General features: G+C 43.3%; 56 protein-coding genes and 2 tRNA genes (2 of these 58 only partly in view). 16 read left to right on the forward strand and 42 right to left on the reverse strand.

Annotated features, from left to right (window positions below; genetic code table 11):
- The 4 genes from rpoH to PGW99_RS06955 all read left to right on the forward strand — a co-directional run.
- Positions 1-263 carry the final stretch of an RNA polymerase sigma factor RpoH gene (gene rpoH / locus PGW99_RS06940; protein WP_273776849.1) on the forward strand. It extends 610 nt beyond the left edge of the window, so 263 of the gene's 873 nt are visible here — the last part of the coding sequence; the start codon falls outside the window, past its left edge; its stop codon occupies positions 261-263.
- 135 nt (positions 264-398) lie between these two features.
- Positions 399-764 (forward strand): DUF423 domain-containing protein, encoded by a 366-nt coding sequence (locus tag PGW99_RS06945; RefSeq protein WP_273776850.1) that lies wholly within the window; start codon positions 399-401, stop codon positions 762-764.
- A gap of 17 nt (positions 765-781) precedes the next feature.
- Entirely contained in the window at positions 782-979 is a 198-nt protein-coding gene (gene thiS, locus PGW99_RS06950) for a sulfur carrier protein ThiS (protein ID WP_273776851.1), read from the forward strand.
- 14 nt (positions 980-993) lie between these two features.
- Positions 994-1779: a thiazole synthase gene (locus PGW99_RS06955; RefSeq protein ID WP_273776852.1), complete on the forward strand. Its 786-nt coding sequence runs from the start codon at positions 994-996 to the stop codon at positions 1777-1779.
- A 54-nt stretch (positions 1780-1833) separates the two neighbouring features.
- Here the strand turns inward: PGW99_RS06955 and PGW99_RS06960 are convergent, their stop codons facing one another.
- Positions 1834-2445, reverse strand: coding sequence for a glutathione binding-like protein (locus PGW99_RS06960; protein WP_273776853.1), 612 nt, complete (start codon positions 2443-2445; stop codon positions 1834-1836).
- Positions 2446-2901: 456 nt separating this feature from the next.
- Between PGW99_RS06960 and trmB the strand changes: the two genes are divergently transcribed.
- The gene (gene trmB, locus PGW99_RS06965; RefSeq protein WP_273776854.1) at positions 2902-3618 is read left to right on the forward strand and encodes a tRNA (guanosine(46)-N7)-methyltransferase TrmB; all 717 of its coding nucleotides are present in this window, start codon (positions 2902-2904) and stop codon (positions 3616-3618) included.
- Here the strand turns inward: trmB and PGW99_RS06970 are convergent.
- The 6 genes from PGW99_RS06970 to PGW99_RS06995 form a co-directional block, all read right to left on the reverse strand.
- Positions 3602-4393, reverse strand: a complete 792-nt coding sequence (locus PGW99_RS06970; RefSeq protein ID WP_273776855.1) for a Rossmann-like and DUF2520 domain-containing protein — start codon at positions 4391-4393, stop codon at positions 3602-3604. The genes trmB and PGW99_RS06970 overlap by 17 nt on opposite strands.
- Before the next feature lie 74 nt (positions 4394-4467).
- Positions 4468-5973, reverse strand: coding sequence for an OmpA family protein (locus PGW99_RS06975; protein WP_273776856.1), 1506 nt, complete (start codon positions 5971-5973; stop codon positions 4468-4470).
- Between the two features lie 184 nt (positions 5974-6157).
- A complete protein-coding gene (locus PGW99_RS06980) occupies positions 6158-7396 on the reverse strand; it encodes a dihydroorotase (RefSeq protein WP_273776857.1) in 1239 nt (412 codons plus the stop codon).
- Positions 7397-7407: 11 nt separating this feature from the next.
- The gene (locus PGW99_RS06985) at positions 7408-8424 is read right to left on the reverse strand and encodes an aspartate carbamoyltransferase catalytic subunit (protein WP_273776858.1); all 1017 of its coding nucleotides are present in this window, start codon (positions 8422-8424) and stop codon (positions 7408-7410) included.
- A gap of 222 nt (positions 8425-8646) precedes the next feature.
- Entirely contained in the window at positions 8647-8994 is a 348-nt protein-coding gene (locus PGW99_RS06990; RefSeq protein WP_273776859.1) for a hypothetical protein, read from the reverse strand.
- Between the two features lie 183 nt (positions 8995-9177).
- The gene (locus PGW99_RS06995) at positions 9178-9471 is read right to left on the reverse strand and encodes a hypothetical protein (RefSeq protein ID WP_273776860.1); all 294 of its coding nucleotides are present in this window, start codon (positions 9469-9471) and stop codon (positions 9178-9180) included.
- Positions 9472-9723: 252 nt separating this feature from the next.
- On the opposite strand from PGW99_RS06995, the gene rlmKL reads away from it, so the two are divergent.
- Complete coding sequence (rlmKL, locus tag PGW99_RS07000) at positions 9724-11928, forward strand: bifunctional 23S rRNA (guanine(2069)-N(7))-methyltransferase RlmK/23S rRNA (guanine(2445)-N(2))-methyltransferase RlmL (RefSeq protein WP_273776861.1); 2205 nt, start codon at positions 9724-9726, stop codon at positions 11926-11928.
- 53 nt (positions 11929-11981) lie between these two features.
- Here rlmKL and PGW99_RS07005 read toward each other — a convergent pair whose 3' ends face one another.
- From PGW99_RS07005 to PGW99_RS07015, 3 genes are all read right to left on the reverse strand, one after another.
- Positions 11982-13268 carry a DUF945 family protein gene (locus tag PGW99_RS07005; protein ID WP_273776862.1) on the reverse strand — a complete coding sequence of 429 codons (1287 nt, stop codon included), beginning with the start codon at positions 13266-13268 and terminating at the stop codon, positions 11982-11984.
- A gap of 182 nt (positions 13269-13450) precedes the next feature.
- Complete coding sequence (gene clpB, locus PGW99_RS07010; protein WP_273776863.1) at positions 13451-16030, reverse strand: ATP-dependent chaperone ClpB; 2580 nt, start codon at positions 16028-16030, stop codon at positions 13451-13453.
- 241 nt (positions 16031-16271) lie between these two features.
- Positions 16272-16694: an OsmC family protein gene (locus tag PGW99_RS07015; protein ID WP_273776864.1), complete on the reverse strand. Its 423-nt coding sequence runs from the start codon at positions 16692-16694 to the stop codon at positions 16272-16274.
- Between the two features lie 151 nt (positions 16695-16845).
- On the opposite strand from PGW99_RS07015, the gene crp reads away from it, so the two are divergent.
- On the forward strand, positions 16846-17556 hold the full coding sequence (crp, locus tag PGW99_RS07020; RefSeq protein ID WP_273776865.1) for a cAMP-activated global transcriptional regulator CRP: 711 nt from the start codon (positions 16846-16848) through the stop codon (positions 17554-17556).
- 189 nt (positions 17557-17745) lie between these two features.
- Entirely contained in the window at positions 17746-18795 is a 1050-nt protein-coding gene (locus PGW99_RS07025; protein ID WP_273776866.1) for an NADP(H)-dependent aldo-keto reductase, read from the forward strand.
- Positions 18796-18845: 50 nt separating this feature from the next.
- Here PGW99_RS07025 and PGW99_RS07030 read toward each other — a convergent pair whose 3' ends face one another.
- The 6 genes from PGW99_RS07030 to PGW99_RS07055 all read right to left on the reverse strand — a co-directional run bounded on the left by PGW99_RS07030 (position 18846) and on the right by PGW99_RS07055 (position 24606).
- On the reverse strand, positions 18846-19625 hold the full coding sequence (locus PGW99_RS07030; RefSeq protein ID WP_273779460.1) for a M48 family metallopeptidase: 780 nt from the start codon (positions 19623-19625) through the stop codon (positions 18846-18848).
- Between the two features lie 252 nt (positions 19626-19877).
- Positions 19878-20183, reverse strand: a complete 306-nt coding sequence (locus PGW99_RS07035) for a hypothetical protein (RefSeq protein ID WP_273776867.1) — start codon at positions 20181-20183, stop codon at positions 19878-19880.
- Positions 20184-20341: 158 nt separating this feature from the next.
- Positions 20342-21661: an adenylosuccinate synthase gene (locus tag PGW99_RS07040; protein ID WP_273776868.1), complete on the reverse strand. Its 1320-nt coding sequence runs from the start codon at positions 21659-21661 to the stop codon at positions 20342-20344.
- 69 nt (positions 21662-21730) lie between these two features.
- On the reverse strand, positions 21731-22897 hold the full coding sequence (locus PGW99_RS07045) for an ATP phosphoribosyltransferase regulatory subunit (RefSeq protein ID WP_273776870.1): 1167 nt from the start codon (positions 22895-22897) through the stop codon (positions 21731-21733).
- 267 nt (positions 22898-23164) lie between these two features.
- A complete protein-coding gene (locus tag PGW99_RS07050; RefSeq protein ID WP_273776872.1) occupies positions 23165-23527 on the reverse strand; it encodes a hypothetical protein in 363 nt (120 codons plus the stop codon).
- Between the two features lie 56 nt (positions 23528-23583).
- A complete protein-coding gene (locus PGW99_RS07055; protein ID WP_273776873.1) occupies positions 23584-24606 on the reverse strand; it encodes a type I glyceraldehyde-3-phosphate dehydrogenase in 1023 nt (340 codons plus the stop codon).
- Positions 24607-24860: 254 nt separating this feature from the next.
- On the opposite strand from PGW99_RS07055, the gene alaS reads away from it, so the two are divergent.
- The 3 genes from alaS to csrA all read left to right on the forward strand — a co-directional run bounded on the left by alaS (position 24861) and on the right by csrA (position 29352).
- Positions 24861-27512 (forward strand): alanine--tRNA ligase, encoded by a 2652-nt coding sequence (gene alaS, locus PGW99_RS07060; protein WP_273776874.1) that lies wholly within the window; start codon positions 24861-24863, stop codon positions 27510-27512.
- A gap of 66 nt (positions 27513-27578) precedes the next feature.
- The gene (locus PGW99_RS07065) at positions 27579-28859 is read left to right on the forward strand and encodes an aspartate kinase (RefSeq protein WP_273776875.1); all 1281 of its coding nucleotides are present in this window, start codon (positions 27579-27581) and stop codon (positions 28857-28859) included.
- 235 nt (positions 28860-29094) lie between these two features.
- On the forward strand, positions 29095-29352 hold the full coding sequence (gene csrA / locus PGW99_RS07070) for a carbon storage regulator CsrA (protein ID WP_273776877.1): 258 nt from the start codon (positions 29095-29097) through the stop codon (positions 29350-29352).
- Positions 29353-29415: 63 nt separating this feature from the next.
- Here csrA and rnhB read toward each other — a convergent pair whose 3' ends face one another.
- Positions 29416-29982, reverse strand: a complete 567-nt coding sequence (rnhB, locus tag PGW99_RS07075) for a ribonuclease HII (protein WP_273776879.1) — start codon at positions 29980-29982, stop codon at positions 29416-29418.
- Between the two features lie 67 nt (positions 29983-30049).
- Positions 30050-30442, reverse strand: a complete 393-nt coding sequence (locus tag PGW99_RS07080; RefSeq protein ID WP_273776881.1) for a hypothetical protein — start codon at positions 30440-30442, stop codon at positions 30050-30052.
- 231 nt (positions 30443-30673) lie between these two features.
- Here PGW99_RS07080 and PGW99_RS07085 point away from each other — a divergent pair, with 231 nt between their 5' ends.
- The gene (locus tag PGW99_RS07085) at positions 30674-31231 is read left to right on the forward strand and encodes a cytochrome b (RefSeq protein ID WP_273776883.1); all 558 of its coding nucleotides are present in this window, start codon (positions 30674-30676) and stop codon (positions 31229-31231) included.
- A 38-nt stretch (positions 31232-31269) separates the two neighbouring features.
- Here PGW99_RS07085 and PGW99_RS07090 read toward each other — a convergent pair whose 3' ends face one another.
- From PGW99_RS07090 to PGW99_RS07130, 9 genes are all read right to left on the reverse strand, one after another.
- On the reverse strand, positions 31270-32268 hold the full coding sequence (locus tag PGW99_RS07090; protein WP_273776884.1) for an adenosine deaminase: 999 nt from the start codon (positions 32266-32268) through the stop codon (positions 31270-31272).
- A 58-nt stretch (positions 32269-32326) separates the two neighbouring features.
- A complete protein-coding gene (locus tag PGW99_RS07095; RefSeq protein WP_273776885.1) occupies positions 32327-33646 on the reverse strand; it encodes an NCS2 family permease in 1320 nt (439 codons plus the stop codon).
- 388 nt (positions 33647-34034) lie between these two features.
- The gene (locus PGW99_RS07100) at positions 34035-34271 is read right to left on the reverse strand and encodes a hypothetical protein (protein WP_273776887.1); all 237 of its coding nucleotides are present in this window, start codon (positions 34269-34271) and stop codon (positions 34035-34037) included.
- A gap of 145 nt (positions 34272-34416) precedes the next feature.
- Positions 34417-34677 carry a hypothetical protein gene (locus tag PGW99_RS07105; RefSeq protein ID WP_273776889.1) on the reverse strand — a complete coding sequence of 87 codons (261 nt, stop codon included), beginning with the start codon at positions 34675-34677 and terminating at the stop codon, positions 34417-34419.
- 220 nt (positions 34678-34897) lie between these two features.
- Positions 34898-35746, reverse strand: a complete 849-nt coding sequence (locus PGW99_RS07110; RefSeq protein WP_273776890.1) for a hypothetical protein — start codon at positions 35744-35746, stop codon at positions 34898-34900.
- A 271-nt stretch (positions 35747-36017) separates the two neighbouring features.
- Entirely contained in the window at positions 36018-36227 is a 210-nt protein-coding gene (locus tag PGW99_RS07115) for a cold-shock protein (protein WP_273776892.1), read from the reverse strand.
- A gap of 202 nt (positions 36228-36429) precedes the next feature.
- Positions 36430-36648 carry a transposase gene (locus PGW99_RS07120; RefSeq protein ID WP_442784372.1) on the reverse strand — a complete coding sequence of 73 codons (219 nt, stop codon included), beginning with the start codon at positions 36646-36648 and terminating at the stop codon, positions 36430-36432.
- Positions 36649-36810: 162 nt separating this feature from the next.
- A tRNA-Met gene (locus tag PGW99_RS07125) sits at positions 36811-36887 on the reverse strand.
- A 439-nt stretch (positions 36888-37326) separates the two neighbouring features.
- Positions 37327-38109, reverse strand: coding sequence for a M48 family metallopeptidase (locus PGW99_RS07130; RefSeq protein WP_273776894.1), 783 nt, complete (start codon positions 38107-38109; stop codon positions 37327-37329).
- 610 nt (positions 38110-38719) lie between these two features.
- Between PGW99_RS07130 and PGW99_RS07135 the strand changes: the two genes are divergently transcribed.
- Positions 38720-41302: a bifunctional diguanylate cyclase/phosphodiesterase gene (locus PGW99_RS07135; protein WP_273776896.1), complete on the forward strand. Its 2583-nt coding sequence runs from the start codon at positions 38720-38722 to the stop codon at positions 41300-41302.
- Between the two features lie 447 nt (positions 41303-41749).
- Positions 41750-42625, forward strand: a complete 876-nt coding sequence (tehB, locus tag PGW99_RS07140; RefSeq protein WP_273776898.1) for an SAM-dependent methyltransferase TehB — start codon at positions 41750-41752, stop codon at positions 42623-42625.
- Positions 42626-42980: 355 nt separating this feature from the next.
- Here the strand turns inward: tehB and arsH are convergent, their stop codons facing one another.
- Genes arsH through PGW99_RS07160 form a run of 4 tightly spaced genes read right to left on the reverse strand, consistent with a single transcriptional unit; the run spans position 42981 to position 45549 of the window.
- Positions 42981-43685: an arsenical resistance protein ArsH gene (arsH, locus tag PGW99_RS07145; protein WP_273776899.1), complete on the reverse strand. Its 705-nt coding sequence runs from the start codon at positions 43683-43685 to the stop codon at positions 42981-42983.
- A gap of 20 nt (positions 43686-43705) precedes the next feature.
- Positions 43706-44740: an ACR3 family arsenite efflux transporter gene (arsB, locus tag PGW99_RS07150; RefSeq protein WP_273776901.1), complete on the reverse strand. Its 1035-nt coding sequence runs from the start codon at positions 44738-44740 to the stop codon at positions 43706-43708.
- Positions 44741-44751: 11 nt separating this feature from the next.
- Positions 44752-45222, reverse strand: a complete 471-nt coding sequence (locus PGW99_RS07155; RefSeq protein WP_273776903.1) for an arsenate reductase ArsC — start codon at positions 45220-45222, stop codon at positions 44752-44754.
- Positions 45223-45228: 6 nt separating this feature from the next.
- Positions 45229-45549, reverse strand: a complete 321-nt coding sequence (locus PGW99_RS07160) for a metalloregulator ArsR/SmtB family transcription factor (protein ID WP_273779463.1) — start codon at positions 45547-45549, stop codon at positions 45229-45231.
- A 182-nt stretch (positions 45550-45731) separates the two neighbouring features.
- Here PGW99_RS07160 and PGW99_RS07165 point away from each other — a divergent pair, with 182 nt between their 5' ends.
- Positions 45732-46187 (forward strand): universal stress protein, encoded by a 456-nt coding sequence (locus tag PGW99_RS07165; protein ID WP_273776905.1) that lies wholly within the window; start codon positions 45732-45734, stop codon positions 46185-46187.
- A 75-nt stretch (positions 46188-46262) separates the two neighbouring features.
- On the opposite strand, the gene PGW99_RS07170 is transcribed toward PGW99_RS07165, so the two are convergent.
- The 4 genes from PGW99_RS07170 to PGW99_RS07185 all read right to left on the reverse strand — a co-directional run bounded on the left by PGW99_RS07170 (position 46263) and on the right by PGW99_RS07185 (position 48990).
- Positions 46263-46502, reverse strand: a complete 240-nt coding sequence (locus PGW99_RS07170; RefSeq protein WP_273776906.1) for a thioredoxin family protein — start codon at positions 46500-46502, stop codon at positions 46263-46265.
- Positions 46503-46519: 17 nt separating this feature from the next.
- Positions 46520-47539, reverse strand: a complete 1020-nt coding sequence (locus PGW99_RS07175) for a permease (RefSeq protein WP_273776908.1) — start codon at positions 47537-47539, stop codon at positions 46520-46522.
- Positions 47540-47836: 297 nt separating this feature from the next.
- Entirely contained in the window at positions 47837-48271 is a 435-nt protein-coding gene (gene arsC, locus PGW99_RS07180; protein WP_273776910.1) for an arsenate reductase (glutaredoxin), read from the reverse strand.
- Between the two features lie 536 nt (positions 48272-48807).
- Complete coding sequence (locus PGW99_RS07185) at positions 48808-48990, reverse strand: SUMF1/EgtB/PvdO family nonheme iron enzyme (RefSeq protein ID WP_326518824.1); 183 nt, start codon at positions 48988-48990, stop codon at positions 48808-48810.
- A 268-nt stretch (positions 48991-49258) separates the two neighbouring features.
- On the opposite strand from PGW99_RS07185, the gene PGW99_RS07190 reads away from it, so the two are divergent.
- Positions 49259-50218 carry a lysophospholipid acyltransferase family protein gene (locus PGW99_RS07190; protein WP_273776914.1) on the forward strand — a complete coding sequence of 320 codons (960 nt, stop codon included), beginning with the start codon at positions 49259-49261 and terminating at the stop codon, positions 50216-50218.
- 199 nt (positions 50219-50417) lie between these two features.
- Here the strand turns inward: PGW99_RS07190 and PGW99_RS07195 are convergent.
- From PGW99_RS07195 to efp, 7 genes are all read right to left on the reverse strand, one after another.
- Positions 50418-50494, reverse strand: a tRNA-Val gene (locus PGW99_RS07195).
- Between the two features lie 25 nt (positions 50495-50519).
- Positions 50520-52544, reverse strand: coding sequence for a transglutaminase family protein (locus tag PGW99_RS07200; protein WP_273776916.1), 2025 nt, complete (start codon positions 52542-52544; stop codon positions 50520-50522).
- A 2-nt stretch (positions 52545-52546) separates the two neighbouring features.
- Positions 52547-53467, reverse strand: a complete 921-nt coding sequence (locus PGW99_RS07205; protein WP_273776917.1) for a DUF58 domain-containing protein — start codon at positions 53465-53467, stop codon at positions 52547-52549.
- On the reverse strand, positions 53468-54427 hold the full coding sequence (locus tag PGW99_RS07210) for an AAA family ATPase (RefSeq protein WP_273776918.1): 960 nt from the start codon (positions 54425-54427) through the stop codon (positions 53468-53470).
- An 80-nt stretch (positions 54428-54507) separates the two neighbouring features.
- Positions 54508-54810 (reverse strand): YbdD/YjiX family protein, encoded by a 303-nt coding sequence (locus PGW99_RS07215; protein ID WP_273776919.1) that lies wholly within the window; start codon positions 54808-54810, stop codon positions 54508-54510.
- Positions 54811-54823: 13 nt separating this feature from the next.
- Positions 54824-56923: a carbon starvation CstA family protein gene (locus tag PGW99_RS07220; protein ID WP_273776921.1), complete on the reverse strand. Its 2100-nt coding sequence runs from the start codon at positions 56921-56923 to the stop codon at positions 54824-54826.
- A gap of 193 nt (positions 56924-57116) precedes the next feature.
- On the reverse strand, positions 57117-57671 hold the 3' portion of the coding sequence (gene efp / locus PGW99_RS07225; protein WP_273776923.1) for an elongation factor P. 15 nt of this gene lie beyond the right edge of the window; 555 of the gene's 570 nt are visible here — the last part of the coding sequence; its start codon lies beyond the right edge, outside the window; the stop codon is at positions 57117-57119.

Consider the following 57671-nt stretch of genomic DNA (forward strand, 5'->3'; position numbering starts at 1 on the left):
TCTTGTATTTAGAAGACAACCGCTATGACCCTGCACGTCTGGTAGAAAATGAAGATTGGGAAGAACAAAGCACCTCTGCCCTCCATGAAGCCATGGATCAGCTGGATGACCGTTCACGCAATATTCTGCAACGCCGTTGGCTTGATGATGATAAGTCCACACTGCATGAACTGGCAGCTGAATATAACGTGTCTGCGGAACGTATCCGTCAGCTTGAAAAAAATGCGATGGAAAAAATCAAAATTGCCATGTCCTCCAACTAATCAGATCATGATGAAAAAGGCCGAGTCATCTCGGCTTTTTTTATGGGGCTGAACAACACAACCCGCTTTAACTCTTATCCTGCTCTTGCTTTTATGCTAAGGTAAGCCTCAAATTTTCTTGATCAAATTTGGCTTATGTGGATTGTCATTGCAGCCTTAAATCTGGCTTGCGCAGTCATGTTAGGCGCCTTTGGGGCACACGGCCTAAAAGCACGGGCAGATGAAGTGCAACTGGCGTGGTGGCAAACAGCAACAGATTATTTTTTCTACCATGCATTGGGATTACTCGCGCTTGGCATCTTGGTCAAAGTGATCCCTCAACTGCCCATTAAAGCAAGTTTCTGGTTGATCCAATTCGGTATCCTGTTGTTCTGTGGTTCCTTATACATCATGGCCTTGGGCTTACCACGCGGACTGGGAATGATCACCCCGCTTGGTGGTCTTCTCATGATTCTAGGCTGGCTGACTCTCGCCTGGAATGCTTATAAATACGCAAAATAAAGATGGAATCTTGAATCATGCACATTTATCTTAATGGCGAATTGACTGAAACTCAGTGTCAAAACCTGTTACAGCTGGTGCAGCAACTGGCACTTGAAGGCAAACGCTTTGCTGTAGAAAAAAATGAAATGATCATTTCTAAAAGCAAACTGGAACAAACGCCGATTTGTGATCAGGATCGTATAGAAGTTATTCACGCTGTCGGTGGCGGTTAATTCGGAGTTCTCCCATGCAAGACACCCCTCTTATTATCGGTTCACGTACCTTTCAATCACGTCTGCTGGTAGGTACAGGTAAATATAAAGATCTCACTGAAACCGATTTAGCCATTCAGGCCAGTGGTGCAGAAATTGTAACGGTTGCAATTCGCCGGGTAAACATTGGGCAGCACCCTGATCAGCCGAACTTGCTTTCAGTTATTCCTCCTGAGAAATATACCATCCTGCCAAACACTGCGGGCTGTTTTGATGCCAACAGTGCCATACGTACCTGTATGCTCGCGCGTGAATTATTAGATGGTCACAATCTGGTTAAGCTCGAAGTCTTGGGCGATGAAAAAACGCTTTATCCCAATATTACTGAAACCCTTAAAGCAGCACGCACCCTGATTGATGATGGCTTTGAGATTATGGTCTACACTTCAGATGACCCGATTGTTGCGCAAGAACTCGAAAGCATGGGTTGTGTAGCGATTATGCCACTAGGTAGCCTGATTGGTTCTGGTTTAGGAATTCTGAATCCACATACTATTTCGATCATTAAAGAAAATGCCAAAGTGCCCGTGCTCGTTGATGCTGGTGTAGGTACAGCCAGTGATGCTGCCATTGCCATGGAACTAGGCTGTGACGGCGTATTAATGAATACTGCGATTGCAGCAGCACAAAATCCAATTTTGATGGCTTCAGCGATGAAAAAAGCCGTAGAAGCTGGCCGTGAAGCTTTCTTGGCAGGTCGCATGCCGCGTAAACGTATGGCAAATGCCTCATCACCTGAAACAGGTTATTTCTTTAAATAAAAATTGTTTCCATAAAAAAAGAGCCATATTTCGGCTCTTTTTTATTGCCCACACCTAAGCAATCAGACCTTCATCGCGCATCGCGATCTGCACGGATTGACGCGCAGCCACTTTGTCACGCAGAGCATTAATATGGCTATACGGTGTTAAATCATGCTTGATATAGTGTGACCAGTTAGTAATCACAAATAAATACGCATCTGCCGGGCCAAAGTTATCATCCACTAGATAATCCGTGTCTGACTCACCAATGGTTTTATCGATATAGCTCAGCAGGCGGTCGATTTCTTTATAGGCTTTTTCTTTTTCTGGTTCAGTCAGTGGACCAGTGAAAAATACGGCATAGGCATCATGCAATTCCGAGTTCAAATAACCCAACCATTCCAATACCTTGGCACGTCCCAAACCTGATGGTGGGATCAGATCCTGCTTTGGATCATGCTGTGCCAGGAACGGTAAAATTGCCACTGCTTCTGTCAAAATCAAGCCCGGATTAATTTCCAATGCAGGTACATACCCTTTTGGGTTAATCTCGTAATAATTGGTGCCTTTTTCAGTGGTATGTGTTTTGAGATCTACACGCTCTAAGTCAAAATCAACATTAATTTCATTTAAAATAATATGGGCAGCCAATGAGCTTGCACCCGGCGAATAATAAAGTTTCATAAATGTTCCTTGTTATTACACTCTTCATGTTTTAAAACGCTTTTTTATGATTTACAAGCTAAGAACTTCATTCAATTACAAAAAACGTAAATGATAAAAATCTTTTATTTAAGCAATATCTAGTAAGCCAAGTATTTTTTCAAGTTAAGTTTTACTGTTTTGCTCAACAAATCGTTCATTGTGGCCATTTTAATACAGACTCTCAGATAACTAAGCACTAACCCACCACTATACAAGTCGGCGATTGCTGTGTTGTTGAAACCATGTTTTATTGTCGCAACCGAATACGACTATTTTATGAACATTATTTTCAGACCAAGAACCCAAAAATCTATTACTCCGTTTTTGGCTATCCAAAGCCGCTCATTTTTCGGAGCATCTGATTGCTTGAAAAGGTTTGACTTGCCCTGCCTAAGACTTAAAATACCGCTTTTCATTTTTTGAATTTCCAAGATTATGTCGACCGATCAATTAGACCCGCAAATTGTTGAGCTAGACAATTTGCATGAGCACCGTGAAATTGTGACTTTTATGCGTCGTTCATCGCCGCTAAATACCTCACAACGGACTGCGCTTGAACAGTATCGTGAACTGATTTTGGAATACCCTGTAGGTGACCTGCGCCAGCATTTTAAACATCCGGAGCGTCCTTTAACCGTGGAAATTGGTTTTGGAATGGGGCGTTCCCTAGTTTTGATGGCAAAAGCGAATCCTGAACGCAATTTTGTCGGTATTGAAGTGCATGTACCTGGTATTGCGCAATGTGTGTACGAAGCGGGAATGGCTGGTTTGAAAAACTTGCGTCTACTGGATGCAGATGCCATCCAAGTCTTACGTGAAATGCCGGATAACAGCATCAACTGCGTGCAGCTGTATTTCCCCGATCCTTGGCAGAAAAAACGTCATTTCAAACGTCGCTTTGTGGCCCATGAACGTATGGCGTTAGTCGAACAAAAACTAGAGCTTGGTGGTACTTTCCACGCTGCAACCGACTGGGAACCGTATGCAGAATGGATGCTCGATGTGTTAGACAACCGCCCGAATCTGGAAAACCTTGCAGGCAAAGGCAATAGCCACCCTCGCCCAGATTGGCGTCCTCAAACCAAGTTTGAACGTCGCGGGATTGAAGCAGGCCATAAGATTAATGACTTTATCTTCAAAAAGCTTCACTAGACTGCTCCGAGTGGTGGCGTTGCATGATGCCATCACTCATCAATCGATAAATACGTTGTAACTCGGGCTGCTGACTTAGCATCGCCTGATGCAAGTTCAGGATTTTTTTATCGCCCCGCATCGCCGGCCCTGTCTGCATATGTTGCGGTTCGTGCTGCGTGGCTTTATATGCAGTTTCCAGCATCAATGGATATAACAAGCTAAAATCCACCTGTTGCTGATCTATAATCTGCTTGGCTAGATCATAACAATAATTACTAAAATTGCAGGCAAACACAGCTGCCAGATGCAAGCTTAAGCGTTGTTGCGAACTATAGATATAAACGCGATCACTCAGTTGCTGAGCCAAATCATTTAAGGCCTGCTGATCCGCTTCAACAACAGCCTCCACAAAAATTGGCGTATTTAACCAATCAATTTCCCGCTGCAAACTAAATGTCTGCAAGGGATAAAATACACCTGAGCGCTGATGTTTCTGGCTTAACACCTGAAGCTCGGTACTTCCTGACGTATGCACAATCAAACTGTCTGGTATATAGCGATGCACCTTATCGATCACATCCGCAATCGCTGAATCACTCACGGCAATAACTACCAAATCCACAGACTGTAAAGACGCATAGTCCGTGATCCCTTGCGCAGCAACTCTATCGGCTAGGGCCTGTGCTTTAACCAGATCACGGCCATAAATTTGAACGATCGTCTGTCCCACAAGGTTTAATTTTTGCGCCAAATGATGTGCAACCCGACCTGTTCCAATAATGGAAATTTTCATGGTTATTCTCCAGTTTCGAATAACTTAGCAGGTCTGGCTCAAAAAAAAAGCCCCGTACCAACAGGGCGTTCATTTTATGATACTTTGATGGGTTTCACCGCGGCCTCTGTTACTTCACTGACCTTGCCGGTTTCGGTATTCTCGACCTTGAATTCAATACGACGATTTTTAAATCGTCCCTCATCCGTTGCATTGTCGGCCACAGGTTGTTCTTCACCATAACCCAGCACACTGATTTTATTAACCTCTACACCCTGATGGACAAAATATTCCGCTACGGCACGTGCACGTTGCTGAGAGAGTACTTTATTCTGTTGGGCATCACCTTCAGCATCAGTATGCCCCATAATCGTGACATGAACATTCGGTACACGCTGGATCAGCACCGCGGCTTGGGTTAATACAGATTTATTCAGTTCAGGAATCTTGGCCGACCCACTATCGAAATTGATAATCTGCATATTCAGCGCAGTGGCAATATCCAAGGGTCTGAGCTGATTGACATCAAGCTGAGCCAACGCCTGTTCTGCTCGCTCCACACTACTATAAATTGCAGCATTTTGTTGCTGGTCCTGTTTCATTGTTTCCGCAGCATCGAGTTGGGGTGGAACTACACGTACCTGCATATTTGGGGTCAGTTGCTGAATTTCACGGGCAATCGCCTGCGCGCGGGCATTGTTTGAAGATTGAATCAGAATCTCTGTTCCTTGCCACGTCAGCATAATATTGGGCACATCTTTCAATAATTTCAATACGCTCGGCAAGGCATCCTGATTGATAAAGGTTTGATGGTATTTACTTTGATGATCTGCACCACACCCATTGGCATGATTAAAAATCTGTTTTACCTGCCCCTGTAAAATTTCGATATAGTTTAAGTCACCCGAGTAAATTCGGCAGGTGACCAATTCTCCCTGATGCCCCATAGAAATCTGGAACATCGCAGGCTGCGTACCCACCACCGAGGTTGCTGTGGTGGATTCAACTTCCCGCCGTTGGTCACATGCACGCAACAAAAATGCCAGAAGAAATGCAAAAATCAGTAATCCCAGCACGGCAAACAGCCATCCAGAACGTGCCTTTTCCTGCTGGATTTCAGTAACAATAGCTTGGCTAGGCAATACATCAACAGTTTCAATGGTTTCGGTCTGTGCTCCAAGCACACTGAGCAGTATAGTCGCCCACTCCGGTAAAGCTTGCTGAATCTCTGCAGCATGCTGCTGGAGTAAATGTTCAATCGCGATTGCATCACGATTACCCGCTTGCTCAGCCAAAAGCGTAAGCGTGGGCGCGATAGACTGATTTAATACGGCTGCAATTTCTGCTTGAGGTACTGTAGCACTCACCTGTTGTAAAAACTGTTGCTGAATGACGGGATGTCCCTGAAACACGTCGGAAAGTGTCGGTTTTAAATGGTTCTGTAAAGTTTCAATCCTCTCAGGATAAGCATGTAGAATACTCAAAAAAACGGGATAAAATGCAGATAAGGCCTGACTCTTGACGAGTAAATTCTGACTGTCACCTTCCAACACCATGGCAGACACGTGTTGTTTTAAAAAATCAATAAGGTTCAAACTCATGCGTATCTCCTCGCACTGGTCTATTTTTATTATGCTGAATTTGATTGTTTTTTATTCTATTTGACAAAATGCAACGAATACCAATAAAAGTGTTCAGTAGTAACAAAACTTCGCTAAGACCCCAACAAAACTACTGCACATAAAAAAAGCCAGCCGAAGCTGACTTTTCAAGCAAAATATCAGATTATGCTGGAATAAAAGTCTGTAACACTTTACCTGTCAAGGTATGCTGCAACAGCGGTGTATTTTTACCTTGTGACAAGATATTCTCTTTATTCACCACCCAGTTCAGTTCTGGATCGACCAGCACCCAACCTGCTTGCTGCTGCCAACGCTCAAACATATTGGCTACTTTTGCTGGTGCCAGAGTCACTTTTTCCACCCATTCCAATGGCGTGAACAAGCCTTCACGCACCAGTTGCACACCTAATGCTACATAGGTATCAAAAGCACTGATGCCTGGTTGAGTCTCGGCAAAAGGTGCCATTTTTGCTGAACTCGACAATGGCTCATGATGCGTACAGATCGCATCGATCACACCATCTTTAAGCGCTTGACGCAACAGATTTTTGTCCTGTTCTGAGCGTAAAGGTGGACGCACATGCGCCAGCGCATTAAAACCATCAATTAATTGTTCAGTTAAATGCAGTTGATGCATCGCAACATCCGCTGTCACGAGTAAGCCTTTTGCTTTGGCAGCCTTAATCAGTTCAACCGATGCACCGCAAGACAGCAAACCAAAGTGAGCACGGACACCTGTCGCTTCAATCATCAACAAATATTTCGCAATCGCGATGGTTTCCGCTATCGCTGGAATCATCGGTAAGCCCTGACGTGAAGCGATAAAGCCCTCGTGTACACAGCCATCTTTGGCAATTTGAGGCTCTTCTGCGTAAAACACAACCGTCAAGCCCAAACCTGCTGCGTATTCGAGGGTACGGATCACCACATCATCATCCGCAAATGCCGCATTGGCATTGGAAACTGCACTACAGCCTCCTTTTTTCAATCCTGCCATATTGGCTGGTTGTTTACCATTCAGGCCCTGAGTTTGCGCACCAATAATGTCCAGATAAATACCACCATCGAGCATGGCTTTTTCCTGCAAGCCATGAATCAGTGCGCCATTGTCCTGCACAATTGGCTTAGAATCAGGTGGTGCAATCACATGCAGAATGCCATTCTCACGTGCAGCACGACCTTCAGATTTCAGCGTACCATGCTGCTGTTGACCTGGCTCACGCAAACGGGCACACAAATCCACCATGGTCGGCATCAACCATTTGCCCTGACCATCAATCGTTTCATCAACCTGTGCAGTAGCGGCAACCTGTTGACCATTTTGCAAATAAACGGTTTGTACTGTGTCGGTGTTCTGGATCGGATCTAACACACGGACATTTTCAATTTTTACAATACTCATGTGAACCATCCTCAAACCGCAATTGCTTCAATTAAACCTTGTGCCTGTAATTGGCCCTGCATCGACAAAGCCAACACTGCCATACGCACCGCAATACCATTGGTCACCTGTTTTAGAATCACCGACTGTGGTCCATCTGCGATGCTTGAATCGATTTCAACACCACGATTCATCGGTCCCGGATGCATTACGATACAGTCAGGTTTCGCCAAGGCAAGACGCTCTTTATTGAGTCCATACATTTTGTAGAATTCAGATTGAGACGCAAGTGCGGGTGAGTCGATACGCTCATTCTGGATGCGTAAAGCAATAATCACATCACAATCACGCACACCTTCATCCATGTTGTTGAATAAACGAACATGTTCACCATATTCATCAAAGCCAACAGGCAACAAGGTATTTGGCGCAATCACTCGAATATCTTTACACCCTAGAGTCTGTAAAGCGGCCACATCCGAACGCGCCACACGTGAGTGTTTAATATCGCCAATAATGGCCACACTCAAGGCTTCAAAGGGCTTTTTCGTTTCACGGCGAATGGTCAACATATCCAACATGGCTTGGGTTGGGTGTGCATGGCGGCCATCACCCGCGTTAATGATCGCGACATTTGGACAAACCGTGTTGGCAATAAAATGTGCAGCGCCAGAAGAAGAATGGCGCACCACAAATATATCAGCCGCCATCGCTTCAAGATTCCATAGCGTATCGCGCAGTGTTTCCCCTTTTGAGGTACTTGAACGTGCAATATCAATATTCAATACATTGGCTGACAGGCGTTTGGCCGCAGCTTCAAAAGTCGTACGGGTACGAGTTGAGTTTTCAAAAAACAGGTTCATGACTGTCCGGCCTTCAAGCAGCGGACGGTTGATCAGATTATTATTATCATCAAGAAAACTTTGAGCCGTATCTAGAATTTTTGTGAGATTCTCTTTAGACAAGCCCTCAATCGTCAAGAAATGCTTGAGATTGCCATGCTGGTTGAGCTGAATCTGGCTAGGTTGATGCAAGGCCGCAATATGCATAATGGATTCCTATAGGTCGAATCGCGAAAACGTGCATAGTGTAGCCCAAATCTATCTTTTTCGCAGAAGAACTTTGCGTGCTTTGACAGCAAACGATAAGACAATCGTTGAATAGACCCGATAGGATTTATAGTTGATATTCATCAGGAAAAGTAGCAACTGAGCAATACAAAAGAATTTGATTAGGCCTTAAACCACCTAGATTATTTAAGGCCTTGGGTGCTAGCGCAATGCACCAATATAGTGATGCGATACCTGTGCCTGATAGATTTCTTCTGGACTAGGCTCAGTATCATATGCAGCGCTTGGTGCTGCAGCTGTTTGCTCAGCAAATGGATGATCCGATGATAATTGCATCACCGCCGTTAAACGCTCGACATAACGTGCCAGCTCTTCATCTTGTGTGGCAAGTGCCAGTTGTATCACATGGCGGGCGTAGCTTGGATTTTCAGCCAGATAGATGGCATCCACCACACGACCTGTGACACGTCTGAGCCGAACATAAATCTGTGTAGCAATTGAAAAAGATTCGCTGTTTGCCACAAATCCATGACTGATTGCTTGTTTCATTCGACCGTTCCCCATGAAATAAAAAATAATCAAAATGGTTAAAAACAATGGTCATCATTGGGGGCTTGAATCCCCTTAGATGTCAGTTTTTATTTAGCAAAATACATACCAATTTAATATTTTTTGATCAGAATCACGATCTGGATGTCCTGTCAGCAGATTATCCTGTCCGATAAACAGTTTTTAAAACATACTAAAACTTTTCACTACTTCTGCTTCAGTCAATTGAGAGTTTTTCACTTCAGTTTTAGCAGTAGGTTGTGAGTTTAAACCCATCACCACACCTAGTCGCGTCACTTGTTGTGCGAGTTCAGGATCACCCGTAGCCAAGGCTAAATCCGTCACATAACGTGCATATTCCGTATTTTCAGCCAGGTACATAGCATCAATCACACGCCCACTGACACGACGTAATCGCACATAAATCTGTGTGGCAATTGAAAAAGATTCCGTATGTGCCAACATTCCATTGCTCATGCTAGATTCCATGATTTTTTCGTTCCTCTACAATTAAAATTATTAAAAAGTCGTTCAACTGTGCCAGTTTATGCAACATTCCCCACTGGCGAAATCAATTATATTCAGATTAATAGCAAATTCCACTGTAATTTCATTCATTTAGATGAGTGACAAAACAAACATGCAGCTCAATAATTTCCAAAGCTTTACACAGCGAAATACGTTAAACTTTGCCAAGTTAATAGTTATAAGCTTTGGTTTACCTCATTTATGAATACGTCTTCACGTTTAAACACCTATTGGGTTACTTGTGCCGATGGTCTGGAACAACTGCTCGAGGAAGAAATCGAACAACTCGGGAGCAAAGTGACCGAACGTAAAGCCGGACGTTTAATCATTGAAGGAACCCTAGAAACAGCTTATCGCATTTGTATGTGGTCACGTCTGGCATCGCGTGTGCTGTTACCTATCCATACCTATGAGTTGGAACGTACCCACGATGCCCGTGATGTCGCAGAAGAACTCTACGAAGGTGCAATCAGTTTTGACTGGTCACTGATTTTTGCACCACAAAGTACCTTTGCCATCCGTTTGCATGTTGAGCGCGAAATCAAAGTTAATTCCCAATTTGCGACTTTACGGGTCAAAGATGGTGTTGTTGATGCCTTTATGGAAGCGGTTGGCCGTCGTCCGAGCATTGATACCAAACAACCTGAAATTACGCTGTATGTCCTTGCAGGTAAAACTGAACATACCTACTGTCTGGATCTTTCGGGTGATTCGTTGCACAAACGTGGCTATCGCCGTTATATGACCGATGCGCCGATCAAAGAAAACCTGGCTGCAGCCATTTTGCAAAAGGCCAAGTTAAAAGAACTCAACCCTGACATCATTCTGGATCCAATGTGTGGTTCAGGTACTTTCATTATCGAAGCCTTACTGATTCTGACCGACCGCGCACCGGGTCTGGTTCGCCGCTTTGGTTTTAATGGCTGGCATGGACATGACCGTGAATTGTGGTTAAAACTCAAATCTGAGGCTGCTGAACGTCATGAACAAGCATTGGCTCAGCCTTTACCTCAATTTTATGCCTTTGATGCAGATTGGGAAGCGATTAAAGCCACTCGCCAAAATATCATGGCTGCAGGTTTTGAAAAGCTGCTCGATCGTATTCAGATTGAAGAACGTACGCTGGCAGACTGGCCGGATTTCAACGCTGAAGGTAAAAAAGCGCTGATTGTGACTAACCCGCCTTATGGCGAACGTCTCGGTGACAAAGCTTCTAACCGCGCCTTATATCTGGGCTTATCTGCGTTGTTACAACAACATTTCCCGAACCAGCATGCCGCGATTATTGCTGCCCAGATTGAACAGGCCGATGTGCTGGCTTTTTATGAGCCTCAAACCTTACGTTTGATGAACGGGAAACTTCCGATCTACATCCGTTTTGGCACCATCAAGCCTGCAACAGTCACTCAACCCTTCTTGGCCAACTGGCAACCTCAGCAGTTTGAACCGATTGAAGGGGCTGAAGATTTCAGTAACCGTTTGCAAAAGAACATGCAAACCCTGAAAAAATGGGCAGTCAAAGAAAATATTTACTGCTTACGTCTCTATGATGCGGATTTGCCAGACTTTAACTTGGCGGTCGACTTGTATGGTGATCGCCTGCATGTGCAAGAATATGCACCACCCAAAAAGATCGACCCAGAGAAAGCTAAAAAACGCTTTAATCTGGCTTTGGCTGCCATTCGCGCAGTGACCGGTTTGCCACGTGATGCAGTATTTATTAAAACCCGTGCACGTCAGGAAGGTAAAAGTCAGTACACAAAACAAAGTACCGCTTCTAAACGTTTTATTGTGCAGGAAGGTAAAGCCAAGATTCTAGTGAACTTAACCGATTATTTGGATACCGGTTTGTTCTTGGATCACCGTCAGATCCGTTTGCGTATTGCAAATGAAGCTCGTGGCAAACACTTCCTCAACTTGTACAGTTACACCTCAACCGCGAGCTTACATGCGGCTTTGGGTGGTGCTGCGAGTACGACGAGTGTCGATTTGTCTAACACCTATTTAAATTGGTCAAAAGAGAACTTCGTTCTCAATGGTTTAACTGTCGATCATGCCGATCAACAGCATCAATTCTTCGCAAGTGATTGTTTTGAATGGCTCAAAGAAGGCCATGAGCAATATGACCTGATCTTTATTGATCCGCCGACCTTTTCCAACTCGAAAAAGTTCTATGGAACGTTTGATGTACAACGCGATCATGTTTCATTACTTAAGCGCGCCATGAACCGTTTAACCAGTGACGGTACCCTGTACTTCTCTAACAACTACCGTGGTTTTGAGATGGATGAGGAAATTCCAGCCTTGTTTGATGTGGAAGAAATCACGCAAGACACCATTGGACCTGATTTTAAACGGAACCAAAAAATTCACCGTGCCTGGAGAATTCGTCATTACCAAGTGTAATGCATCGTTTAGAAATGCTTGTAAAAAGGCCGCTGATGCGGCCTTTTTCTTTATTATTCAGTTAAAAATTTCTTCTCGCCATACTTGTATTCAACTGCCATTTTCATGACATCACCTTCACGTTTGAGCTGGCCAGACTCCTGCATTTTTGTCAGCATATTTTCAATTTCCTGATCCGAACTCCCCCTGCCTTGGCCGAGTACGCCTTTCATCAATGCCGCAACCAGATTTTTATCAAATTGTAGTTCCGCGTTATACTCCAGCAAACGCGGCATCATCTTCCAAAGGCTCTCAAAATTCGCCTGATGACCAGGCATGACACGTCCATTGATCGTTGCTTTCGCAAAGCCTTGTTCAACTTTCATCTGGTTGTCTTTCGAGGCAAAAGCAAAGCCTTCATTCATCATTCCGACCAGAGCAGGTTCAAGTCGTTTTAGTAATGCATTCGCAGGCACACAGTTTTGTTCTGCATTTTTCAGCACTTGCAGAACCTCAAGCAACTTTCCTTGATGCACCTCATTCAGATCAAAATTAAATTTAACCTCACGTATACCCGATGTGCCTGGGAAACTCATTTCTTGTAAGCCGAAAGCCATCTGTGTATTAACGACCCGTTCAGTCAGCTCAGTTTGTGTTTCAAAATGCAGATTGCGCAATTCAGCCTGCCTAGATTTCTGTAGTCCTGTGCCTATGACTTTCATGCGTTCCAGACGCATCTCCGTCTTACCAGCCTCTAAAAGCTGCTGATTTAAACCTTGATCGGTTGCAAACTTAAGTCCAGACAATTGCAAATAAGACGTCTGGTCAGTTACAGTCAAATTTGGCATTTCCAGTTGCAGTTTAAGCAATTTAAACTCTTGCTCTTTTGGCTTACCTTGTATCGTTAACCGCACCGGATCCAAAATGACTTGGAGATTATTGAGTTTCTGACTGATAGCCGGTGTGGTGAGCGTAGTCTGGGTCTGGCCGGTCCAAGTGATACGTGTATCTGCCTGTAGGGGTACTTCAAATAATTTTTGTACCGATGGCTCTGCCTGAATCAGCTTAATCTGAGAGTGAATGCGATAACCATCCCAGCTCCGGTGAATCTGATCCTGCCCTTGAAAGCGGATGACCTCATTCGGCTTACAGGGATCGAGACGTAATTGTGCATGCCAATCTGCTTGCCCGCGTAAAAGCCCCATTTCAAAATTCTGATACTGTACTGAAAATTTTTCCGATTGAGGAATGACATCCTGCTGATAAAAGGATTTCAAACTTTGGGCGGTATATAAATGTCCACCCACCGCTGTTGCACTTAGTGCAATGATTACCCCCACACCCCATTTTAATTTAGACATATTGAACTCTGATTGTTTATTTATTGTTCATACCAAGTATAAATTAAAAAGCACAAATCACAATTGTTTTATAAATAAACAACTTATCTGGGCTTTTAAAGAGACTTTCCTGACTGAATGATCGATTTTTAAAAGCAGCAATAAAAAACCTGGCCGTAGCCAGGTTTCTTTATTGCTGTAGTTTAGTGCACTTTCAATTTATCAAAGACCAAGCCATGCGCATCGGATTTCACCACGATGGTATCTCCAGCCACAAACTCTCCAGCCAGAATTTTTTGCGCTAGCGTGTTTTCAAGCTGTTGCTGGATGGCACGTTTCAACGGACGTGCACCATAAACGGGATCGAAACCTGCATCAATCAACAGATCAAATGCACTATCATCCACTTCAAGTTTCAGATCACGCTCGCTGAGACGTGCACGCAAACGCCCCAACTGAATATCGGCAATACCACGAATTTGCACTTTTTTCAGTGAATGGAAGATCACTAACTCATCGATACGGTTGATAAATTCCGGACGGAAATGCTGGCTCACAGCACTCATCACCACGGTACGTACTTCATCTTCAGTTGCACCATCACCGAGTTCACGTACATCATGCGAACCTAGATTCGAGGTCATGACAATCACCGTGTTTTTAAAGTCAACAACACGACCTTGCGAATCAGTAAGTCGGCCATCATCCAGCACTTGAAGCAAGATATTGAACACATCAGGATGAGCTTTCTCAACTTCATCGAATAACACGACACTGTAAGGTTTGCGGCGGACGGCTTCGGTCAAGACACCACCTTCTTCATAACCCACATAACCTGGAGGAGCACCGACTAAACGGCTGACACTATGTTTCTCCATGAATTCACTCATGTCGATGCGGATCATGGCATCATCACTGTCAAACAGGAAGTTCGCCAAAGCTTTGGTCAACTCGGTTTTACCCACACCTGTCGGGCCGAGGAACAGGAATGAGCCGCTCGGACGGTTTGGATCCGACAAGCCAGCACGTGAACGGCGTACCGCATTCGAGACTGCTACTACAGCTTCATCCTGGCCAACCACACGGTTGTGCAAGAACTCTTCCATATGCAAGAGCTTTTCGCGTTCACCTTGCAGCATTTTTGCCACAGGAATACCGGTTGCGGCACTCACAACTTCAGCAATTTCATTGTCTGTCACTTTGTGGCGCAACAGCTTGAACTCTTCCACTTCTTCAGCGTTTTCATCCAGCTCAAGCTGCTTTTCCAGCTCAGGAATCACGCCATATTGCAATCGTGCCATTTCCGCCAGATCATTCTCACGCTGGGCTTTTTGCAAAGCCACGCGAGCCTGATCCAACTGAGCCTGAATCTGCTTATCACCTTCTACCAGCATTTTTTCAGCTTTCCACACCTCTTCCAAGTCATTGTATTCTTTCTGAACTTCAACGATCTGTTTCTCGAGATGAGCAACTTCTGCCTTGCTGCCGACATCTTCATCTTTTTGAACTGCTGCAAGCTGCATCTTGAGCTGGATCAATCGACGATCAAGCTTATCCAAAGCTTCAGGCTTGGAATCTAACTCCATCTTGATCCGAGAAGCGGCTTCATCAATCAGGTCAATCGCCTTGTCAGGTAACTGACGGTCTGTGATATAACGGTGTGACATTTTGGCTGCAGCAATGATAGCTGAATCCAAAATTTTTACCCCGTGATGCACCTCATAGCGCTCTTTCAAACCACGCAAAATGGCAATGGTGTCTTCAACACTTGGTTCATCCACCAGTACTTTCTGGAAACGTCGCTCAAGCGCAGCATCTTTTTCAATATACTGACGATATTCATCGAGTGTGGTTGCACCGACACAACGCAACTCACCACGTGCCAGAGCCGGTTTCAGCATGTTGCCAGCATCCATCGCACCATCGGCTTTACCCGCACCCACCAGTGTATGCAGCTCATCGATAAACAGGATGATTTCGCCTTCATGCTTGGCTAGATCTTTCAATACCGCTTTGAGGCGTTCTTCAAATTCACCACGATATTTGGCACCTGCAAGCAAAGAACCTAAATCCAGCGACAAGACACGTTTATTCTTAAGGCTCTCTGGCACTTCGCCATTGACGATGCGCTGTGCTAGACCTTCCACAATCGCGGTTTTACCCACGCCCGGTTCACCAATCAGCACCGGGTTGTTTTTGGTACGGCGTGAAAGCACCTGAATGGTACGGCGAATTTCATCATCACGGCCAATCACCGGATCAAGCTTGCCTGATAAGGCACGTTCAGTCAGATCAATGGTGTACTTGTTCAATGAGTCGCGTTGTTCTTCGTGCGTATTGCTCATGACTTTTTCATCACCTCGAATTTTTTCAATCACTTGGCGCAAAGCATTTGCTGTCACGCCAGCACTGTTTAAAATACTTTGCGTCTTGCCGGTTTCTGCCAGAGCAAGTATGACCCAATCAGTAGATAAAAACTCATCTCCAGCTTTTTGGGCATAACGGTCCGCCAAATTCAACACCTTGACTGCTTCAGGATTAAGATTGACATCCCCCGTTGGACTGGACAAGGTTGCAGCATCGTTTAAAGCCTGTTCAAGTTTCTGCTGTAGTTCACGCAAGTTGGCACCCGCCTGCTGCAATAAACTCACGTTTGAAGGCTCTTCAAGAAGCGTGCTGAGTATGTGAATTCCTTCAATCGCAGTGTGATCTTTCCCTACAGCGAGTGACTGAGCATCCGATAAAGCTTGTTGCAAGCGGTTTGTGAACTTTTCAAATCGCATTGTTATTATTCCTCATAAGAGATTCTGTACTTGTGTAATACATGGGAATGTATTGTTATTTTTCAAATAAATTTTTAAATATTTTTCAAAATCTTAGAATAAAAATTCAGGTATTCTTTAGTTATAATATGTAGGTTATCTTTAAAATTTTCAAGCCCAGCAAGCGCGATTAATTAAGATTTTCACGCCATAAAAAAGCCAATCCTCAAGATCAGCTTTTTTTTACAAGCACAGCGCTGATTTATTCAGCTTCGATAATTTCGAAATCATGGGTAATTTCAACACCGCCATCAGAAAGCATTTTACTCGCTGAACAGTATTTCTCAGCAGAGAGCTCAACAGCTTTCGCTACCTGTTTCTCTTTGACACCTTTACCCGTCACGACAAAGTGCAAATGAATTTTAGTGAATACCGCCGGAATGCTATCCGCGCGTTCTGCTTTTAGCTGACACACAACATCCGTCACATCTTGGCGAGATTTCTTTAAAATGGTCACAATATCAAACGAAGCACACCCACCAAGTCCCATTAAGATCAGCTCCATAGGACGTGGACCACGGTTTTCACCACCATACTCTGGAGAGCCATCCATGATTACACTATGACCACTTTCTGATTTTGCTTCAAAAGCAACATTCTCTAGCCAATGAACACTTGTTTGCATTGCAACTACCTAAAAAAAGCTATAAATTTACGGGCGTACCTGTACACTAACATAAAATGAGTTGATAAGGAATTTCACCTCTTCTTCGGTGTGTCAAGTTCACTTTAGGTCTTGTGCGATCTAACTTTTATCCAACTCGGAATTTTTAAGCATGACTGCAAACTTTTCACAACTTAGTACCGATGCTTTGTCTCCCGGCCAATTACCAGAATCAGTCAAGGCATTATTAAAACGCGCGTATATTAACCGCTATCCAAAACGTACCACTATTGTTGATGCAGGAACAGAGTCAAAATCTTTATATCTAATTTTAAAAGGTTCTGTTTCCATCATTTTGCGGGAAGATGATGACCGCGAAATCGTAGTGGCATATTTGAATCCTGGGGATTTTTTTGGGGAAATGGGATTATTTGAGGCCAATCCACAACGTACTGCTGAAGTGCGTACACGTGATGTGTGTGAGATTGCCGAAGTCAGCTATGACAACTTCCATGAGCTCAGCAAACAATACCCGGATTTGAGCTATGCGGTGTTTGCACAGCTGGTGCGTCGTTTAAAAAATACGACACGTAAAGTCACTGACTTAGCCTTTATCGATGTTTCTGGACGTATCGCACGCTGCCTGATTGAGCTATCCTCACAACCAGAAGCGATGATTTTGCCAAATGGCCGCCAGATTCGCATTACCCGTCAAGAAATTGGCCGTATTGTTGGCTGTTCACGTGAAATGGTTGGCCGCGTTCTGAAGACCCTCGAAGAGCAGGGTATGATTCAGACAGATGGTAAAGCCATCTTGATCTTCGATAGTTCGCTTGAAGAAAATGAAGCCGTGGCGGAAGAAGAATATGAGTTTGAAGAATAAGATTTTCAAATCTCAAAAAAAAAAGCAAATCTCCGGATTTGCTTTTTTTTATGGCTAAACCCAACTCAAGCACGATGAACCAAAACACATCGTAACTTTGACAATTTTGTACAAGCTTTGCGATATTGATGATTTATCAATACGCCGTGAATACTTTATCTTAGAGCAACAACAAAATAAGGGATCAGAATGAAATATAATCCACTTGCCCATACCGGCATCCAGCTGCCTGAAATCTGTTTAGGTACCATGACTTTTGGTGAGCAAAACACGCAAGCAGAAGCCTTTGCACAGCTTCGTTATGCGCTCGATCAGGGGCTGTATTTCTGGGACACGGCAGAAATGTATCCAGTTCCACCAAAACCGGAAACACAAGGCCGTACTGAAGAAATTTTAGGTCACTGGATCCAACAGAATGGTGGACGCGAGCAGCTATTTATTGCCTCCAAAATTGCAGGGCCTCAGCAAGGCGGCAGCCACATCCGTGATGGACATACCCGCTTTACTGCAACAGAAATTGAAAGCGCGATTACCGGCTCACTGCAACGTTTGCGCACGGATTATATTGATCTCTATCAGTTGCATTGGCCGCAACGTCCAACCAACTTCTTTGGTCAACTGGGTTATACGAACCAACACGCCGCGAGCGACCTAGAGATTACCCCTTTAGAGGAAACGCTTACCGCCTTACATCAGGAAATTAAAAAAGGCCGTATACGCTACATTGGCCTGTCTAATGAAACACCGTGGGGAACACTGAAATTTTTACAACTGGCCGAAAAACTCGGTTTAAGCAAATTTGTCAGTGTACAAAATCCTTATAACCTGCTGAACCGCACTTATGAAATCGGAATGTCAGAGATTGCCCATTATGAAGGGGTCGGTTTACTCGCTTATTCTCCGCTCGCTTTTGGTTATTTAACCGGTAAATTCCGTCATGGTGCACGACCGGCCAATGCACGGGTAACATTATTTTCACGCTTCAGCCGTTACAACAACCCACAAAGTGAATGGGCCACTGAACAATATGCACAGTTAGCAGAAAAGCATGGCTTAACTTTAACCCAACTGGCATTAGCCTTTATTAAGCAACAGTTCTTCGTGACGTCGACTATCATTGGTGCAACCAGTTTAGATCAGTTAAAAGAAAACATCGCAGCATTTGAAATCGAATTGAATCCAGAAGTCTTACAGGGGATTGAGGCTATTCACATACAACAGCCCAATCCGGCTCCCTAAGAATAAAAAAGGATGCTCAAAGGCATCCTTTTTTATTCTTAGGGCTATGCTTAGCGACGATTGTTATAAATTGCTTGTGCTGCCGGCAAATTCTGACGCATTAATTCTATGCGTTGTACGTTTGATGGGTGTGTCGACAAGAATGAGGCACCGCCTGCTCCTTCCAGTTTATTCATCTTTTCCCAGAGCGTGATCGCAGCTTGCGGATTATAGCCCGCACGCGCCATGAGCATCAAACCGCCCTGATCGGCACGTGTTTCCAAACTACGCGAATAGGGTAAGCCTACGCCTACCTGTGCCCCTAGATCAATCGCTGCTGAACCCAATTGACCAATACTGTTCCCTGCATAGCTTTTGCCAATTCCAATCGCAAGATTGGTCAATGCCTGTGCACCAATTTTGCTTTTCGCATGTTCTTCCAAGGCATGCACCATTTCATGCCCCATGACAGCTGCAATCTCAGCATCTGTCAGGTTTAGTTTTTCTACAATACCGGTATAGAACACCACTTTACCACCCGGTGCGACATAAGCATTCACATCACTCGACTTCAACACAGCTAGTTGCCATGCAAACGCTGTACCGGTTTGATTTTGTTGATCTGCATACGGTCTTAAACGATTAAAGACTGAATAAACACGACGGTAAGTTGCAGAACTGGTATCCAATTGGTTCTTGCTCTGTGCTTCTTGAACCATCTTATTATAGCTTTGCGTCGATGTCGCATTGAGCGTAGCACTATCTGCACCTGCCAGATCGGCCATGGTGGTACAGCCTGACAAGGTGATGACACCTGCTGCACATAGACTAAGAAGCAATTTTTTTTGCATTTGCATAGGCTTCGACTCTACTGTATTTGCTAAAAGCAGTATATTTATTGAAAAGTGGACTTTAGTGCATTATAGACAAAGCACAAAAGCGTTTTAAGTGCTTGAACTCGCCATAATCTTTGGATTTGTGTAATCACTTATCCATAAAATATTCACAATATCAATGCACTGTACTGAATAAACTCTTAGTACTTTAAAGGTTCATTTTATAATTATGAAATCTATCACTTTTACTTAAAATATTAGACTGATTTACGAAAAGCTAAAGAATACCCAAGAAGCCAAACAAGCGAGGTCAATCACAAAATAGAAATGGCATAGTGGTTCGATCTTGTCTTCTAGATTGACCTTTTTACGTTTCCATAGCAGATAGATATTTTGCAGCAAGATAATTGGTGCAATAATTGCGGCCAAGACAAAAGACAGCCCCACCAATACATCAAAATAACGTCCGACGTCTGCAGTCTGACTTCGTATAATCCACATGGCAATGGTCGGTGCACCACCAATTGCAAACAATAGTGAATAAAACATGGTTTTGGAAACGTTACTTTGCATCTACTTCCCTGAAATACAGCGTTAAAATCATCTCTAGCCTAAAGCCATCTCTCCTTTTTGGATGCTCGACTTTAGTCGTTGTCATTTTTATCAAGTAAATATCAAGATATAGAAAAGCCCCATCATGTATGGGGCTTTTCTGTCAGATCATTCGCAGATTAAGCATCAAATGGATGACGAAGTACAATCGTTTCTGCACGGTCTGGACCGGTCGAAATAATGTCGATTGGACATTCGATTAACTGCTCAATACGTTTGATATAGTTAATCGCATTTTGTGGAAGCTGTTCAACGCTTGTAGCACCTACAGTCGACTCAGACCAACCTGGCATGGTTTCGTAAATTGGTTTTAAGTTTTCATAAGCCAAAGCATCAGACGAACCCACACAACCTGAATCAGTGTTTTCATAACCGATACAGATTTTCACTTCATCCAAACCATCCAATACATCCAGTTTGGTCAAGCAGATACCTGAAAGCGAGTTCACATCTACGGAACGGCGTAAGATTTCTGCATCAAACCAACCACAACGACGCTGACGGCCAGTCGATGCGCCGAACTCATGACCTACCGTACCCAAATGACGACCAATTGCATCGCCCGTATCCGTCGCTGCATCGTAATGCAATTCTGTTGGGAATGGACCCGCACCTACACGAGTCGTGTAAGCTTTGGTAATACCTAATACATAGTCAAGGTGTAATGGACCCAAACCAGAACCAGAACTTACGCCACCAGCAGTGGTATTCGAAGAGGTAACATACGGATAAGTACCGTGATCCACATCGAGCAATGAACCTTGTGCACCTTCAAACATAATATTGTCACCGTTTTTACGGTAATTATGCAATTCAGTGGTGACATCAACCACGAGTGGAGCAACAACTTCGCGCCATTGGTCGCAGAGTGCCAATACATCTTCCAGTTTTACCGCTTCAACACCGTAGTATTGAGTCAACTGGAAGTTATGGTAGTCGAGCAATTCAGCCAACTGAGCTTTTAATGCTTCACCGCCACGCACCAAGTCCGCTACACGAACTGCACGACGCGCAACTTTGTCTTCATAAGCAGGGCCAATACCGCGGCCTGTGGTACCAATTTTTGCATTGCCACGCTTTTTCTCACGTGCCTGATCCAGTGCAATATGGTTTGGAAGAATCAAAGGACAGTTTGGAGAAATACGCAAACGCTCTTTAACCGGTACGCCCTGCTCTTCAAGAATGGTCATTTCCTTGATGAGCGCTTCTGGTGAAAGCACCACACCGTTACCGATTAAGCACAGTACGTTTTCACGCAAAATGCCTGATGGAATGAGGTGTAATACAGTTTTCTTACCACCAACCACAAGAGTGTGGCCTGCGTTGTGTCCACCTTGATAACGAACTACCGCAGCCGCTTGATCTGTGAGCAGGTCGACGATTTTTCCTTTACCTTCGTCGCCCCATTGGGTACCGAGTACCACAACATTTTTGCCCATAATAGCCTCATTACATCATGCTGTTAAAATTGAAAACCTGACTGTGCAAGACTTTGCACAACCACGCGATTAAATCTTTTCGACTGTCCACTCACCTGCAACCTGCACCATTTGATGGGTCGCATACGGTACCGAGCTTAAATCATCCTCGCCAAGCAACTGAATGACACGCAGACCTTGCTGACGCGCTTCAGCAATCGCCTGAAGCAAATCTGTTTGATGACCATTTGGTGCCACAACGACTTCTAGCTGCTCAAACTGACCATCAGTAAGCGCGTATAAGTCACAGCTAAAACCGGTTGCTGGGCGGCTACGACCGAAATGTTCACCAATACCATCGTAACGTCCGCCTTGTGCCAGTGGCGCTGCGCGGTTTGGTGCATATACTGCGAACATCAAACCGGTATGGTAGTGATAACTACGCAATTCAACGACATCTACACCAACATGAATATTCGACCAACGGCTTTCAATTTGCTGCTTGGTTGAAATTAAATCATTCAAGGCACTTTGGAAGGCACTATCTGCCAATACCGTTGAAGTTAGGTTAGCTTGTAAGGCGGTTAAATCACTTGAATAGCGGCCCAGATTATAAAAATCCTGACCTAAATTTAGACTTGCGCTGTACTCAGCCAATTCTGGCAATGCCTTACGCTGATACAAATCAGACAAATGACGCTCTTGAGCTTTGCTTAAACCGGCCAGTTTCACCAAACTGCGGAACAACCCAACATGTGCCAAGTCCAGATGCAATCCATGCTGATGATCTGCCAGGGTCACAATACCTAGCATTACATCAATCAATTCTACATCGGCAGCAATACTTTGGTGACCATACAATTCCGCGCCCAATTGCAACGGCGCACGTGATGCAGAAAAGCCTTGTGGTTTGGTATGTAAGATGGTGCCGGCATAACAGTAACGTGCCACGCCATCAATCGGACGGACATGCGCATCGATACGTGCCACTTGAGGGGTCATATCCGCACGGACACCCAGCAAACGGCCAGAAATTTGATCGATGATTTTAAAGGTCGCAAGGTCTAAATCTTGGTTAGATTCAGAAAGAGAAGAAAGTGACTCAATATATTCAATAAAAGGCGTATAAACCAATTCATATCCGCGAACTGCAAGATAGTCGAGTGCACGGCAACGAAGCGATTCAATCACCTGTGCTTGTTCTGGTAATACGTCAGCTACACCGTCAGGTAATAACCATGTCTCTGAAATGGGCATGTTGCAAACCTAAATTCTTGTCAGCGCGGAATTTATCCGCATAAAAAAATCGGGAACACACCCGATTTCTCGTATTTTAGCACGATAGTTTGCAGCATGCACCTGACAATTTTAAGAAATCATGCCGCAAACTTTTGTTGTGCATTAAATGTAAAGAAAGTTCACTAATCTCGCAATTTTTAAAAGATCTTGTGATGTTTTTTTCTCTACTATAAGGCTCTAGCCTTAGTAGAAAATCTTCTTTTTTGAACAAAAGATCAAGATTTCTCAGCTTTCTGGTGCTCCCTGTACAGAAACTCCCGCCTGCTGAGGCTGAGTTTTCTTTAAGTCTTCCGCATGACCCACATACTTGGCCAACAAAGCCATAAGTTCGGTCTGTTGAGTCTCCAAATGGTTGACCTTCTGCACAGCCTGACTCAGTGTTTCCCGTTCATGATGCACACTCTTGACGAGTTCCTGCATGATTTCGAGCGTCTTTTTCAGATTCCCTTCAAGCAGTGCTATTTTTTCTTCTAAATGCTGTTGCTCGGTCTCATCAGCCATTTTGGCTTCATTCTTAAAATGAAGCGCAATTAAAAAAATGACTGCGATAGCCAATAACAGGATAAATCCCCACATTAGCAACATCATGTTACTCCCCAATGTAAAATTATGGGGTGATCATCCCAACCACCCTCGACTTTATATTATTGAAAAGACTCACACAAATCGAGCAAACGATTTGCATAACCCCATTCGTTATCATACCAGGCAAAGACCTTGGCCTGATGTCCCACCACCATAGTTTGGGTTAAATCCACAATTAATGAATAAGGCGAGTGATTAAAGTCACTCGACACTAAAGGTTCATCGGTGACCGACATAATCGACGCATAATCTGATTGTGCAGCCTTGATTAAAATTTCATTAATATGATGTACGGTAACGGGGGTTTGTGAAATAAAAGTTAAATCAATTGCCGCCACATTAATGGTCGGCACACGAATGGAATAACCATCTATACGTTCCGCCATTTTTGGCATTACACGTTTTAATGCGCCCAAGGCCGAAGACGTTGTTGGAATAATATTTTGTCCTGCAGCGCGTGCACGACGTAAATCACGATGGGCCTGATCCAGTACCGACTGATCGGCCGTTACTGCATGAATTTCCGTCATTAGTGCGGTATCTATACCAAAGGCATCATCAATAATTTTAACCAATGGCACCAACGCCTGAGTGGTACACGACACACTGGAAATAATCTGGTCAGTGGCTTTGACTTCGTGATGATTAACACCATAAACAATCGCAGCATCGACTGTATCAAAGGGTGCCGCACCAATAATCACACGTCTGGCACCCGCCTGAATATGCTGGGTTGCCGCGGCACGCGATCGGAACAACCCGGTACACTCCAACACCACATCAATGTCTAACTGTTGCCATGGCAACAGCTGCGGTTGTGCCTGACAGAGCACCTGAACCTTTAAACTGGCAGAACCGGAATGAATCTGTAAATAGATCTGTTCATGTTCCACCATCACCTGAACCGTTCCGGCAAAACGGCCGTGCGTCGAGTCATACTTAAACAGATGAACTAGTGTTTCTACATCCGCAATATCATTTATGGCCACAATCTCAAATTGAAAGTCCTTGGGATTTTCAAACCAGGCGCGCAAAACATTACGTCCGATTCGCCCAAAACCGTTTATGGCCACTCGTTGCATCAGTTGTCCTTTCTATCGAAAAAATCGTTTTACTGTCCTATGTTAAAACAAGCTGCGAGTGAATGGACACAGCTATTTCGAATAAACACAGATTTGTCTGATATTCCCACTAAAATCATTGGTCGCGTTCGGATTTTCCGTTATAATTTGGCGTTTTTAAAATTATTAGCCAGCCTCTTTCGATCCCTCATGATCAAATCATCATCGCAAGAGTGCTTTTAGCCCCTTTTTGGAATTTATGGAGTGACTTGGTTGTGAGTACTCGTTTTATGACATCCGCTGAAATTCGTGAAGCATTTTTGCGCTATTTTGAATCGCAAGGGCATACACGTGTCGCATCGAGTTCTCTAGTTCCGGCCAACGACCCAACCCTGCTATTTACCAATGCCGGGATGAACCAGTTTAAAGACTGTTTCTTGGGTCTGGAAAAACGCGATTATGTGCGTGCAACCAGTTCACAAAAATGTGTCCGTGCCGGTGGTAAACATAACGATTTAGACAACGTCGGTTATACCGCACGTCACCATACTTTCTTTGAAATGCTGGGCAACTTCTCGTTTGGTGATTACTTCAAACGTGATGCGATCAAATTTGCCTGGGAATTCTTGACCAGCGATGAATGGCTGGCACTACCAAAAGATCGTTTGTATGCCACGGTTTATCATACTGACGACGAAGCGTATGACATCTGGAACAAAGAAATTGGCCTAGATGCCAGCCGCATTATCCGCATTGGTGACAATAAAGGTGGCCAGTACGCATCAGACAACTTCTGGGCTATGGGTGATACCGGTCCTTGCGGTCCATGTTCAGAAATTTTCTATGATCACGGTGATCATATCTGGGGCGGTTTACCTGGCACACCAGAAGAAGATGGCGACCGTTTCATCGAGATCTGGAACAACGTATTCATGCAGTTTAACCGTACTGCGGATGGTGTATTACACCCTCTTCCAGCGCCATCTGTCGATACAGGCATGGGCTTGGAACGTATTTCTGCAGTCATGCAGCACGTCAATTCCAACTACGAAATCGACCTGTTCCAGCATTTATTGAAAGCTGCTGCCAACATCATTGGCATTGAAGACCAAGGTCAACCATCTTTACGCGTATTGGCGGATCACACGCGTTCTTGCTGCTTCTTGATTGCAGATGGCGTAAACCCGTCGAATGAAGGTCGTGGTTACGTGTTACGCCGTATTATTCGTCGTGCAGTGCGCCACGGTAACAAACTCGGAGCAACCGGTAGCTTCTTCCATAAAATGTTGCAACCGCTGATTGAAGTGATGGGTGAAGCTTATCCTGAACTCGCAGCAAACAAAGAACGTATTGAAGCCACTTTATTGCGTGAAGAAGAACAGTTTGCCAAAACCCTTGAGCAAGGCTTGAAACTGCTTGAAGGCGAATTAGCCAACTTGCAAGGTACTGTCATCCCGGGCGAAACCGTATTCAAACTGTATGATACTTACGGCTTCCCGACAGACTTAACCGCTGATATTGCTCGTGAACGTGACTTAACCATTGACGAAGCCGGTTTTGAAGTTGAGATGGCTGCACAGCGCCAACGTGCGCGTGATGCTGGCAAATTCAACGTCGACTATAACAGCATTGTCAAAGTAGAAGGCGAAACCCAATTTGATGGCTATGACGCAACCCAAGGTCAAGGTCAAATCGTTGCCATTTACAAAGATGGCGAGCAAGTTGATGAAGTGACTGAGGGTGATGAAGCGCTGATCGTACTGAACCAAACCCCATTCTATGCAGAAAGTGGCGGTCAGATTGGCGATACAGGGATCTTCAAAAACGATACCGGTATTTTTGAAGTGCAAGACACGAAAAAATCTGGTGGCGCATTTGTACATCAAGGTATCGTGACCATGGGCAGCTTAAAAGCAGCTCAAACTGTTGAGGCCATCGTCAAAGCCGACATCCGCGAAGCCACTGCACGTAATCACTCTGCAACCCACTTGTTACACGCCGCGCTTCGTCAAGTTTTGGGCGAACACGTACAACAAAAAGGCTCATTGGTTGCCTCTGACATCTTGCGTTTTGACTTTGCCAATGACCAGGCAGTGACTTTTGAACAACTGCAACAAGTTGAACAGTTGGTGAACCGTGAAGTGATTGCCAATACCGTTGTTTCTACCGAATTGCTCGATATTGAATCTGCCAAAGCCAAAGGCGCGATGATGCTGTTTGGTGAAAAATATGGTGAAGAAGTCCGCGTACTTTCTATGGGTTCAATCATTGAAGAGAAAAACTTCTCGATTGAATTGTGTGGCGGCATCCATGTAAAACGCACGGGTGACATTGGTCTGTTCAAGATCATATCTGAAGGCGGGATCGCCGCAGGTGTACGCCGTATTGAAGCGGTGACTGGTAGCAAGGCGCTCGAAACTGTACAAAAAGCCGATCGAACCATTCGCAATATCGATGCGTTGCTTAAGGCACAGAAAGACCAAACTTTTGAGCGCGTACAGGCGACTGTTGAAAATGCAGCTTCACTGCAAAAACAGCTCGAGCAATTAAACCAGAAACTGGCTAATTTCCAAGCGACAGAATTGCTGAATCAGGTTCAGAACATTGCTGGACGTGTGACCCTGATTACGACCGTACACGGAATGGATGCAAAAGCATTACGCAACTTGCACGACAGCGTAAAATCCAAACTCGAAGATGCAGTGATTGTTCTTGCTGGCGTTGAGGCAGACAAAGTCAGTCTCATCGCTTCTGTTGCAAAACAATACAATGCGACTGTAAAAGCAGGTGACATCATTAAACACCTTGCCGGCGAACTTGGCGGTAAAGGCGGTGGTAAACCTGACTTGGCACAAGGTGGCGCGCCACTTAACGAGAAGTTTGCAGCAGTCATGGCTGCTGTACCGGCTTGGCTGGAACAACAATAAAACTTCACTTTTTGTGTAACTGACCCTGAAAAGCAACTTCAGGGTCATGGCTTATATGGAACAACTATGGCATTAATCGTTCAAAAATATGGCGGTACTTCTATGGGTACCCCCGAGCGCATTTTAAATGTTGCTCGTCGTGTGAAGCGCTGGCATGATCACGGCCACAAGGTTGTAGTGGTTGTATCTGCAATGAGTGGTGAAACAAACCGCTTGTTAGCTCTCGCGAAAGCCATTACCGACAGTCCTGATCCACGCGAGTTGGACCAAATGGTTTCAACGGGTGAACAGGTAACGATTTCCATGTTAGCTATGGCGCTCAATTCTATTGGCGTAGCAGCTAAATCTTTGACTGGTCGCCAAGTTGGCATTCAAACAGACAGCGCCTTCACTAAAGCCCGTATTGAATCGATCGATACAGATGTCTTGACTGAAAATCTGGATGCAGGTCGTGTGATTGTCGTTGCAGGTTTCCAAGGCTTCGATGCTGATGGCAACACGACTACCTTGGGTCGTGGTGGTTCAGACACCTCAGGTGTTGCACTTGCTGCAGCATTAAAGGCTGATGAGTGCCAGATTTATACAGACGTGGATGGTGTCTACACCACCGACCCACGCGTTGCACCAAAAGCGAAAAAAGTTGATCGCATTTCTTTTGAAGAAATGCTGGAAATGGCATCTCTTGGTTCTAAAGTCCTACAAATTCGTTCAGTTGAATTTGCGGGTAAATACCAAGTGCCTTTACGCGTATTATCAAGCTTTGATAATGACGATGATGGCGCATTCGACGAAGAGTTCAAAAAGAACGTCGGTACACTAATCACCACAGAAGCGGAAGACAACATGGAACAACCAATTATTTCGGGTATCGCGTTTAACCGTGATGAAGCTAAATTAACCATCCTGGGCGTGCCTGATGAACCAGGTATTGCTTCCAAAATCTTGTCGCCAATTGGTGCTGCCAACATCGAAGTGGATATGATTATCCAAAATGTTGAAGAAGATGGTACGACTGACTTCACATTCACAGTGAACCGTGGTGAACTTGCCAAAGCAACAGCCATCCTTGAAGAAACCGCGAAAAACATTGGTGCACGTGAAGTAGCTACCCGTGACGATATTGTAAAGGTATCGATTGTAGGCGTCGGTATGCGTTCTCACGCGGGCGTAGCAAGCAAAATGTTTACAGCTTTGGCTGATGAAGGTATCAACATCCTCATGATCTCGACTTCTGAAATTAAAATTTCAGTGATTATTGAAGAAAATTACCTCGAACTTGCGGTACGTACATTACATACCGCTTTTGGCTTAGACCGTGAACACGGCGAAAGCAGTGCACGCGCTTAACTGTAGATTTTTGAATTAATATTCAACTAAAGCGTGATAAAAAATATAGAGCCGCTATAGTCTTTTCTATCGCGGCTCTGTTATATTTAGGCTGAGGCTGTAGGAAAATTTCAACAGGATTGTTATATCAGCAATTTTTGGTATTCTGTTCAAATTTTCTCTGATGACCCTGCTTGTCATTTTTTTATTTATGCAAGAACTATCGCAGGTTTAGCGTTTTAGCAAGGAGATAAACATGCTGATTCTGACTCGACGCGTCGGAGAAACATTAATGATTGGGGATCAAGTCAGCGTGACTGTACTTGGTGTCAAAGGAAACCAGGTTCGTATTGGTGTTAATGCTCCGAAAGAAGTGTCCGTGCATCGTGAAGAGATCTATCAACGTATTCAGCATGAGCGCGCTATGCATGAACACCTGCAACATATAGATCAAGATTACCAACCTTCTTTTTATGAAGAAGACCAATTTGCTCCCAAGGATTATAACCGTTAAGGTTTAATTTCTTCTAAAGCGGCCAATCGGCCGCTTTAAATTTATGTGCAGAAAAATACTCAATTAAAGGCCTAACACTTTTTTGACCGGGCCAAAACTTCGACGATGCTGATCCACCACCCCATGTTCAGCGATTGCAGCAAAATGGGCTTTGGTCGGATATCCTTTATGCTTGGCGAATCCATAATGCGGATACTGCTGATCCAGCACCAGCATCTGACGGTCACGCGTGACTTTGGCCAAAATACTGGCTGCGGAGATTTCCGCATGCAGTGCATCTCCACCGACTATTGCCTCACAAGCCATCATGAGCCCCTGTGGCTCTTTATTACCATCCACCAGTACCTTTTCGGGTTGCACGGTCAATCCTTCCACAGCACGGCGCATCGCAAGCAATGAAGCTTGTAAGATATTCAACTCGTCAATTTCTTGTGCTGAAGCTTCCGCAATACTCCAGGCGATGGCTTTTTGCTGAATTTCAACAAATAATTTCTCACGTTTTTTTTCAGTGAGTTTTTTGGAATCATTCAATCCCTCAATGGGATTGTTCGGATCCAAAATCACCGCAGCAGCGACAACGGCACCCACCAAGGGTCCTCGCCCTGCTTCATCTACACCCGCAATTCGCATGTTAGGTTCCTATCTCCCCATAAAAAACAGGCTGAACACCGTCAGCCTGTTCGATTCAATTTCAGAATTATTGCAATGCTTCATTGATACATGCATTAATTGTACGGTTCACGGCATTATTCACAATGATCGTACGTGCAGCAGGATCAATTGCTGCTGCAGCCAAGTCTACGGCAGTCACACTCGTCGGTGCTTTTTCGCTCACACAGCCACAAATATTGGTTTGTACGCTCTGTTTCTGTTGAGCAGTCATCAAACGTGTTGCGGTTTGCCATGCAGGCAGTTTATTCAGCTCAGTATTACATTTGGCATTTGCTGCAATTTTAATAGCCGTAATTCCCAATTGCTGCGCGGTAGAGTTTGTAGTCGTCGTTGTCCCCGTAGTTGTACCTGACATCGGTGCAACACATGCGCTCAATAAAAATGTTAAAGGGGCGAATAATAATACTAATTTTTTCAAAGCGAATTCCTAATTCATGATAAAAATGCTTCGGCAGTATTTTGCCTAAAGCCTTCTACAGATGAAATAACTAAATTGCATGATTTGTGCAAATCATCTGTAATTACCCTTACAGACATTAGATAACAGATGAGCGTTCCAATTGCGCAACGCATCGTCATAGGTACTGCGTTTTTTCACTCACTGCAGCCTTCTATTATTCCCACACACTCCTTATCACTCAAGAAACCTATGTCATCGCAACATTCATCTTATTACACTCGCACCGCACAATTCTTGCACTGGATTATGGCACTGATTTTTATTGTGGCTTGGCTCATTGGTTTTTACAGTGGAAATTTCTTAAGTTATGACGTTGATGGACACTTTAAAGGCGATGTCATTACCTTACATAAAAATATTGCCACGATGATTATGTTCCTATTGGTAATCCGCCTCTTCTGGCGTTATACACACCCTGCTCCAAAACTTCCCGCCACAATGTCTCCAACAATGAAACTGTTCGCCCATTTAGGACATTTGGGGCTTTATTTTATGCTGATTGCGATTCCTGTCACTGGCTGTCTGTTTAGCTGGAGTGTGGGAAAACCTGTGCCTGTGCTTTATTTATTTGAACTGCCACGCTTGGTCGAGAAGAACCCGGAACTGTTAGCCATCATCAAGCCTTTGCATATCTATCTATCCTGGTTTGCGGCTGTGATGATTGTTGGCCATGTTCTTGCTGCTCTGAAACACCATTTTATTGATAAAGATAACGTCTTACGCAGCATGACACATCAAGCTAAGTAACGGATAAAAAACCGCATCCTGAGATGCGGTTTTTAACTTTACAGCTGATTAATCTGAGCAATCCACTGCTGTTTTTCAGCCTCGCTCAAGAATGAAGCATTAAATGAATTAATCGCAAGCTGTTTCAACTCGGCGTTACTCAACTCCAAAGCATCAGCAGTAGCAATAAAATTGTCATTCATATATCCGCCAAAATAAGCTGGATCATCCGAGTTAATGGTGACACATACCCCTTGCTGAAGCATACGGCGCAAATTATGCTCATGCAGGTCTTTGACCACACAGAGTTTCAAGTTGCTTAATGGACACACCGTTAAAGGCATCTTTTCAGCAATCAGGCGTTGCATGAGAACAGAATCTTCTTCTGAACGTACGCCATGGTCAACCCGCTGTACTTTAAGCAGATCAAGCGCCTGCCAAACGTAATCCGCTGGCCCTTCTTCTCCAGCATGGGCAACAGTGAGGAATCCGGCTTCACGTGCCTTGGTAAAAACCCGTTCAAACTTAGAAGGTGGATGGCCAACTTCACTGGAATCCAGTCCAACTGCAACAATATCCTGCTGATAAGGCAAAGCCTGCTCTAATGTTTGCAGCGCCTCTTCTTCGCTCAGATGCCGCAAGAAACACATGATCAGAAAACTACTGATACCAAATTTTTGCTGGGCATCCTGACAGGCTCTTTTCAGTCCGCTCAATACCGTACTGAATGCGACACCACGCGCGGTGTGTGTCTGTGGATCAAAGAAAATTTCCGTATGAACCACATGATCTGCATGACATTTTTCAAAATATGCCCAGGCCAAGTCATAAAAATCCTGTTCATGGATCAGGACATTTGCCCCCGCATAATAAATATCGAGAAAAGATTGCAGATTATGAAAATTGTAGGCCTGCTTCACTTCCTCTACCGTCTTATACGGAATCGCAATCTGATTACGTTGTGCAATTGCAAACATCAATTCAGGTTCAAATGTCCCCTCAATATGCACATGCAGTTCAGCCTTCGGTAAGGCACGGATTAAAGCATGATGGTCCATGATGCATCCTCTTTATCTTCATGAAGGGCGACTCGCACCCTCTTATTTCTGTTTGGAATTAACCACCAAACACAGCAAATTTAACCGTCCACAATAGCGCAATAATCCATACCATGTAAGGTACCTGTTTAGCCTGACCAGTGAAAAGTTTCACTAAGGCGTAGCTAATAAAGCCCATTGCAATACCGTCGGCAATTGAATAGGTAAATGGCATAAACACGATGGTCAAAAAAGCTGGCACTGCTTCAGTAATATCTTCCCAATCAATATGAGTGATACCCTGAATCATGAGTACCCCGACAAAAAGCAGAGCAGGTGCTGTCGCAAAACTTGGTACAGATTGAGCAAGTGGTGCCAGAAACAAACAAGTTAAGAACAACAGAGCGACCACAACGGCTGTTAAGCCGGTACGGCCACCTGCGGCAACACCGGAAGCCGATTCAATATAAGGCGTGGTCGATGAAGTTCCTAAAGCTGCACCAGCGACAATGGCCGTTGAATCTGCAAACAGTGCTTTCTTCAAACGTGGCAATTTACCATCTTGCAGCAATCCCGCACGATGTGCTACCCCAACCAAAGTTCCGGTTGAGTCAAACAGATCAACCAGAAAGAAGACAAAAATCACGCCAACCAGACTGGCGGTAAAGAGTCCTTCAAAATTCATTTGCAGAAAGGTGGGCGCGATGGAAGGAATCTGTCCGACCACACCTTTAAACTCATTCAATCCCAGGAACGTAGCCAGAGCTGTAATAACCAGAATGCTGATAATAATGGCGCCACGAATACGGTAATAATGCAGAATAATAATCAGTAAAAAACCGAGCAGAGAAAGCAATACGGTCGGTTGCTGCATATGCCCCAAGCCAACCAAGGTTGCTGAGTTATCTACGATAATTCCTGCATTTCTGAGGGCAACCAAGGCTAAAAACAGCCCAATCCCCCCCCCAATCGCCAGTTTCAGCGACATTGGAATGGCATTGACGATTGCTTCACGAATTTTGAATAGACTAATCGCAATAAAGACCAAACCCGACATAAACACAGCTGCAAGTGCTGTTTGCCAAGGAATACCCATTCCCAGACAGACAGAGTAGGTAAAATAAGCATTCAATCCCATACCCGGTGCAAGGGCGATCGGATAGTTGGCCACCAGCCCCATTACAAAACAGCCTATTGCCGCAGCAAGACAAGTCGCTACAAAGACAGCGCCATAATCCATCCCTGTTTCTGACAGGATAATTGGATTAACAATAATGATGTAACACATGGTTAAGAATGTCGTTACACCGGCCAGAACTTCGGTTCTAAAAGTGGTTTTATTCTCACTTAACTTGAATAAACGTTCGAAAACACTGGCCGAAGGATTCGGTGTCGTCATCTGTATAGCCCCTGTCTATGCAATTTGAGCTGTGGATTATCTTCCAAATGTCATTCATTTGGATGCGGTCATCTCATCAGTGTGCTAGACATATTGATGAGAATTTCATCATTCTCGTTAGACTCATGCATGATCCTATTTACACTCAAAGCCCTTAGCTTCATAAACAAAAAAGCCGCATTCCATAATGCAGCTTTTTTCTTATAGGTTCAGTTGTGTTGCAGGCAGCCAAATGTCAACTGAATGAATAGGCCAATAGTATAACATGAGCAATCATAAAATTTAAAAGGTGATTTTTACTAAAAATTAAAAATAAGAAATTGTTTTAAATAAATTAAAAATATTTAATTGAAATTAATAGGTAATTTTTTATAACATAAAGTAAATTTTATAAGGGTTTATCCTGCACAAGAATCGGCTTGTTTAAATCAGAATTTAGCTTTTGCAAATGATGAGGATTCGTCTGCACTCGCTTTAAAGACTGTTTCGCTTCTTGGATCACCTGCATCATTCTTTGTCGTTTGTCACGTTGTATTTTTGAATAAGTTGCATGCCCAATCAACAATACACCACCGACAGCTGCAAGTAATAGGATTTTTTTTATATGGGTATTTCTATCGTTCATATTTGAGCTCGTAGTAAAGCGCTTCTTTGCAATGGTTATAGCATTGTTTTACTCGCGTATTGTTATTCTGTCTAAATAGATCCAGCCTTATTTGCAAAATTTTATTAAAAAATAAGGGGATTCATTTTTTATTGAGGCCGAGGTGCTAATGCTGCTGTTTAAAACCTGCCGGTATAATATTTCTATGCAGCTTTTCATTTTCATGAACCTGCTCAGCTTCTGCAAGCATACGAATAAATTCTTGTTGCTGTCGATGCTGTGCTTCTTGCCAAGCGACATGAGCCACTAAAACCAATGTGGCTACAAAAAAGATCAATAAGATTTTTGTTCTCATTGTCTTTCCTCCCTTTCCATAGCAAAGATCTAAATACATTATTTTATCTTTTGGTAAACTAAATTTTTTCATGATGAATTTCAATTATTTTAAATGACTTAAAATTCTATATGCAATTCAACATATTGATTTTAATAGCGGCAACTATACCTATACATCACTATACCAGTGTGATTATTTTGTTATGAGTTTTTAACTTTAGGTTAATTCAAGTTGGAAAAATGCAATAAAAAAGCCTCCAAGGAGGCAATTTCAAAATGGTTGAATGTATTCAGCTGAGCAACTCAAATAATTATGAATAAAGCGTCAAAAATAGTGCTAAGGCTCTTTCCTGCATGGTAATTTTTTGAGCGTGGGTCTGTTGAATTCCTTTTTGCATTGCTTGGAATTGGCTTAACTTTGCTGGATCTTCAAATTGCAGTTGGCCATTTTCAATAGTCCAAGCATTTTCTTTCAATAAACGCAGCATCTCTCGTCTTACCGCAAGATTTTTCTTTTCCAGATTCAGAATCTGTTCTTGAGTTTTTACATATTGGGTAAAAAATTGATCAAAGTTCTGATGAAAATGATTCGTCTTGTTATGCGTGGATAATTCAATCTGGTTCGCATCAATTAATAACTGATCAAACATTTCAGATTTTTCGCGATACATTTCCACAAATAGCAAATCAACTTGATTCAAAGTAACTTCGGCTTGTATCAAAGTTGGATCTTGCTGGAGATAAGCCACGGTAAACAATTCATTTAACTTTAATTGGTTCTTTTTCTCACGATAACGGTTTTCAAAGCTGAGACTACGCTTAAAGTATTTTGTCATAAGGTGTTCGATACGCTCATAATCGCCGCTTAACTCCACCTCTTTGATCTGCAAATCAATAATGGTGCTGGGATTTACTGCCTGCTTCTTGAATAAACTCACACTATGCTGAAAGTGGCTTTCAAATTCCTGAAAACTTTGCCGTACCTGGTAAAGATACACGCCTACCCCGACCAAAATGGCAATACCAAATAAGCTAGTGATCAAAAAAAGGTTGGTGGATTTATTCATTGTTACCCAAGCTTTATTGCAAAAGAGAGAATGGCTTCCAGCCTCAATCTTATCTTGTTGATAGCTGAAAATATTTTGTGATGAATTTAACAAAAATACATAATATTATCAAATAAAATCACATTTTATAATCTATTCTCATGAGTATTAAGCCTTTTATTTTATTTGAAATTTAATCTCATTTCTGTATAAAAACACAGGATTATGCTATGTATGGATGATTACACTTTTACTATTGCATGCATGAGATCAGCCAAAAAGCTGCAAAAGATTCACAATTCTCAAGCGACAAAAAACCCTCTTGTAAGAGGGTTTTTTTATCAAACGTATTTTAAACGTTTAGAGCCGCTTGGCTGATATCAGATTAAAGTACTGAAATTGCGCTAGCTTGCGCACCTTTTTTACCATTTACAATGGCAAATTGGACACGTTGACCTTCATAAAGAACTTTGAAACCATTGCTGGCGATTTCGCTATAGTGTGCAAAAACGTCTTCGCCTGAGTCAGCTTGAATAAAACCAAAACCTTTAGTTTCATTAAACCATTTAACGGTACCGGTTACTGTATTTGACATAGTATTTATCCTATTTTTAAAAAATTTTTCGTTGGATTGTTCCAACCATGAACCTAAAACAATACTTTTTGCAACGAAGAATCTGATAAAACGAAGGATTGAAAAAAAACTACGAAATGAAAAGATTGGCGATAACAAGCGTATTATTTTTTTAGTTAGAATTCACTATACAGGTTTCTTCTGTATAAGCAATATAAATTTTTCAATTAACCCGGTAGAGCTGATTAAATTCAGCATAAAAGCTCTTACCATCTAGATTAAAATGAATGGTTTCACCGGATTCAAGTTCAATTAATTTTCCGACCTCAACCCATAAGGTTCCGGTCATAGAATTTTGTTGTCTTTTTAAGGGTATGATTTTCACATTAATTTGATTGCCATTACGAGCCGTAGCAAGATGCCATTCATTTAAAATTTTCAATATATAGACTCAATCAATGAGCTTATGTGACTTAACAAAGGTATTAAAATCAATAAATTTAAATAATATTTTTACTGAGCTTAGGATTATTATCAAGCGTATTGTTTTCATGAAATACATAGATCATGAAGAAATATTGAGGAATCACAGTAAGCAGGAATTTGGATGCGGGGGTTGGATTTGAACCAACGACCTTCGGGTTATGAGCCCGACGAGCTACCAGACTGCTCCACCCCGCAATGGTGAGATAGCGTTATACGCCCTTTACGGAGGTAAAGCAAATCGTTTTCAAATTTATTTTAAAAATATATTTTTTATTTCTACGTTTAACTAAAAAGATTCCTAATATATTCATCTTAACTTATTAAAAGACCTCATCTTAATTGCTTTTCTAACAACTTGATTTATAAAATTAAAAACAAAAAAGAGATTTATAAAAATTTAATAAAATTTACTTTTTTTAATTTTTTACATTTAATTAATACACTTAAACCTATTAATAAACCCAAAAAATACAGTCAATTTAATTTTAAAAAGGACTTTTCATATTGTTGAAAATAGAAAAATCTATGCGATTGTATTAGATAAGGATTATTAAATAAACAATCCCTATGCATTAAAGAACTTGTAAATTTTTTCTAAAACTATCTGTACTTAAAATCTCTCTAGATGAATGACTTAGGATACAGAAACTGGCGTTGCAGAAATGGATGAATTTCTCGTATTGAGTGAATCACGTAATGCTTCCATCTTGATCACATATTGTTGAATACGCTTCAGGCGTTCTTCATATTGTGGATGTGAACTCAACAAAGGGGGGGTCGCACTCGCTCTCTCAGATTTTTTCATTAATGCTTCCGTACGCCGAATCAGTTGATCGGTTTTTTGCCAAAAACTAATTGCTGAAGCTGGCTCATACCCTGCACGTGTCATAATTTCCAGACCTAACTGATCCGCTTCCAATTCGAGATTCCGGTTATGCCCGGTAAAAGTTCCCAGGTTCAGAATTGAGGCCTTTTCACGGCCATGTTGCCGCACAATATGCGCCATTTCATGGGCAATTAAAGTGGCGAGTTCATCATCGGTAAAGGTTGGATCAATAATAAATGAGGTACTCACCACAATCTGTCCACTCGCCACCGAAACAGCATTTGGATAATTATTTAGATTTGCATTGATTTGCCAATCAATTTTTCTTTTCCCACTCATCATCGCTTCTGCGTATGGAATGAGAACCTGCATGATTTCGGTTAATCGGCTATTAGTAATATAGGTATGATTGGCTTTGGCCTCACGCGCATATTGCTCATAGCGGCTTTGAGCCGCACTTTCGACTACAGATTGCGGAACAAACATCAACTGTTTACGATTTACACCTGAATTAGTCTGTGTGGTACTGACACACGCTGTCAGACTGAGCATTGCAGATACAGAGAGCATCAAGAATGACTTTTGAATCATGCGGTTTTCCTGAAGGGAGAATCTGAGTAAACATGCGGAGAAATGTGTAAAGCATCGGCGATCGATGAAGGACTGAAGACGTTTAACTCTTCATTCAACCCGAATTGAAAGCGCCATAAGTTTCTTATGAATCACACAAGAAATAAAGTTATTTTTGAGATAAAACTTTTATGTTTGATCTTGCGGTTTAACATAAAAATAACACTGACAAAAAAATCAGAAAAAGAATTTAAAAATCAAAATTCTAATTTGAATAGATGCTCATTAGAATGATCCAAAAATAGGTTTTCTAATTTAAAATGCCTACTACTCTGTGAATTCCACTACTAATCTATTTCACAAATAAATCGATATCCAATTGAATAAAAAAGATTTATCCAAATAAATTAAGCTAAAATATCTACTCAGTTTGCTCGATTCACTCACTTAGCTAATCCAATGATTCAAATACCTTCCAAAAAATCGAACCGTAAAGCCGTAGCGGGATTTTGAGTTTAAATACTCTGGAATTAAAATCCTCATAAGGTGATGATATTTTAAACATCACAAGCATTATCCTGCTAAAATAATATTTATAAAGGGTCGATTTTTATCATATTAGGGATGCTGAATGTTTGATAAAAACAATGAACTAGATACCTTACTTATTCTGGATTTACTCGGTCAAAAGGCAGATTTGACAGTCGTGCTGGATATGGTGACGAATTGGCTAGAAAGCCTGATCCCTGATGCCTTGGTTTCGGTAATGTTGTATTCAGAAGAAGAGCAGCACCTTAACCTGATCAGTGGCGGACAACATTTCTCTGCTCTTTATAAAGACGCCATAAAAGATTTAAAAATCGGCCCGCAAATAGGAGCATGTGGTGCCGCTGCCTTTGAGCGTAAAATGGTGATCTGTGAAAATCTAGCAACCGATCCAAATTGGCAACCTTATCAGGAATTGATCCAGCGAGACAATATTGCCGCCTGCTGGTCGGTTCCCATTATCAATGCTCAAGGCGTCTTGTACGGCACATTTGCAACTTATTATCGTCATCCTAAACCACCGACCGATTTTCATATCAAGCTGTTGCAACGTGCAGCCTCTCTCGTGGCTCTCGGGATGGACCTGCATGATGAGCGTCGGCAAAAAATCGCAATGCACGAGAAATACCGTTCATTCTTTGATCATCATCCGGATGGGGTTTTTGAGCATGACCTGGAAGGCTATATCCGTGATGCCAATATGACCTCAAAGCAAATTAGTGGCTTTGCACTGAAACAAATCTATGGTCTGCATTATTCACAAGTGATTCTGCCTGAATATTTACAGACTGCAAAAGCGGCTTTTGAGCGTGCTGTAGCGGGTGATATCCAGCGCATCGAAATTCAGGCCTATCGGGAATCGGGGCAAAGCTACTGGATTGATTTAACCTATTTGCCGATTTTCAATGATCAAAAGATTGTCGGGGTTTTTGGTGTGGTTCGAGACATCAGCCAGCGCCGTATGACGGAAGAGTATTTACGCCTGTTGAAACGTGGTGTTGATGCAAACCCACATGGCATTATCATCACGGAAGCAACTGAAGATAACCCAATTGTGTACGTCAATCCGGCCTTTACCCAGATTACCGGTTATACAGAAGAAGAAACTCTAGGACGCAACTGCCGTTTTCTACAGGGACCTGAAACAGATCAGGTGATTGTGCAGCATATTCAACAGGCTATTACCGAACGACGTGAAATTAAAACCCTGTTAAAAAATTATCGCAAAGACGGTAGCTGGTTTTGGAACCAGCTGATCCTGAGTCCGGTTCTCGATGAGCAAGGTATTTGTACGCACTTTATTAGTATTCAACAAGACATCACGCAACAACGCATTGATGAAGAATATATTAATTATCAACGCACCCATGATTCGTTAACTGGCCTCGCCAACCGTCAAACATTTGAAGAACAGCTTGATCTGGCTTTTCACCTACAACATAACAGCTCTCATCCACTGATCGTGTTATATATTGAGCTGGATGATTTCCGTCCACTGAATGAAAGTTTGGGGTATTTTCTTGGGGATCAGCTGCTTAGATTGATCGCTAAACGTTTACACTCGGTGCTGCAACCCGACGACGTGCTATCACGCTTTGCCGGTGGTGAGTTTGCCCTATTATTAAATAAATCTCGCACACAACAACAGGCAGCTGAAATTGCCGAGGACATTCTGCGCTTGTTAGCAGCACCATTTAATGTAGATGATCATAATATCCATCTCAGTGCCAGTATAGGGATTGCGCTAGATACCAGAAACAATCTGGATTTCCAGGAGCTTCTGCAACATGCGATGCAAGCCATGCACCATGCAAAAAATGAAGGCGGCAATACTTGGGTATGGTATGCAGATCATCGAAAATTGGAGGTAGCTGTGGATTATGCACAGCTACGCCATGAGTTGATGATTGCCCTACAAGAGCAACAATTCCAGCTTTTCTACCAGCCAATCATTGATAGTATCAGCGGACAGATTACAGGGGTCGAAGCCTTGATCCGCTGGCATCATCCCGAACAAGGTCTCATCTCCCCGGCTTTATTTATTCCGCTCGCTGAACGTACCGGGCAAATTATTGCGATCGGGCATTGGGTACTACAGCAGGCCTGCAAAGATATCGTACAGCTGAATCTAGGCAGAACTCGTCCACTCAGTGTTGCTGTCAATATTTCTCCGCTACAATTTAGACGCACAGGTTTCCTCAACGAGCTGCAAGAGGTGCTTGCTGAGCATCAGCTCAACCCAGAGTTACTCAAAATCGAAGTTACCGAAGGGGTTTTGATTATGGGTGCAGAGCGTTCAATTGAACTGTTGAAGTCGATACGTGCTTTGGGAATCAAGGTCGCGATTGATGACTTTGGTACAGGATATTCAAGCCTGAGTTATCTGCGCCAACTGCCAATAGATGAACTCAAACTGGATCGTAGCTTTATTCAGCATTTGGCTGAACATCAAGATGATGCAGCAATTGTCGATGCGATTATCAGTATGGCCAATACTCTTGATTTAACTGTCGTGGCAGAAGGTGTTGAAACTGCTGAACAAGTTGAGTTTTTACAACAGCATCAATGCAAATATTTACAAGGTTTTTATTTTGCCCGACCGGTTTCATTGCAGGATTTGACGGTGATTTTAACCAACCATCGCTTTAATCAGAGTCCAGCTTCTTAATCCTTTAAAAACGGATTAGGTCAATGATCTCGCCTAATCCGACAAATCGACTCCTGAATCATTCAAGAGTGTCATCCTTATGAGAATCGCTCAGGACTGACGCACTCAATAAGAATGGTCACCACGTAAAGTGGGATGAAAATCCTGTAACCGACCCTATAATGCCAAGTAGCACTCGTACGCCCGTGTGCATCACAATTCTGGGAACCGTTGGTTACGACAGGTGTGTTTCCAGTTGTTTTCTGAATAAACCGGTGGAATATGCCCTCTCATACAATGTAATACGGTCTATTTTTAAACACAAAGTTGCTGACTGGTTCAGATTCTGCTATTGACTAGAATGCATGCCAATCATTTCCACTACCACAATTCCGTAGAATTGCTATTTTCAATTCAGCCCAAATGAATGGTTCTACATTTTGCTGACTTCAACCTGGAGAAACGTTGATGGAACACCTCGTCTGCTACAAGCAATTACCAGTCTGGACACATGACACTATCCCTGCGGGTTTCCAGCAAGCGCACAACACCAAAGTAGGGACTTGGGCAAAATTGCAGATTCTGCAAGGTGAAATCCATTTTGCCATGCTAGATGAAAGCGGCACGATCGTTTCAGAACATGTCTTTTCGGTCGCGCATCAACCTCCATTTATTGAGCCACAAGCCTGGCACAAAATTGTTTCGAGCAGTGAAGATGTACGGTGTCAGTTAAGTTTTTACTGTGAGCCAACGGACTATTTTTCCAAAAAATATCAGCTCACTGCAGTCCATTCCGAAATCCGTGAAGCGCTATCGCAACTCCATCCCGCCAAGGCACTGGATGTGGGCTGCGGTACAGGGCGTAATGCGTTGTTTTTAAGTCAACAGGGGTTCGAGGTCGATGCCTGGGATATTAATCCAAAGAGCCTGCAGAAATTGAATGAAATTCTGGATGCGGAACAGGTCTCAAACATTCACACAGCTCTTCGTGATCTGAATCAGAACCCGAATATTTCTACATCGTATGATTTTATCTATTGCACCGTGGTGATGATGTTTTTGCAGCCCGAAACCATTCCTCAACTGATCCAACAAATGCAACAAGCCACTCAGACCAATGGCTTCAATCTGATTGTCTGTGCCATGGATACTCCAGATTATCCTGCACGGCCTGATTTTCCCTTTGCGTTTAAACCAGGTGAATTGAGCAGCTATTATCAAGGCTGGAAGATTTTAAAATACAATGAAAATGTTGGTGAACTGCATCGCACCAATGCAGCCGGGCAACGGATCAAGCAACGATTTGCGACGCTTTTTGCACAGAAAATCACTGCGAATGAATAGTCAAAAGGAAAGTTCCGGCAATTAGAGGAAGGGACTGATGTGCCATTTCTCTCTCTTTTCATGCCAATTGTGCATGGAAAACAAGATGATCCATGTCTAGATCTTTTAGCTAAAATCATCAAAAACATAAAACCTGTATTGGTCAGGACATAGAGATAGCCACTCACCGTTAGACTACCTTCTTACGTCATTTTATTGCTTCAGGCACCTTTAAAATAAAAGCCACCTCATGTTGAGGCGGCTGTTGGACGGTGATGCTGTTGAATATCCAGCTTTAAATCATTTCTATAACAAAAAACAATTCAGCTCATCTGCCTGAACGCGAAATTATCAATATGTTTCCGATGCAGATATATTAGATACTGCGTTGATTCACCCGCCTAGACAATTCTTCAGTGGATTCTTTGCGTTCCGAATAACGGTTGGTCAGGTAGGCACTTTGCCCACGGGTGAGCAAGGTGAACTTATATAGCTCTTCCATCACATCCACAATCCGGTCATAGTACGCTGATGGTTTCATGCGGCCATCTTCCTCAAATTCCAGAAATGCTTTGGGCACAGATGACTGGTTCGGAATCGTGATCATCCGCATCCAGCGGCCGAGGATGCGCATTTGATTGACCGCATTAAACGATTGAGAACCGCCACAGACCTGCATCAGCGCCAAGGTTTTCCCCTGAGTGGCACGGATGGCACCAGCGGCCAGTGGAATCCAGTCAATCTGCGCTTTTAAAATAGAACTCATCGCGCCATGACGCTCGGGTGAAGACCACACCATCCCTTCAGCCCAAGCCAACAGCTCATGTAATTCTTTCACCTTTGGATGGTTCATGTCCGCATCTTCAGGTAACGGCAAACCTTTGGGATGAAAAATTTTCACTTCTGCACCGAAATATTCCAGAATACGTCCCGCTTCCTGAACAGCCAAACGGCTATAAGAGCGTTCACGGTTTGAACCGTACAACAAAAGAATACGCGGCGGGTGTTCGAGTTGCTTGGCTTGTAGCTGTTCAAAGGTGGGTTTTTCCAGCAAATCAAGATCGATATTTGGCAGTGTCATTACTATTTCATCCCAATTTTTTAAGCAAAATACTTTTTCTTCAGCCACAAAGATACACTGACCAAGGAAATCAGCACGGGCACTTCCACTAAAGGACCAATGATGGTGGTAAAGGCAATCGGAGAAGCCAAACCAAACGTGGCGATTGCAACAGCCAAAGCCAGCTCAAAGTTATTGCCCGCAGCCGTAAAGGAAATGGCCGTGGTTTTTGGATAATCGTTCCCCATCCATTTACTCATAAAGAAGCTGACAAAGAACATCAACACAAAGTAAATGGTCAATGGAATCGCGATACGCAATACATCCAAAGGCAAACTCACCACATCAGCGCCTTTCAAGCTAAACATCGCCACAATGGTGAACAATAACGCCAATAAGCTCAGAGGGCCAATTTTTGGCAGGAATTTCGTTTGATACCAATCCAGACCTTTCGCCTTGACCAAAGAAATACGGGTCAAGAAACCCATCAGGAATGGAATACCCAGATAGATCAATACTGCATTGGCAATCGTCCAGAAATCGACATTGATCACATGGCCTTCCACCCCAAAAAACGGTGGTAAATAGGTCAGGAAGAACCAGGCATAACTACTGAAGAACAGAATCTGGAAAATACTGTTAAATGCCACCAGTGCAGCACCATATTGGTTGTCACCGCAAGCCAGACCATTCCAGATCAGCACCATGGCAATACAACGTGCCAAACCGATCAGGATCAGGCCAGTCATATATTCCGGATAATCACTGAGGAAAACGATCGCCAGTACAAACATGAGCACCGGTGCAATCAGCCAGTTTTGTACCAGTGATAAAGCCAAAGTTTTTTTATCGTGAAAAACCTGTGGCAATGTCGCATAGTCCACTTTGGCCAAAGGTGGATACATCATCAGAATCAGACCAATCGCAATCGGCAAATTGACTGAATTCACGCTCATGGCATCCAGTGCTGTTGATGCTTGTGGAAATACCACCCCAATCGCAACACCTAATGCCATGGCCACAAAGATCCATAACGTCAGGTTGCGATCTAAAAAGGATAAACCCTGTTTAGACATGATCTGCTCGATTAAATATGAGAAATTTTATTGATTTCAGCAATGAGCTCCGGACGACTCAATTTTTTTGCATCTAGAGCGAAAAACGCATCTAAACGTTTGTTGATATGATCTACCGTGGTCAAGAACGCCTGTAATTTTTCTTCTTCAGGCAAATCCAAGTGTGAAGGATCCGACAGCCCCCAATGCGCCTTGATGGCTCCACCCAAATATAACGGGCAAGCTTCCTGTGCCGCTGCATCACACACGGTAATCACAACTTCTGGCTCATACTGTTCGCAGGCATCAATGGTTTTGCTGGATAAACCTTCAGTCGATAGACCCAGGTTCTGTAAGGTCTTGATCGTCAAAGGATGAACCTGACCGGAAGGTTTGCTTCCTGCACTGTAAGCCACCCAGCCCTCTGGCGCACGGCTGTTAAATAACACTTCAGAGAGAATGCTGCGGCAACTGTTGCCTGTACATAAAAATAAAAATTTCATGAAAATTTACTCACAATGGCTTTGAACCGACAGAGCCGGAGAATGAACTAAACCGGTGTATTGACTGTGTTTGAGAGCATCTAAAATTTGAAAGCACCACGTCGGCAATTCAGGATTGATGCTGTAATACACCCACTGACTTTGACGGCGATCATTCAACAAACCACAAGCGCGCAATAAAGCCAAATGGCGTGAAATTTTGGGTTGGCTGACTTGCAATTTGTCCGTCAAATCACAGACGCACTGCTCTTTATTTTCTGCAACCAGCATGACAATACTGAGACGTGTTTCATCCGATAAACATTTAAAAAACTGAACGTGGTCCATAGCTGCTCCCATCCTGTTATCCAAATATACACATATCCATATATATAGTAAATGGCTGATCTTAAAATTATCATTGGATACAGAGAAAGCCCCTTCCTAAAGAAGTTGTTTAAAAAATTGTCAGCTGTGGTTCGCTATGTTATGAATAAAGAAAAAATTTCAATGAAAAAAAGGAATAATACATGCCTCATAAACACATTTTAGTACCGATTGACGGTTCTGATCAGGCATTCGCTGCGACCAGACAAGCCGCGATCATGGCTGCCGCCCTAGACAGCAAACTGACGATAATCAGCATTATTGAAGAGAATCCATTTGCCAATACCGATTTTTATTATTTCGGTGCAGATGCCAGTACCATGCAAAGCTTTTTTGATGAAGCTAGTCTGAATGCAAGCCATGCATTGGCCGAGGCACAGAAATTGGCACTCAACGCCGGTGCCTGTGAGGTGGCGACACAACTGATAAAAGCCGAGGTTTTACCCACTGCAATTGTCAACGCAGCACAACAATTACAGGCCGATCTGATTGTGATGGGATCACATGGACGACAAGGTATCCATAAAATCACTTTGGGCAGTGTGGCTGAAGAGGTATTAAAACTAGCCAAACTCCCGGTATTGATTGTCAAACAATAAACCTACGGTTACATCTGCATCATAAAAAACCAGTGGTACTGCCACTGGTTTTTTCATGCCACTGAATGTTCGAGCTTATTTGTTTCTCTCAATGAGTTCTGCAACAGCTTGGGCTTCCAGCACTTTGCCACTCGACACGATTTTATTGTCAATGATCAGACCCGGTGTGCTTAACAGGCCTGTTTCCGCAATCTTGATCATGTCGGTCACATATTCGATGTCTGCCTGTACACCAGTATTTTTCACCGCTTCTTCTGTTGCTGCCAAAAGTGCTTTACATTTACGGCAGCCTGTACCCACCACTTTAATTTGCATATTTTATTCTCCAAACGTTATAAAAACCAGTAACCCAAGGTGTTTAAGCTATAACCAATAATTAAAATCCCCACAAACACAATGCCGACAAATAGACTGAGTAAAGGCAGCTTCACGACTTGTTTGAGTAAAATCAAGGATGGTAAAGATAGTGCAGTGACTGCCATCATAAAGGCCAGCACTGTACCCAAACCTACGCCTTTTGCCACCAGTGCTTCAGCAATCGGCAAAGTGCCAAAAATATCTGCGTACATCGGTATGCCCACAATGGTCGCGATCAATACGGAATACCAGTGTTCCTGACCGAGCAATGCTGTAATCCATTGTTCCGGAATCCAGTTATGAATCGCAGCGCCAATTCCCACCCCGATCAACACATAGAGCCAAACCTTGGTGAAAATTTCCACCACCTGCTCCCAAGCAAAAGCGCGTCGCTCTTGGGCAGTCATGGTGAAATCTTCTTCTCCCTGAATGGCACCATTATGAGTTACAAACTCAGCCACATAGTTTTCCATTTTTAAAAAGCTGATCAATGAACCACCTAGCACTGCCAATACCAAACCAAGCAATACATAGATCATGGCGATTTTCCAGTTAAAAATGCTGGCCAACAAAATAATCGAGGCCAAATCGACTAATGGTGATGAAATCAAAAAAGAAAAAGTCACACCTACTGGAAGCCCGGCACGGGTAAAACCGATAAATAACGGAATGGAAGAACAGGAACAAAACGGCGTAATCGTTCCAAGCAGTGCTCCCATAATATTGGCTTTTAATCCGCTCATTCGCCCTAAAATTTGTCGGGTACGTTCCGGCGGAAAATAACTCTGGATATAAGACAGTGAATAAATCAGTACTGCTAACAGAATAAAAATCTTGCAAACATCATAAATAAAAAAGTGAATACTGCCACCAAGCCGGGTCGCGACAGATAATCCAAAAATATTTTCAACCAGCCAACGTACTCCTTCTGACAGCCACGTCATTTTTAACAGTGCATTGTTCAACCAAGCAAAGAATGCGATCAGGCTCTCCATTTTAATCCCCTTGTCTTGGACGAATCAGTACTTTTACTTCAATATGAATGAAATAGCATGATGGTCAATTTTTATAGCAATTTGTCGATAATACATGACTCTATACTCGAGTTCATGAAGCTACAAAAGAGATCTCATCTTCTCAAACTGAACCTAGACAAGCACTTGTAGACTCATCAATTATGTTTATCCATCAGTGACTTAAATTGAGTATGTAAAATTATACGGCGCAACGTCAATCTATATTTTTTGAATATAAAAAAAGCCCAACCAAGTTGAGCTTTCTTAGGGAGGATTTTATTTTACGCGGTTGCCTTGTTCATCAATAATGACTTCACCATCTTCTTTCACAAAGGCTTTTAACTGTGGTAAAGGCAAAATGTCCAGTACCACTTCCGATGGGCGACACAAGCGTGTGCCCAGATCTGTGACCACCAAGGGACGGTTGATCAGGATCGGATATTCAAGCATCGCATCAATCAGTTTTTCATCGGTCCAGTTGGCATCATCCAGATTCAATTCGGTATAAGGATCCACATTTTTACGTAACACTTCACGCACAGTAAGGCTGGAATCCTGAATCATTTTTACCAGTTTATCTTTTGAAGGTGGCGTCACCAGATATTCAATCACTTCCGGTTCAATCCCCGCATTACGGATCAGCGCGAGTGTATTACGGGAAGTACCACATGCAGGGTTATGATAAATTTGTACTTTTGGCATAGCATCCACAAAAAAGCTTCTTGAACAGATCGTCTTTTATATATGAATATTCATATATACGCAATATAAAATATTAGATCAGCCACTCTTGAATTCGATACTATTCAATCGAAATTAATCCTGAGTTTTCCTCAAGGAAAGCGACTCACTATTCCAGAAAAACATTCTTTTGAATGTCTATCTATCAGCTTCGTATTAAAAATTATGGACGGTTTTTCACGGTTCTAAATCCGAAGTGACTGATACCTAAATCTATTTTCTGTGCATCCCGTACTGAAACACGGTGTAGTGCTGACTATAATTTACGACACAAAGATAAGATCAAGCTTTGATGGTGCAACAGTTAAAGCAAGGCAAATATTGTAAGCGTCATTGTTGCATGCTTATATGGTCATCATGGCTTACCTTAAAAGGAATTTTGGTGTATTCCTAATATTGCAAATCATGTCGTATAAACCAAAAGGATGGGCCGTAAAACAACCAGCCGGGGCAACTCAATAACCCCTTGTTTTTGCTAATTTTGATAAGTAAGGAAGTTTCCTTTGCTAGACATTGACATGTTGCAAATCTGCTAAGACCTCATGTTCGCGACTAAAAGTTTTTGCAGCATGTTCCCATTGCTGTTCTGTCGATAATTTTCTTCCCAACCCGTCAACATAAGCTAAAGCATCTTTGAGCGTAAGCATGAAGACTGGTTCATTCGGCTGAATTTTGCGTTGTGCTGCCAATCTCCAGTAATGTTTTCAATTGGCTTACTGAAGCAAAGACCATCAAGCTCATTCTGCCACTGCATATGGAGATTGCTAAAATACCACTATTCTCCTTAACATTCCGCTTCAGTCACACATGCCGTTGCTTCGATAAAACTCTGCAATTCGGCATTCATTACTTGTGTGGCATCCATGCCCCGATAAGAAATCCTGAAGTGAGCACCCTATTTAGATTACACTAACAGCTCAGCCTTCTTTTTCTGACCGCAAGGTATCCTTTCTTTTCATGCCGACTTCTCATTCGAACAGCTTAAATTATAAACTTCTTAAATTGGCCGGTCGTCAGCCTATCCAAATTTTACGTTTTTTCGCCCGTGTGCTTGCAAGACTGATTCATCATTTACCGATCTCCAATACTACCCATAGCATTGCCATGAACTTGGAGATTGCACTTCCCGAGTTATCGGAAAAACAACGTGAACAGATCACCCGCCGTGCAGCTAAAAATGAAATGTTGTCTTACTTTGAATTCTTAAGCATCTGGGGGTCTAACCATCAGAAAAATCTTGATCGCCTGCATAATATCCATGGTGAAGCTTATTTTCATCAAGCCTTAAAAGCCAACACGGGCCTTATTATGGTGGCACCTCATTTTGGCACATGGGAAATCATCAATAGTTGGTGCTCTCAATATACGGCGATGACCATTTTGTATAAGCCAATTAAGGAACCAGCAACTGAACAATTTGTACGTAAAGCTCGTAGCCGTGAACACTCACATTTGGTCCCAACAAATGACAGTGGCGTGCGCGAGATTTTTCGGGCATTAAGAAGCGGAGGAACGACTATTGTTCTTCCCGACCATACGCCCAAGCTTGGCGGTGATTTAGTGAACTATTTTGGCATCCCGGTTGCTTCGAGCCATTTGACAGCTAAATTGATCCAGAAAACCAAAGCAAGTGCCTTATTGGTTTATGCACTACGCAATGATGCGGGCGGCTTCGATCTATATTTTGATCCCATGAGTGAGCAGATTTACACGGTTTCAGCTGAACAGGGTACCCGGATGATTCATCAAACGATTGAGCAGCTGATCCAACGCTATCCTGAACATTATCATTGGAGCTATAAACGTTTTAAAGCCAATCCTGAATTGGCCAATATTTACACGCTTCCACGGCGGCAAGCTAGCGGCATCATCCAAGAACTCCAAGCAAGCTTAGCAAATGATACGAAACCAAGCTAAAAGATAGCTATTAATGTCCCTGCTCCATCCAAGAGTGAACAACTGATATAAAAATTTTAAATTTTTTTCCTTAGAGTTTGTTTAGGAATTATCAACACAACGGAAATATTTAATTCCCCGAAAATACCCCGAAAGAACCCCAAATAAAAAAGCCCACGTTTTAAGGTGGGCTTTAATATGCTGATTTAACAGCTAATTTTGGTAGGCATATCCAGACTCGAACTGGAGACCTCTACGATGTCAACGTAGCGCTCTAACCAACTGAGCTATACGCCTAAAGTGAATGCATCATATTCATTTTTTATTTTTCTGACAAGGTTTTTCTCACCTGCCTTAACACAATTGTGCAGTCTTTAAGCATTTTTTTTAGTTGCACGATATCATCTGAATCCATCTGTTCCATAAAAACAATTTTTTGGTAATGCTGAATCAACCGTTGAAATAAGGATTGCTGCATTTCAGGACAATATTGCATCAAGCGTCGCATCCACTGTTCAAAGGTTTCACTCTGCTGTTTTTGCCAAACACGTGGTAAGCATTTAGAAAAGTTCATTATCAAACGCTGAACCATAGGTAAACGCTGTCTTGCCCGCAGCTTTAAAATCACAAAATAGAATAAAGCTAAAGCAGCTCCTCCGAAGAGTAAAACAAGCACCGTGCTATATAATGAGTGAAGTCCCAATCGCGACAGCCATTGCTTTTGGGTCTCGCTGTCATAACCAATAACATTACGTTGCCATTGATAACTTGCGTAGTCACTCCAGATTCTCAGATTTTTGAGCAAGGCAAACTGCTGGTATTTCCAAGCATTTGCAGATTCAGAACCAAAAATTTGCTGATCATTCTCAATCAACTCCTGCATTCCCTGATCAATTCGCTGCGGCGCAATCAAAGCGGTGGGATCAAAACTTTGCCAGCGTCCATTCAGCCAGACTTCGGCCCAGGCATGTGCATCCAGTTGTCGAACTTCCCAACTTTTAGCATCTAGTGCCAATTGCCCACCCTGATATCCCACCACGACACGTGCAGGAATACCGGCATAGCGCATCAACATGACAAAGCTCGAAGCATAATGTTCACAAAAGCCCTGTCTTGACTGAAAGAGGAACTCATCAATTCTCTGCTCGCCCAAACGTCCCGGATTTAAGGTGTATTTAAAACCCTGCCGCTGATACCAGCGCAAAATATTGTCAATATAACGATGTGGATCAGAACGACTTTGGCTCAACATCTGTTGGGCTAATCGCTGGGCATGCAAGTCTTTCCTTGCCGGATAAGCCGTATTGATTTTATGCTGAAAATCATTAAATACATTAAAATCCTGCCCAGCTGGCAATTCAGGTCCGATCCAACGTAAACGGATCGGTTGGCTACGCTGCAGAGTGCGTAATGGTGTAATCCCTCCATCTTGTCTGAGCTGAAAATTAGACTCTAGCGGTTGCGACTGTTGCAACGCAGGAATCCATATTTGCCGTTGATCAGCCGGTAATAATTGATATTCAAAAGATTGAGCCGTCGAGTTCTGCGGAGAATTATGCTGTTGTGGCTGGCTATTCAGCACATGACTGGTCCAACGCGCCCCATCATATTGATCCAATGCCAGAGCACGCCAATACATTTCCGAGCGTGGCGGCAAGCGTGAAGTATCCGTGATAATGCGAAACGCCAAAGCACTAGATTGAGACAACTCTGCAATATCGCCCGGAGACATCTGATCACTGATCCCGGTCACCCCTTGCTGATTTTGTATGGGAATATGCCAGAGTGGTGGCAAGCGCGGAAAGAATAAAAATAATAAGATAAAAAAAGGGATTGCATAAGCGCTAAGCTGCAAGATGCGTTTTGCATCCTGTTTAAAGTTCAGTGTACCCAGATGATCGGTAAATTCCGCCTGCTGTAAACGATACAAGCCCAATAAACAGCTCATTAAACTGGTCAGTATCAGCAAGGCCATCCAGACCGACTGACTGTATAAAAACAGACTGGCACTCACGAATAAAGCGAAATTGAACAGAACAATCACATCACGTGCAGTTCGGGTTTCAAGTGCTTTAGCAAACAAAATCGTGGTGAGTAGTGCAACGCCCGCCTCTACACCGATAAACGTCTGATACTGTAGATAAATTGTGGACAAACCCAAACCCAGCCAAAGTATCTGTAGCACTTTAGCAATCGGTTGATGATACGAGTAGCGATAACGCCAGCTCAGCAGAATCACAATGACTGCGAGACCAATGCTCAGCAAAACAGGTGCGAAAGCCACTTGTGCAATCAACACCAAGCTAAGGCTCAGTAAAATGGAAAACTGAACAGATCGATGAATCATGATTATGCCTGTGCGAGTGCCAGAAGTGCCTGTTGATAATGTTTCCGCCCCATTCCTTCAGCCAGTAACTGCTGAGGTAGTCGAATCTGATAAGGCTGTCGCTGCTGTTCACACAGTTCAATCAGTTCCATCATAAAACTCAATTTTTGCTCATGATCAATACCAGGCATTTGCTGATAATCAATCACTTGATGGTGCTTTTCACGTTCTGCTTCAAATACCTTGACCAGCATTCCTTGCCCACGTGCAGCCTGTTTCCAAGATACTGCCTGATAGGGATCGCCTATTTTAAAATCCCGCAGTTCAAAGAATTCATCCAACGCATGCTGATCCGGATCACTCGCATGCTGTCGCAGATTCGTCATACTTTGCGGCTGAGGTGCAATCCAGATCTGTTCAGCTGGATACAAGTAAGTCCAGGCTCGTACCAAACCCAAAGGATACAGGGAAAACACCCGAATCTGAGGTAAAGGAAAGGCACCGCGCTGCTGTGGAAAAAAATGCAAGGCTATTGTCTGTTCACGCTGTTTTAACAACACTTTATGTAGCTGCTGTTCCGTCTGAACATATAAATAGCGTGGTGCAATCATGGCCTGCTCAAACTGAATTTTCACCTCTAAAGGCTGGCCGGCACGCCCAACTTCTGGATAAATCATTTCCAACTTTAAACCATGCAACTGTTTAAAGGTCCGATAAAAACTGATGCATAACACAGCACTGATAAAAAAACAAAATCCCAAAATCAGGTTGTTGGCATAATTTACCCCCGCAATAAAGGTGATCAAGATCAGTACCAAGTACAGATAACCCTGCTGGTAAAGAAAAATTAAAATATCATTTTGTTTGAGCATCTTATGCTTATCGATACGAAAACGTTTAACCAGCCATTTTTGTATCAGTGCAGAGGAGAACAGCGGTTTCATTTAGCAAGCTGCCACAGCATCGAGTAATTTCAGGATTTCCACTTCACTGATGCCCATACGGTGCGCCGCAACGGCTACGAATACTGCTTGAACATCATCCGTGGTCACGAAGGATCGCTTCTCGACCAGAGCATAAGCTTGTGCGGCTTTTTTCAGTGCCAATAACCCTCGTGTAGATAAACCATGCTGTTTTTTCCGGGTTGCTGAGGCAAGATCCAGTAAATAGTCCAGCACCGCTTCACTGAGATAAACCTGCCGTACCATCTGTTGCAATTGAAGAATATCCTGCTGCTTAAAGATCGCCGTCAGCTGCGACAACAAGATTTGGCGAGTGTCTTGCTGCAGTAGTATTTTTTCTGCTTCGCGTGAAGGATAGCCAAGTGACAAACGCATCAGAAAACGGTCAAGTTGTGACTCAGGCAACGCATAAGTACCACTTTGATAAAGTGGGTTTTGCGTAGCAATCACCCAAAATGGTTGAGGTAAGGTATAACGCACACCATCAACGGTCACAAAGCCTTCTTCCATGGCTTCGAGTAGTGCACTCTGCGTTTTAGGGCTACAGCGGTTAATTTCATCGGCCAGTAAAATCTGGGTAAAAACCGGTCCCTGCTTAAACTCAAAATGATGTTCTTTCTGGTTAAACATGTTCACCCCAATGACATCACTGGCCAGCATGTCATTGGTAAACTGAATGCGCTGAAACTGCAGACCGGCCAAATTCGCCAAGGCACTGGCAAGTGTGGTTTTACCCAAACCCGGCAAATCCTCAAATAGCACATGTCCACCTGCCAGCAAGCAGGTGAGCGCCAATTTGGTCTGTTCAGGTTTGTCCAAAATAATGGAATTAATCTGCTGTAAAAAAGTATCAATAGCACTTTGAAAGGCTTCAATCTGCTCAGTGAGCACGGACATTTGTTGATGAATTTCTGGCTTTTGAGCCTTCGTTTTGCTCCACATCACATTTGTCTCAATGTTAAAAAACGGCGTATGCCTAACATACACCGTTTTAATTTTTTTCTAAAGAAATCAAAAGATTTCTAGCATGGGCATTTCTTCATTCCGCCTTTGGCAGATGGGTAACGTGCATCTACACAATGGCGAAAAAAAGTCTTGACGTCCATAGGCACCAAATCGGGATGATGATTACGCATATGTTCCAGATAAGTTTCATAATCAGGAACACCCACCATCAAACGGAAGCTCTGTTGTAAACGTTGCCACAACGTCGCAATACGTGACCAGTTTTTGGGCGACAACAAGAGATCTTTCTGTGCCATTACGGTCATTTTGATAATTTTTACAATCACCGCCTGACCACTTTTAGGAATTTTGAACAGCATGTCATGCTCCTAATTAATGGTTAGAGGGTTTTTGCAAGGTTGCTGGATCGACATACACCGCTTCAGCTTCATGTACAGTCGGCACTTTGCTCGCCAATGCACGGCGAATCACACCAATCGATGCAAACACCATAACGATCGCCACGATCATAAAGAAACCACACAATATGGCATTGATCTGATTCGACAATGCCACCGTTTGCATTTCTGCCAGTGATTTTGCCGGAGCCAGTAATTCACCACGTGCCATCGCATCCGAGAAACGATTGGCCTGTGCCAAGAAACCAATTTTAGGATTTTCATGGAAAATCTTTTGCCAACCGGCAGTCATACAGGTAATGAACAAAAAAATCGTCGGGAGAATGGTGACCCAGACATATTTTTCTTTCTTCATTTTAAACAGAATCACGGTACCCAGAATCAACGCCATCGCGGCCAACATCTGGTTACCGATACCAAACAATGGCCATAACGAGTTAATCCCGCCTAGCGGATCAACCACGCCTTGATAAACGAAGAAGCCCCAACCGGCTACAGCCACTGATGTACCCACCAAGTTACCAAAGAATGAGCCTGAATGTTTCAAGGCTGGAACAACAATACCGACCGTATCTTGCACCATGAAACGGCAAGCGCGGGTACCCGCATCGACTGCAGTAAGAATGAATAAGGCTTCAAACAAGATGGCAAAGTGATACCAGAACGCCATCATCGAACGGTTATTGAAAATCTCGGAAATGATATGTGCCATCCCGATTGCAAAGGTCGGTGCACCACCCGTACGGGATAGGATTGAGCTTTCACCCACTTCTTTGGCCAACAGAGCCAAGGTATCAGGCGTAACGACAAAGCCCAAGTTACGTACCGCTTCTGCTGCACTTTCCACAGTGGTGCCAAGCACAGCCGCAGGCGCGTTGATCGCAAAATAAATGCCGGGTTCCAGTACTGTGGCACAGATCATCGCCATGATGGCAACAAAGGACTCCATCAACATACCGCCATAACCGATCATTCGAATATCGGCTTCAGTATTCACCAGTTTCGGTGAGGTCCCACTCGATACTAATGCATGGAAACCAGAAATCGCACCACAAGCAATGGTAATAAACAGGAATGGGAACAAACTACCCGCAAATACCGGGCCTGTACCATCAATAAAATGGGTGACGGCCGGCATTTTCAGCTCAGGTAAAGCCACCATGATCCCGATGGCCAAACCGGCAATTACCCCGATTTTCAGGAAGGTCGACAGATAATCACGTGGAGCCAATAGCAGCCAGACAGGTAATACAGAAGCAATAAAACCGTAGATAATCAGACACCAGGTCAATTGTGTGCCGGTTAAGGTAAAGAACGGCCCCCAGTAAGGATCCGCGGCCACTTGGCCACCATACACAATCGCCAGCATCATCAGCACAAAACCGATGATCGAGACTTCTGCGATCTTGCCTGGACGGATGAAACGCATATACACGCCCATAAACAAGGCGATCGGGATGGTTGCAGCAATACTAAACACACCCCATGGGCTATGTGCCAAGGCTTTCACGACTACCAACGCCAACACGGCCAGAATAATGATCATCACACCTAAAGCACCAAGCATGACCACAATCCCGGCGAAAGAGCCCAATTCTTGTTTAGCCATTTCACCGAGCGAGCGGCCATCGCGACGTGTTGAAATAAACAGCACCAAAAAGTCTTGCACGGCACCTGCGAGCACCACCCCAGCCAATAGCCAGATGGTGCCAGGCAAATAGCCCATTTGTGCAGCGAGAATCGGTCCTACGAGAGGTCCAGCACCAGCAATCGCAGCAAAATGGTGGCCAAAGAGTACATATCTGTTGGTCGGCACATAATCCAGACCATCCATTAAACGGTGGGCTGGGGTCAGGCGTCGGGCATCCAGTTCGAATACCTTATTGGCAATAAATAAACTATAAAATCGGTATGCAATGCTATAGATACAGATCGCGGCCAGTACCAGCCAGACGGCGTTGACATGTTCACCACGGCTAACTGCTAAAATCCCAAAGGAAATTGCACCGACAATGGCGACTAAACTCCAGATCAGTTTTGAGGGGAGAGTAGATTTCGTTTGAATCATGTTCATAGAAAACCTCATATTTTTAATTTCTTGATGATTTAAAGCAGCTCATTTTTATTATTCGTTTTCTGCTGTTTGTGCTGACTCTACTCCTGATATCTTATTTTTCAACCAATACTTTGGCATAAAAAAGGGATGATTGACATCATCCCTTACCACATTAGTCGTATTTTAACTCTGCGGTTTTATCTTTTTGTAATCAAGCGCGTTCGAGGTATTCACCAGTACGGGTGTCTACGCGTACGCTCTCTTCTTGCTGAACAAAAAGTGGTACACGTACAACAGCACCTGTTTCAAGTTTCGCTGGTTTACCGCCACCGCCCGAGGTATCACCACGAACACCTGGATCAGTTTCTACGATTTTCAACACGACGAAGTTTGGCGCACTGACATTTAACGGCACACCGTTAAACAGCATGATCGTGCAAAGCTCGTTCGAGTCGTCTTTTAACCATTTTGCAGCATCACCCATCGCAGTTTTATCTGCAGCGATCTGTTCAAAAGTGACAGGATCCATGAAGTTCCAAAGTTCGCCATCGTTGTACAAGTAGTTCATTTCTACTTCTACGATGTCAGCACCTTCCAAACTGTCGCCAGATTTAAAAGTTTTTTCAAGAACTTTACCTGTTTTCAGGTTACGAAGTTTCACACGGTTAAATGCTTGGCCTTTACCTGGCTTTACATATTCATTTTCCATGATTGAACATGGGTTACCGTCAAGCATGACTTTAAGACCTTGCTTGAATTCATTTGT

This window comes from Acinetobacter sp. GSS19 (genome assembly GCF_028621895.1).
Taxonomy (GTDB): Bacteria; Pseudomonadota; Gammaproteobacteria; order Pseudomonadales; family Moraxellaceae; genus Acinetobacter.

What these genes read in the sequence shown, in the direction of transcription:
- PGW99_RS06945 (WP_273776850.1), top strand. Translation starts at nt 399, where the DNA reads ATGTGGATTGTCATTGCAGCCTTAAATCTGGCTTGCGCAGTCATGTTA.
- thiS (WP_273776851.1), top strand. Translation starts at nt 782, where the DNA reads ATGCACATTTATCTTAATGGCGAATTGACTGAAACTCAGTGTCAAAAC.
- PGW99_RS06955 (WP_273776852.1), top strand. Translation starts at nt 994, where the DNA reads ATGCAAGACACCCCTCTTATTATCGGTTCACGTACCTTTCAATCACGT.
- PGW99_RS06960 (WP_273776853.1), bottom strand. Translation starts at nt 2,445, where the DNA reads ATGAAACTTTATTATTCGCCGGGTGCAAGCTCATTGGCTGCCCATATT.
- trmB (WP_273776854.1), top strand. Translation starts at nt 2,902, where the DNA reads ATGTCGACCGATCAATTAGACCCGCAAATTGTTGAGCTAGACAATTTG.
- PGW99_RS06970 (WP_273776855.1), bottom strand. Translation starts at nt 4,393, where the DNA reads ATGAAAATTTCCATTATTGGAACAGGTCGGGTTGCACATCATTTGGCG.
- PGW99_RS06975 (WP_273776856.1), bottom strand. Translation starts at nt 5,973, where the DNA reads ATGAGTTTGAACCTTATTGATTTTTTAAAACAACACGTGTCTGCCATG.
- PGW99_RS06980 (WP_273776857.1), bottom strand. Translation starts at nt 7,396, where the DNA reads ATGAGTATTGTAAAAATTGAAAATGTCCGTGTGTTAGATCCGATCCAG.
- PGW99_RS06985 (WP_273776858.1), bottom strand. Translation starts at nt 8,424, where the DNA reads ATGCATATTGCGGCCTTGCATCAACCTAGCCAGATTCAGCTCAACCAG.
- PGW99_RS06990 (WP_273776859.1), bottom strand. Translation starts at nt 8,994, where the DNA reads ATGAAACAAGCAATCAGTCATGGATTTGTGGCAAACAGCGAATCTTTT.
- PGW99_RS06995 (WP_273776860.1), bottom strand. Translation starts at nt 9,471, where the DNA reads ATGAGCAATGGAATGTTGGCACATACGGAATCTTTTTCAATTGCCACA.
- rlmKL (WP_273776861.1), top strand. Translation starts at nt 9,724, where the DNA reads ATGAATACGTCTTCACGTTTAAACACCTATTGGGTTACTTGTGCCGAT.
- PGW99_RS07005 (WP_273776862.1), bottom strand. Translation starts at nt 13,268, where the DNA reads ATGTCTAAATTAAAATGGGGTGTGGGGGTAATCATTGCACTAAGTGCA.
- clpB (WP_273776863.1), bottom strand. Translation starts at nt 16,030, where the DNA reads ATGCGATTTGAAAAGTTCACAAACCGCTTGCAACAAGCTTTATCGGAT.
- PGW99_RS07015 (WP_273776864.1), bottom strand. Translation starts at nt 16,694, where the DNA reads ATGCAAACAAGTGTTCATTGGCTAGAGAATGTTGCTTTTGAAGCAAAA.
- crp (WP_273776865.1), top strand. Translation starts at nt 16,846, where the DNA reads ATGACTGCAAACTTTTCACAACTTAGTACCGATGCTTTGTCTCCCGGC.
- PGW99_RS07025 (WP_273776866.1), top strand. Translation starts at nt 17,746, where the DNA reads ATGAAATATAATCCACTTGCCCATACCGGCATCCAGCTGCCTGAAATC.
- PGW99_RS07030 (WP_273779460.1), bottom strand. Translation starts at nt 19,625, where the DNA reads ATGCAAAAAAAATTGCTTCTTAGTCTATGTGCAGCAGGTGTCATCACC.
- PGW99_RS07035 (WP_273776867.1), bottom strand. Translation starts at nt 20,183, where the DNA reads ATGCAAAGTAACGTTTCCAAAACCATGTTTTATTCACTATTGTTTGCA.
- PGW99_RS07040 (WP_273776868.1), bottom strand. Translation starts at nt 21,661, where the DNA reads ATGGGCAAAAATGTTGTGGTACTCGGTACCCAATGGGGCGACGAAGGT.
- PGW99_RS07045 (WP_273776870.1), bottom strand. Translation starts at nt 22,897, where the DNA reads ATGCCCATTTCAGAGACATGGTTATTACCTGACGGTGTAGCTGACGTA.
- PGW99_RS07050 (WP_273776872.1), bottom strand. Translation starts at nt 23,527, where the DNA reads ATGATGTTGCTAATGTGGGGATTTATCCTGTTATTGGCTATCGCAGTC.
- PGW99_RS07055 (WP_273776873.1), bottom strand. Translation starts at nt 24,606, where the DNA reads ATGCAACGAGTGGCCATAAACGGTTTTGGGCGAATCGGACGTAATGTT.
- PGW99_RS07065 (WP_273776875.1), top strand. Translation starts at nt 27,579, where the DNA reads ATGGCATTAATCGTTCAAAAATATGGCGGTACTTCTATGGGTACCCCC.
- csrA (WP_273776877.1), top strand. Translation starts at nt 29,095, where the DNA reads ATGCTGATTCTGACTCGACGCGTCGGAGAAACATTAATGATTGGGGAT.
- rnhB (WP_273776879.1), bottom strand. Translation starts at nt 29,982, where the DNA reads ATGCGAATTGCGGGTGTAGATGAAGCAGGGCGAGGACCCTTGGTGGGT.
- PGW99_RS07085 (WP_273776883.1), top strand. Translation starts at nt 30,674, where the DNA reads ATGTCATCGCAACATTCATCTTATTACACTCGCACCGCACAATTCTTG.
- PGW99_RS07090 (WP_273776884.1), bottom strand. Translation starts at nt 32,268, where the DNA reads ATGGACCATCATGCTTTAATCCGTGCCTTACCGAAGGCTGAACTGCAT.
- PGW99_RS07095 (WP_273776885.1), bottom strand. Translation starts at nt 33,646, where the DNA reads ATGACGACACCGAATCCTTCGGCCAGTGTTTTCGAACGTTTATTCAAG.
- PGW99_RS07100 (WP_273776887.1), bottom strand. Translation starts at nt 34,271, where the DNA reads ATGAACGATAGAAATACCCATATAAAAAAAATCCTATTACTTGCAGCT.
- PGW99_RS07105 (WP_273776889.1), bottom strand. Translation starts at nt 34,677, where the DNA reads ATGAAAAAATTTAGTTTACCAAAAGATAAAATAATGTATTTAGATCTT.
- PGW99_RS07115 (WP_273776892.1), bottom strand. Translation starts at nt 36,227, where the DNA reads ATGTCAAATACAGTAACCGGTACCGTTAAATGGTTTAATGAAACTAAA.
- PGW99_RS07130 (WP_273776894.1), bottom strand. Translation starts at nt 38,109, where the DNA reads ATGATTCAAAAGTCATTCTTGATGCTCTCTGTATCTGCAATGCTCAGT.
- PGW99_RS07135 (WP_273776896.1), top strand. Translation starts at nt 38,720, where the DNA reads ATGTTTGATAAAAACAATGAACTAGATACCTTACTTATTCTGGATTTA.
- tehB (WP_273776898.1), top strand. Translation starts at nt 41,750, where the DNA reads ATGGAACACCTCGTCTGCTACAAGCAATTACCAGTCTGGACACATGAC.
- arsH (WP_273776899.1), bottom strand. Translation starts at nt 43,685, where the DNA reads ATGACACTGCCAAATATCGATCTTGATTTGCTGGAAAAACCCACCTTT.
- arsB (WP_273776901.1), bottom strand. Translation starts at nt 44,740, where the DNA reads ATGTCTAAACAGGGTTTATCCTTTTTAGATCGCAACCTGACGTTATGG.
- PGW99_RS07155 (WP_273776903.1), bottom strand. Translation starts at nt 45,222, where the DNA reads ATGAAATTTTTATTTTTATGTACAGGCAACAGTTGCCGCAGCATTCTC.
- PGW99_RS07160 (WP_273779463.1), bottom strand. Translation starts at nt 45,549, where the DNA reads ATGGACCACGTTCAGTTTTTTAAATGTTTATCGGATGAAACACGTCTC.
- PGW99_RS07165 (WP_273776905.1), top strand. Translation starts at nt 45,732, where the DNA reads ATGCCTCATAAACACATTTTAGTACCGATTGACGGTTCTGATCAGGCA.
- PGW99_RS07170 (WP_273776906.1), bottom strand. Translation starts at nt 46,502, where the DNA reads ATGCAAATTAAAGTGGTGGGTACAGGCTGCCGTAAATGTAAAGCACTT.
- PGW99_RS07175 (WP_273776908.1), bottom strand. Translation starts at nt 47,539, where the DNA reads ATGGAGAGCCTGATCGCATTCTTTGCTTGGTTGAACAATGCACTGTTA.
- PGW99_RS07190 (WP_273776914.1), top strand. Translation starts at nt 49,259, where the DNA reads ATGCCGACTTCTCATTCGAACAGCTTAAATTATAAACTTCTTAAATTG.
- PGW99_RS07200 (WP_273776916.1), bottom strand. Translation starts at nt 52,544, where the DNA reads ATGATTCATCGATCTGTTCAGTTTTCCATTTTACTGAGCCTTAGCTTG.
- PGW99_RS07205 (WP_273776917.1), bottom strand. Translation starts at nt 53,467, where the DNA reads ATGAAACCGCTGTTCTCCTCTGCACTGATACAAAAATGGCTGGTTAAA.
- PGW99_RS07210 (WP_273776918.1), bottom strand. Translation starts at nt 54,427, where the DNA reads ATGTGGAGCAAAACGAAGGCTCAAAAGCCAGAAATTCATCAACAAATG.
- PGW99_RS07215 (WP_273776919.1), bottom strand. Translation starts at nt 54,810, where the DNA reads ATGCTGTTCAAAATTCCTAAAAGTGGTCAGGCGGTGATTGTAAAAATT.
- PGW99_RS07220 (WP_273776921.1), bottom strand. Translation starts at nt 56,923, where the DNA reads ATGAACATGATTCAAACGAAATCTACTCTCCCCTCAAAACTGATCTGG.